Here is a 57,671-nt window from a genome sequence, read left to right as displayed (position 1 = left end):
TTCCTTGTTCGGCTGGTTGCTTTCCCGCAAGTCCGCCAGGGGGTCACCCGACAGTGCGGTCAGCTGGTACACCAGGAAGGAAGCCCCTAGGAGAATAAGTACGGCTGTGAAGAGCCGCCGCACAATGTACGTCACCATGGTGTTGAAAGACCTCGTTTTTCACTTCTGGGGAATGCCAAGCGCCGGGACCGTGGTGCTCGTGGTCCCGGCGCCTTCGCTTAGTCATGCATCAGAACGCCAGGGAATTATTCGCCCTTGACCTTCCAGTCCCAGAAGTTCCAGAACACGCCGGTCTGGTTCGGCTGGTACACAATGCCTTCGATCCGGTCGCTGTTGTAGGCGTCCAAACCAACTGCCTGGAACAAGGGCAGGCCGTAGAAGGAGTCCCACACGATCTTGTCGATCTGCGTGATCAGCTTGTCCTGCTCTGCAGGGTCGATGGTGACCATCAGCTCATCCATGAGGGCGTCGGCCTCAGGATCGGAAAATCCGTTGTAGTTCGAGCCGCTTCCGGTGCGGAAGATCTGCGGCACGCCGGAGACTCCGACACCGGAGTTGATCCACCCGAAGATCGTGGCGTCATAGCCTCCCTTGCCAAGGGCGGCTCCCCAGTCGGATGCCCCGAGTCCGCCGTCGACAACTTTGAATCCGGCCTGTTCGGCGGACTCCTGGATCAGGGAGAAGGCGTCAGCACGGTTCGGATTGTCCTTGTTGTACATGATGCGCACTTCCGGAGTCTCGCCACCCAGCAGCTCCTTCGCGCCTTCGATGTCCGCTTCCCCGTAGGCCGAGGATCCGTTGTTTTCAGCGGACGTGGTGTAGGCATCCTGCGCTGGAACGAAGAACTGGGAGTTCAACGGCTTGGCATCTTCCTTGATCGGCTTGACGATGCGGTCCACGATCGCCTGCCGGGGAACGGCCTTCATGAACGCTTCGCGCACGTTCGCGTCTTCAAAGACACCCGAGTAGTTAAGGTCGATGTGGTCGTATGACAGCTGGTCATCGATCTCAACCTTGACACCGTCGATGGCTTCCAAAAGCTCCACGGTATCGGCAGACGGCTGCGGGGCGATGATGTCGACTTCGCCGTTCTCGAGCGCCTGGACCTGGTCCGGGGCGGCACCGATGAAGCGCACGGTGATCTCGTCCACGTTGGGTGTCGGACCCCAGTTGTAGGACTCGTTCCGTACAAGCGTGATGGACTGGTCCGGCGTTACGCTGTCCACGACGAACGGCCCGCTTGAGAGGTACAGGGAGGTATCACTGGGCAGCTGCTTGCTGTCGAAGCCGGTATTCCAGAAGTCCGCGACAGCCTTCAGCTCTGCGTTGGGTTCCGCCGGACTCTCCGCGTCGCCGCGTTCCAGGCCCTGGATCAGATCGATCAGTGCCTGTTCGTCAGCCAAGCCGGCCTTTTCGGCGACAACATGCGCCGGCATGCCGATGCCGCCGTCAGTCAGGCCGCCGAAAGCAATCTCCCAGTCCGCATAGGGCTTCGAGTAGGTCAGCGTGATCGAGCGGCCGTCATCGCCCACTTCCGGGATTTCGGTCAGGCCCAGGCCGCTGGTGTCGCCGGCGTAGTCGAAGTAGTTGGTGCCGGAGGTGACTTCGCCCTCTTCGTTGCTTGTGGCGTCGTTCGCGTAGCCCGATTCTGCGACCCAGTTGAGCATCAGGTCGCCGGCGTCGACGGGCTCGCCGTCGGACCAGGTGACGCCCTCATTGACTGTGTACTTCACGACCAGCGGGTCGTCGGAGATCTTTTCGTAGGTTCCGAATTCCTCGTTCCGGACAACATTGAGCTCATTGTCGATGTGGTAGAAGCCGCCGCGTGTCATGTAGGCGATCTTGCCGTTGATATCGACGTTGCCTGCGGCAGTGTCGGAGTTGAACGAACTGAAAGCGTTGACTTCGGCAACGCTGATGGTTCCGCCTGTGGCGTTGGCTTCCCCCGTGGATTCGGCCCCGCCGCCTGCCGATGCGCAGGCGCTCAGTGCCAGAGCCGCGACTGCTGCAACTCCGATTGCCTTGGAATAACGTCCGAAACGCATTCCGCCTCCTTGTATCTCATGATGAAGATGCCTCTGCGAGGTCATCCGGAGACTCCCACGGGTCGGATTGAACGATTTAGGTACCACCGACAGCCGTGACTCATCTCACATGGATAAGAGCGTAATCCTGCGTCCGCAAATTGGGTATAAAAATTTTGCTTCACAACTCAGATGTTATGGATATGCAATCAAGACTGCACCGGTAACAGGTACCCGGACCCTTCGATGGCCTGCGGACGATGGAGCCCGGAATCCCTTGGGAATAAGCGGCAAACCCGACGCTAAGAGTGAAAACCGCCGGCCCCAGAGGCAGCTCGACCGGCTTCTGCAGCACATATCAGTTATTGGCGCTTAACTGGAATTGCCATTGCCGTGCCCGTCCACGAGGGCCGATCGGCAGACCCGCCCGGCCACTCACTAACGCGTCACGCGAGTCCACCCGCCCCCGCTTCCGATTCAGGTGACGGTGCGTCTAGTGGCATCGAGTCGCCGAGTCCAGCCGCGGCCGTCGAGGTACTCGAGGAGCGGGATCACGACCCGCCGGGTGGTGCCCAACGCCTTGCGTGCCTCGCTGGTCGTGAACGGCTGTGGCAAGGCGGCGATCTCGCGCATGGCCAGGGCAGGTGCCCCTGGCAGCAGGACGACGCCGTCATCAAGCCTCAGCAGGCGGCCGCTGCGCTCAGCCGCCGCCAGTTCGCGGGTGCCCAAGCCGAGGTCCTTCAGCTCGTGGGCCTCGGCAGCAGCGAACGGCGCAATTTTCAGCCGATTCTCCAGCACGCGGATCCCGGCCTCGGCCGCACCGAGGTTCTGGGGCGGCCTTGGCAAATTGACGAAGCCAGCCCGATACGTCAGTCCCGCTTCCCGGACAACCGCTTCCAGCAGCGCGCTACCCGCCGGTCCGAGGAGGTCCTGGGCCGCTCCGCGGGAGAGCCCGGCCGCCAAAGGGTCCTTCTCGACGAGTTGCTCCACTGCGCTGCGCAGTCGGCGTGCCCATGTGTCGAAGACCGGTGCATGCACCCACCACTCGCCGAAGGCCTTGACTCCGTCGGGCACCCGGGCCAGGCCGGAAACCCCCATCCGGCGCAATTGCTCGACGCGGACCGCGCCCCGGCGGGCCACTTCCGTCAACCCGTTCCCATTAGGTGACATAGCAGCGAGGACGTCGGCGCGCCGGCGGCTATCGCCGCGGCGACCGAGCGCGGGCGGTTCGACGTCGAGGATCTGCGCTCCGGCGAGGACCGATCGGCTACCAGCGGCCCGCAGCACCATGCGATCGCCCAGTTCGAGAGGAACCCGGCGGCCGAGGGTCAGGCGGGCGTGGCCTGCACCCAAGGGGCGCATTCGGCACGGCACGGCTGCGGTGCCGATATGGACGAGCAGTTGGGTCGGCACGTCTGTGAAGGAGGCACCCATCGTGCGCCGGACGTCGACGGTATCCACCACCGGCCAGCTATCCCCGGTAATAAGAACGTCGCCCCGATGGATGGCGTCTGCGGACGGCCCGGACCGGAAGTTCACCGCGACGCGGCTGGTAGGACCGACGGAGCCAACGGCCAAGTTGCAGCTGTGCAGGGCCCTCACCGAAACTTGTCCGGCGTCGTTGTGGCGGACGAGCAATAATCGATTGCCCTCGGTGAGTGTGCCAGCCGTCAAGGTTCCGGTCACGACCGTGCCGGCGCCACTGATGCTGAACGATCGATCGATCCACAACCGGACTCGGGCGTCTGGCTCCGGTTCGGGCAATGACGCCACCATGTCATCCAGTGCGTTGCGCAGCTCGTCGAGCCCGCTCCCGTCGACCGCGGACACAGTCACCGCCGGCGCATCGCGCAGCCCGGTACCGTCGAGTTCGGCGCGCACTCGCGCGAGTACCTCGTCTGTGCCGCCGGGTGCGCGGTCGCTGCGGGTCAGCACCACGATCCCATGGCTGATCCCCAAGGCAGCGATGGCATCGCGATGGTCGCTGGACTGGGCCTGCCAGCCTTCGTCAGCGGCGACGACGAAACACACGGCGGGCGCCGGCCCCAGCCCGGCCAGCATATTACCGAGGAATCGCTCGTGCCCGGGGACGTCCACGAACGCGACATCCCTGCCCGACGCCAGCCTGGTCCATGCAAATCCCAGGTCAATCGTCAGTCCGCGGCGGCGCTCCTCGGCCCACCGGTCAGGCTCCATTCCGGTCAGTGCACGCACCAGAGTGCTCTTGCCATGATCGACATGCCCGGCAGTGGCCACCACGAACATCTTCAGCTGCCTCCGGTCCCGAGCGCCTCGCCAGCCTGCGCCAGGGCTGCTCGCACCGCGGCTGCCAGGCGTTCATCGTCGTCCTCAGGGATGCACCGTAGGTCCACCAGGCAGGCACCGCGGTGGACCCGGGGCAGCACAGCCGGACTGCCCGTGCGCAGCGACCGGGCCGCACTCTCGGGGAGCCGGACTGCCCAGCCGGGCAGCAGCACGCCGGGTGCTCCCCCGCCGCCGACCCTGCCGTCGTGCTCAACGACGACACAGGCTACAGCCTCCGCGAGGGCCTCGGTGCGCTCACGGAGGCGCCCCGGGTCGGCGTGCAGGGCGGCAGTCACCGGCGTCACTTCCCCGGAAACGGTCGCTTCCAGGGCGGCCAGTGCCAGTTTGTCCATCCGAAGCGCCCGGGCCAGCGGATGGCGTGCCATCCTGGCAATGATTTCGGCGCGGCCGAGCAGGATTCCTGATTGCGGGCCGCCCAAGAGTTTGTCACCGCTCACGATGACGACGTCGGCACCGGCTGTCAGCGCACTAGCGACATCGGGCTCCACAGGCAGCACGGGGTCCGGACTGAGCAGACCGCTGCCGAGATCCACCACCAAGGGGACATGATGTTCATCGGCCAGAGACCGGAGTTCGCTGACGCTGACGCCGGAGGTGAAACCAGTGATCTGGAAATTGCTCGGGTGGACCTTGAGCAGGCAGCCAGTCTGCTCCCCCATAGCCGACTTGTAATCGCCCACATGAGTCCGGTTGGTGGCACCCACTTCCCGCAAACGGGCACCAGCCGATTCGATTAGTTCGGGAAGCCTGAAGCCGGCGCCGATTTCGACGAGCTCCCCGCGGCTGATGACCACTTCGCGGGTGCCGGCCAGGACGCTGGTGGCCAGCAGCAGGGCGGCCGCTCCGTTGTTCACCGCCAGCGCGTCCTCGGCAGAGGGACACGCTCGCAACAGTGCCTGACGCACCCCGGCGCCGCGACGTGAGCGCATTCCGGATGGCAGGTCCATTTCGACGTCGACATAACCGGCGGCCGTGAGCAAAGCTTCTCGCGCGGACTTCGACAGCGGGGCGCGTCCCAGGTTCGTGTGCACGATGACGCCGGTGGCATTGAGCACCGGTCGTAAGGACGTGGCCTCGCGGGATGCCACGGCGGCCAGGATCTCTGGTTCGACGTCCTCGGGCGCAAGCTCCCCGGAGCGCGCCTGGTCCTGGATCTCCTGAATGATGGAACGGATCACAGTTTCGCCGAGGCGTCCCCGGAGGCCCTGGAGCTCCGGGTGCGCGAGCAGCCGGTCGGTGCGCGGAATAAGCCGACGCGTGTCGTCCTTGCCCACGGCCCTCCTTCGAGGTCGCCCTACAACTGCGGCAGTTGGCGGAGGCGGACGGGAATCGAACCCGCCAGGCCGAGCTACTCGGCCTCACCGGTTTTGAAGACCGGGGGACCCACCAGGACCCGGACGCCTCCATGAGGATGCTAACACTGCCCGACTCTCCTACACTGAGGGCTCATGGACGGGATCATGGCCCCAGATCAGGAACAGTCCGGAGCAGTCCGGCTCACCAGCCACGCCCATGGCGGCGGGTGCGCCTGCAAGATTCCCCCCGGGGAGCTCGAGGATGTTGTCGGTGGCCTGGCAGGACAGAGCCACCCCGACGTTCTGGTCGGGCTCGACGGCGGCGATGATGCCTCGGCGGTGCTGGTCGGCGACAACCTCGCAATACTCTCGACGGCGGATTTCTTCACTCCAGTGGTCGATGACGCCTACGACTGGGGACGCATCGCAGCGGCGAACGCTATTTCCGACATCTATGCCATGGGCGGGCGCCCCGTCAGCGCCATCAATCTTGTCGGCTGGCCGCGGGACGTGCTGCCGATGGAGCTGCTGGCCGAGGTTCTGCGCGGCGGACTGGCAGTTGCCTCAGAGGCTGATTGCCCGGTGACGGGAGGGCACTCAGTCGATGACCTGGAACCCAAATACGGAATGGCGGTAACCGGCGTCGCCGACCCGGATAAGTTGCTTCGCAACGATGCTGCCACGCCCGGGCTGCCGCTCACGCTAACCAAGCCGATCGGCCTGGGCCTGCTCAACAATCGGCACAAGCAGACCGGCGAGGTATTCGCCGAGGCCATCGCCACGATGGTGCAGTTGAACCGAGAGGCCTCCGAGGCAGCCGTGCAGTGCGGTCTCCGGGCCGCAACGGATGTCACTGGGTTCGGCCTGCTGGGCCACCTCTTCAAGATGTGCCGGGCCTCCGGCGTGGGTGCAGTCATCGACCGAAAAGCAGTCCCACTGGTCTCCGGCGCACGTGAAGCGCTTCGGGACGGCTTCATCTCGGGTGGAACCCGGCGAAATCTGGAGTGGGTCCGTCCCCATCTGCGGCCTGGACCGGGAATCTCCGAAGAGGACTTGCTGATGCTTGCCGACGCCCAGACCTCCGGCGGCTTGCTCGTCGTAGGCGAACTGCCCGGGCACCCCATCGTGGGACACACGACGGCGGGCCCCGGAATCGAGGTCCGCTAGCGCGTCACGCCTTCCCCCGTTCGCGGCCTGTGCCTCGGCGCCAGCCGGCCGGCCGCCGGCGAAGCTCATTCGGCGGTAGTGATCGAATCGTGGATGACGCCCGCTCGGCGGCGTGCCGCGAGCCGGTTCTTCTGCGGTTCGATCGTGTAGCGGGGATCGTCTGTGGAGCGGATGCCCGCGCGCAGGATCCCGAACCGGGTTAGGGCCGAGGCACCGAGCAGCGCTACCCCCGACAGTGCCGCGATAAGCCTGTGCCGGGCTCCGAAAAGCGCGCCGACACCTCCGGCGACGGCCAGCCGCTCGCTCCAGGCCAGCATCCGTCCAGGCCCGTCCAAGTGCAGAGGCTCGGCCGCGACCGGGTCCATATTTTTCTCCATGCGTCGGGTGGCGATCAGCTCGCCGGCGACTCCGAGCACGGCGAGCGCCCGAGCTGGTGCGGCCTCCTTGGCCGGGGTGGTGATCATGGCGAGGCCCGCCGCGGCGAGACTGGCAGAACTGACGAAGACGAAGGGCAAATCCTCCCGGGCGGCATTCCAAGTCGGATTCGCGGTGTCCGAGAGCAGGACAGCGGTGTAGGCGGACAGCGGGGCTGCGAACACCGCAGCTTCCACTCCAGCCGGCCCCTCGAGCCCACGAAGCAGCCGGCGCAGCGGCCCGAGCGGCAGCCGCGAACCGGTCATCCGATCGATTTCGGAAACGGCTGAGACTCCGACGCCGGCACTGAAAGCCGTCAGAATCCACGAGCCCAGGCTCATCGGCGATGTGAGCTTGATGGTGCGAAGCATGTTGAGGAACCGCTCGGGACGGCCCAGGTCCTCCACCAGCGCCGCGGCTCCCATCCCGACGGCGGCGAGCGCGGCCAGGCGGCTGTTGCGGCACAGTATCGGGTTGCCAGTCAGCTGCCCACCGACGCCGAGCAGCGCCGAGCCGCCGGCCACTCCCCCCAGGAAGAGGTAAACGGCTATCGGGTCTCCCCACGGCGGCGGCTTGACGACCGGCCGTCCGTAGTAGGAAGTGAACCCGGCCTCGGGAACCATCGGCACTTCCCCGCGGTCCCCGCCCATCCCAGCGCGGCGGCGCTTGCCGCCCCGCTTGCGCCAGCGAGGCGGTTCGGGCGGGCGGTATTCGTCGAAGTCGGAAACCGTCAAACCCGGCCTCCCACGAGGAAGGCCGCGGTGGCGGCGGCCAGCATGCCGGCGGCGGCAATGCCTGCCCGCTTGAACATGCGCGGAAGGTCCGCCGTAGGCACCCGCGGATCCGGCGGCAGCCCGTACACCTCCGGTTCGTCCAGCAGCAGGAAGACAGACCCCGTGCCGCCCACGCCGTCGGAATCATTGGCTCCGTAGAGCCGGGCCTCCGTCAGCCCCTGCGCGTGCAGTTCCGCCACCCGTTCCTTCGCGGTGGCCACCAGCTCCTCACGCTCGCCATACTTGATCGACGTCGTAGGGCAGGCTTGGGCGCACGCGGGAGTCTGACCATCGACCATGCGGTCGTAGCACAAGGTGCACTTCTGGGCGACGCCGACGTTGCGCGTCGGGGCCTGTTCCCCTGGGGTGAAGTCGCGTTCGGTCTTCGGTCCTGCCGTCCCGTCGCTGCGCCGCTCGATCACCCCGAACGGGCACCCTGCCACGCAGGTTCCACAGCCGTTGCACACGTCGTCCTGTACGACGACGGTTCCATGCTCTGTGCGAAACAGGGCACCGGTGGGGCAGACGTCGAGGCACCCGGCGTTGGTGCAGTGCTTGCATACGTCGGAGGACATCAGCCACCGGAAGTCCGGGGTGTCCGGCGGCCTCGTGTCCGCGCCGGCAAGGTTGGGCGCCTGGTCCTGCCGCGGTGGGCCGAAGCCGGGCATGCCGAGACTGACAAGCGCCCGGCCGGATTCGCGGGCCCGGACGATTTGCTCCTGGTCCTGCTCGATGAACGCGACGTGCCGCCAAGTGTCCGCTCCTAGAGACCCGGTGTTGTCGTAGGAAGACTCGAGCAGCTCGTATCCTGAGTCTTTTGAGTCGTGGGGATTGCGGTTCCACTCCTTGCACGCGACCTCGCATGCCTTGCACCCGATGCAGATCGACGTGTCAGTGAAGAAGCCCTTCCGGGGATGGCCCGTTTGCCTGACGTGGTCCGGAAATTCGGTCAGCCGGTTCATTCAGTACTCCTCCTTCGTCTCGTGGCCCGTTGCCCGGCCGGGACCGGTGAGCTTCTGGTTGCCGGTCTCCGGTGTCACCCCCGCACGGGTCTGATATTCAGCGATCAGCGAGAGGAGTGCGGCGCCACGTGGCCGCCGCCCCGGGACGATGTCACACGAGCCGGCCTTGGACTCCTGGATCTGCACGTTGGGATCGAGCGTCACGCCGAGCAGATCGTTGGCGGCGTCGCCGGAAACCACGGCGTCCTGCCCGATGCCCCAGTGGTAGGGCAAGCCGATCTGGTGGAAGGTCCGTCCACTAACGTTCAGCGGCTTCACTCGTTCGGTCACCAGAACTCGCGCCTCGATCGCCGAACGGGGCGAGATGATGGTGGCCCAGCCGTACGGTTCCAGTCCCCGTTCGGCTGCCAGTTCCGGGGACACTTCGCAGAACATTTCCGGTTGGAGTTCGGAGAGATAGGGTAGCCACCGGCTCATCCCACCGGCAGTGTGATGCTCCGTCAGCCGGTACGTGGTGAAGACATACGGATAGACCTCGGAGCCTGGCTCACCTGCACTGGGCGCGCTGAGGTTGTCCGCGCGCGGATAGGTTAACCGGGCAGGGTTCTGCTGCTGTCGGTAAAGCGGGTTGGCGATCGGAGACTCCTGGGGCTCGTAGTGCGTCGGCAGGGGTCCGTCCACCATGCCCTTAGGCGCGAACAGCCATCCCTTGCCGTCCGATTGCATGATGAAGGGATCGTCGCCTGCGAGCGCCGCGGCCCCGCCCGCCCCGGGATTCGGGGTAGTCCCCGGTGCGCGGTCCACAGGGAAGTCCGGCACGTCCTCTCCGGTCCACCGGCTCTGCTCCGGGTCCCACCAAATGTACTTCTTGCGTTCGCTCCATGGTTTGCCATCGGGATCCGCGGAAGCCCGGTTGTAGAGAATCCTCCGGTTCGCGGGCCATACCCAGCCCCATTCGGGCGCGACTGGGCCTTGTTCCCGGCCAGGCTTCCGGTCGGCGGCATGGTTGATACCGTCCGCGTAGACTCCGGTGTAGATCCAGCATCCGCCCGATGTCGAGCCGTCGGCGCGCATCTCGGTGTAGGACGAGAGGGGCCTGCCGGCCTGCGGCCCGGTGAGATGCCTGCCGTTGATTTCCGCGAGCACCGCTTCGCCGTCGGGCTCGCCGTGTTCATCGACGGGATAGTCCCAGGTCAGGTCCAGCAGTGGCCGGTCCCGTTCATCGGACGAATCCGCCAGCTTCGCCCGAATCCGCTTGCCCAGTTCATAGAAGAACTCCAGTTCGCTCTGGCAATCGCCCGGTGGCCGGACAGCTTGGTGGCGCCATTGGAGCATCCGTTGCGTCTGGGTGAAGGAACCGGCCTTCTCCACATGGGTGGCTGCAGGCATGAAGAAGACTTCGGTAGCTATGTCTTCGGTCTTGAGTTCACCCGAAGCAATTTCCGGACCGTCCTTCCACCAGGTAGCCGATTCGATCAGGCTCAGGTCCCGCACCACCAGCCACTTCAAATGTGACATGCCCAGCCGCTGCATGCGTCCATGGGCCGAACCGACGGCAGGGTTTTGGCCGAAGAGGAAGTAGCCCTCGACGTCGTCGTTGAGCATGCTCATGACCGTCTCATATGTACCGTGGGGTCCGTTGATCCGGGGCAGGTACTGGTAGCCCCATTCCGAGTCCTCGTTGGCCGCATCGCCCCACCAGGCTTTGAGCAGACTGACGGTGTAGGTGTCGGCAGCCGCCCAGTATCCCTTCTGGGTTGGCGAGGCAATGCCGTCCAGGTATTGCTGCAGTGTTTCCATCTCGGCCTTGGGCATCGGGAGGTAGCCCGGCAGCAAATTGAACAGGGTCGGGATGTCGGTGGAACCCTGGATGCTGGCATGGCCGCGCAGCGCCATGACTCCGCCGCCAGGCCGTCCTATATTGCCCAGCAGCAACTGCAGGATCGCTGCCGTTCGGATGAATTGGGCACCCAGAGTATGTTGCGTCCACCCAACGGCGTACGCGAAGCACGTGGTCCGGTCCCGTCCGGAATTCTCCGTGACGGCCCGGGCCAGATAGTCGAAATCCTCGGGGGAAATGCCGCAGGCCTCGCCGACCATCTCGGGCGTGTAACGGGCATAGTGCCGCTTGAGAATCTGGAAGACGGTCCGCGGGTGCTCCAGCGTCGGGTCCTGCTCAAACTTAGGGTTTCCCAGCGGCGGGCCGCCGCTACCGTATTGGTGCCCGGCCGCCCGTGCAGAAGTATCAGCACCGTGCTCGTGTCCGCCGGGCGCTTCCGCCCCGCTCTTCCGCTCATAGGCCCAGGAAGACAGGTCGTACTGCCCGGTCTCGGGATCGAATCCGGAGAACAGGCCGTCCAGGTCCTCGGTGTCCCGGAAGTCTTCGCCGACCAACGTCGATGCGTTGGTGTAGGCAAGGACGTACTCCTTGAACCACAACTCGTTGCTGATCACATAGTTGATCAGGGCACCGAGCAGCACGACGTCCGATCCCGCGCGGATCGGCACGTGTTTGTCAGCCACCGCGCTGGTTCGGGTGAACCGCGGGTCCACATGGATGACCTTCGCGCCCCGTGCCTTCGCCTCCGTCACCCACTGGTAGCCGACTGGGTGGCATTCGGCCATGTTCGAGCCCTGGATGACGATACAGTCGGCATTGGCCATGTCCTGGAGCGATTGTGTGGCGCCGCCCCGCCCAAACGAGGTTCCCAGACTGGGAACCGTGGCGGAGTGTCAAATGCGGGCCTGGTTCTCCAGTTGGATGGCTCCTGCAGCGGTGAAGAGCTTCTTGATCAGGTAGTTCTCTTCATTGTCCAGCGTGGCCCCGCCGAGGCCGGCAATGCCCATCGTGCGGCGCAGCGGCCGGCCGTGCTCATCGTTCTGCTGCCAGTTGTTCCGACGCGCTTCAAGGAATCTGTCCGCCACCATCTCGATGGCGGACTCCAGGTCCAACTGCTGCCAGTCCTTGGCGTGGGGGGCCCGATAGAGCACCTTTGTCTGCCTGCCGGGCGCGTTGACCAGTTGCTCGCTGGCTGATCCTTTCGGGCAGAGCCGCCCACGGGAAATGGGTGAATCCGGATCCCCTTCGATCTGGACTACCTTCTCGTCTTTCACGAAGACGCGCTGGCCGCATCCGACGGCGCAGTAGGGGCACACGCTTTGAACAACCCGGTCGGCAGTCGAGGTCCGCGGCGAGATCACGCGGGTCTTCGGAGATGTTACGGCTTCGCCGCGGCCGAGTGGATCACCCGACCCGAATTGCCGGACAACCGGCCACCCCAGAAAGCTGAACCGCGACATGGGCCCACCATAACCCATCACCCTCCCTGGCAACAGGGGCAGAGACACCGCAACTGCGGCCGGAGCACTTCCCCAAGCTGCCCATCGCGGTACGTTACCGCTGTACTGTGGTCAACCGATCATGTAGGCGAATCCCCGCCCCTCCGAGGCCACGGCATGGACGAAGGCCTTGGCTCGATGGAAAAAGTCGGTGGCATAGGCTACTTCGGACTTCAGAGACTGATGAGGCGAAGAGATCTCTCCCAGGCCCGCTTCGATCTCGTGGTCGCTGATCGCCTCCAGGTCCCGCGCGATCAAGGCGACTTCAGGAGGCAGGAGCGTGCGCAGCCAGGGATGCCACGAGAGACCACAGTCGGTGTACGTCACGTCCCCTTCGAACATCAGGTAAGCGGGTCTGGCGCCCGCACTTGGAGTGGGCGGAGCAGTCAGCCGCTGCAGGTACGGCCATGCCTTGTCGAGGTAGAGGAAGTCATGCTCCGGCAAAGGTTGTCGACCCTCTGTGACGCCCTGTATGGAGGCCGGCAGGAGGCCCCACGCATCCGCGAGCGGGTCGGAGCCGATCACAGTGAGTGGGTCGGCGAGCGCCTTCTCTGCCTGATCCTTGTCGAATGCGTATGCGTAATATCTGATTCCCATACGACGATTCTTGGGCAGCAATGTGCTCCCCAAGCCAGCTTCTTGCCATTTGTGGATATCTTGCCGCCAACAGTCGACTGTCGTCGGGCTGTTTAACCCAGGCTCCACCGTGTCCTGTCTCAGGATCGGCTCGCGGGCAAACTTGTCCACCGGGATGCCCGACCCCCACGGCCCGGCTGGAATCAGCGAGGCACGCATCGCAGATAAGCGGAAGTCCTAAACCAGGCCTGCCCGGATCGCGTCTGCTGCAACCGTGGGCCCGAAAATCTCAACCAAACCCTTCGCACGCTCCACGATTCGTTGCAGGTTCGATCGCCTCGGGGTGAATGTATTCAAAGAGCTCAAGACGACCGTGACCGTGCGGGATCTGGAGCATCGCGATGTTGGCGTGGTTGCCTTCAAGTTCGACGGCGGTGTCGGTTCACTCACCGCTGACCGGTGTCGCGGCCGATAACAGTGAGACCAAGGTCCTGAAAAACGCGGTCGTTGCTTCGAGGTCGCGAACGGCGATACCGATGTTCTCAAGTTTGATGGCCATGCGCCACATGCTAACGAGCCCACAACACAGAAAAGAAGCCTCGGGTTGCGGCAATTCGGGCGGAGGCGCGGGACAATCATCGTGTGGACGACCTGCATGTGCCTCCGGGACCCGGCGCGCCCCGCGGCCTTCGGGTACCGGCGGGAGAGCTGGTCGAACAGTTCTCCCGCGCCTCCCGTCCTGGCGGCCAGAGCGTCAATACTGCCGACTCACGTGTGCAGCTCAGCCTCGATCTCGGCACGACAACTGCGCTGAGCGAGGTCCAGCGCGAACGCCTCCTCGACCGGCTCTCCGGAAGAGTCTCGGGCACCGTATTGACCATCAGCGCCGCCGAGCACCGCTCCCAGCGGCTCAACAGGACTGCGGCAAGGCAGCGCCTCGTCGCAGTCCTGCGTGACGCACTGGCTCCGCCTGTTGTCCGGCGGCCCAGCCGTCCCACGAGTGGCTCCCGGCGTCGTCGGCTTCAAGGAAAACGGTTACGTTCCGAGACCAAGCGGAACCGCAGGCGCCCAGAGCCCGAATGACACTGAGGGCTGCGCCAAACGCTGGGTTCTCTGCAGGAGAAGGCACGGCTGCCGGTTTCAGGACCAAGGCGGCATCGAAATCGGCGATGGATGCCTCATCGGCCACAACGCCGTGATCACCGCCCTGACCACGAGCTGTTGCCGAGCCGGCGGGCCGAACGAAGCCGATCGGCCAGACTTACGCCTCCGTACTGGAATCACGCGCTCGGCCAGCACCTGCCGCAAGATCTTGAGGGCATTGAGGATGCGCGGGAAGCGGATGTAGGGGACCTGCTGGATCAGAATCCCTACGATCTTCTGCTCTCTCAACGAGACCCGAGCACGACATCGCAAACCCGCGATGCGCCTGCGCCGCTGTGCGAACGTGTAACGGATCGGATGACCGCGCCTGTCGCAACGCGGCGCGTTGAGATGCTCACATGGAGGTGACGCCGCGAACGCGGTGCCCGACGGCGATCGATTCACCAGAGATGGCGCTGGCAACCGGAGACACCAGGAATGCTATGAGATCGGCAACCTCGGAGGGCCGGACCTCCCCCGCCTTGCTGGCCACGACATCAGTATGGGCGTCGTCGCGAACGACTCCGGGACTAACCGTATTGACCGTGACCCCCGTGCCGGCGACCGAGTCGGCAAGGTTTTTTGCGGCGATAATGAGCGCCGCGTTGCGCACCGAACCCGCCACATTTCCGGTCAGGAACGCATTCTGTCCGGCCACCCCGACGATGCGTCCGTAACCTGCCCTGCTCATGACATCGAGCGCCGCGTTCGCCAGCCTGAGAAAACCCGACGCCTTGGCGTCCACGGCCTCAAGCACTTGCTCCGGGTCGGAATTCCGCGCCGAATCCAGGGTCTGGGCGCTGGGGGCAGCGGCGACGACCACACCGTCCAGTTGCCCGTGTTCTTCGATCACGGTGGAGATCCCCGCGGCGACGGAGGCCTTGTCCCGCGCATCCAGGACCAACCCTCCGCGCCCGCTGCGCGAGGCCGCCACCGCAGTGGCGCCTTCCGCGCGAAGACGGTCGACCACCGCCGTGCCAACCAACCCGGTCCCCCCGACGACGAGCACCACACGTCCTGCCAACTGTAGATCCATGCCGCCCACGATAGCCCGCCACCCGGAACACCACCACGAGGCTGGCACCGGGACACTATGTTCCGTGCATCACCGGTGCAGGGCCCGACCGCCCGCAACACGCCGCTGGCGCCAAAGTGCTGCCGGCAAGGATCAGGCGGAGCGGGTTCCCGAAGCGAGCTCTTTAAAAGCGCTTTGGTGGAAGACCATCGCCGGGGCTCCCGGTGCGCTGCTCGCGTGCAGGACCAGATCGGGCGCGACCAGGCGGCCCTGACCGGAGACAGGCTCGCGGCCGTGCCCGTCGTCGGGGTGGTGTCGAGTGCTTTGGAGCGTTGTCGGGAGACCGCCCAGTTCATCCTCGATCGCCAGGCTGGCTCGCCGGACGCGCCGATCGAACTTGATCGCACCGAGTGCGATTACGGCGAGTGGCAGGACCGCGCCATCAGTGATCTCGCGACCGAGGATTTGTGGCCGGTTGTGCAGTCGCAACCGTCCGCCGTCGTCTTTCCCTGCGGTGAATCCCTGGCCGCGATGCAGGGCCGGTCGGTGGCAGCGATCCGACGCCACGATGCGGCCTTCGAGACGGAGCACGGGTCAGGGGCCGTGTGGGCAGCGGTAAGTCACGGCGACGTCATGAAGTCAATCCTTGCCGACGCGCTTGACATGCACCTTGACCTTTTCCAGCGTATCAACGTGGGCCCAGGGTCCGTATCGATCGTGGGCTACGGCGTTAGTCAGCGTCTACGCGACCAACACGACGTCGGCGATCTGTCGTGGCTGTCGAACGGCATCCGCCCTGCCGATGCGCCGGTGGGCGGCGGTTCAGGGCAGCAAGCGTCCTGAACCTCATGGGCCTAAAGTACTGACATGCCTACACGTGTTCACGAGTTCGCCTGGCCTGATCGGGTCGTCGTTGGCACCATTGGCCTTCCGGGGGCGCGCACGTTCTATCTGCAGGTGCGTGCGGGGACGCAAATCGTGAGTATTGCCCTGGAGAAGCAGCAGTCGGCTCTGCTCGCGGAGAAGATCGACGAAATTCTCGACCAACTCATCGCCGTCGAGGGCAATCCCTTCAGCGTGCCCACGAACACCCCGATTGAACTTGTCGACAACGACCAACTCGAGGCCGTTCAGGAGCAGTTTCGTACCGGCTCCATGAGCTTAGGTTGGGACCCGACGACGGCGCAGGTCGTGATAGAGGCCTACGCCATCCCCGATGTCGCTCCCGACGACGAATCGCGTGATGAGGGCGGGGCTGACGCGGACGAGATGCTGCTGGTGCGGATGCCGGTCGGCACCGCCCGCGCTTTCGCGAAGCGCACCCGTGAGATCGTGGACGCCGGGCGCCCAACGTGCCCTCTCTGCGGTTCCCCAATAGACACTGACGGGCACGTCTGCACCCTTCCCGGGACCTGATGCCAGCGCTGGACCTGGTGACCGCCGAGCTGACGCTCACCGTCCGCATCACGACGGCTTCAAGCGCAACATTTCTGGGCAGCATCGGCGACCTGCTGGTCGTCTATAAGCCGATAGCAGGCGAAAGTCCACTGTGGTTTTTCCCCCGCGGCCCCTGGCTCATCGGGAGGTGGCCGCCAACCTGGTCTCGCACGTCCACGCATGAGCTGTTCGCGAAGAGATCGGCAGAACTGCAGGCAGCGGCTTTCCATCAAGAGACAGTCGGTTCGTCCATCGGTTCAGTCCCCAACATTCACGGTAGCCGCTATGGCGGCCTTCGCCGGAGCCCTCATTCGCCCGCCGCCACGCCCCGACGACTACAGCACTGAGCACCACCGCGCACTGCCGGTAAATCTCGCGGCTGTGCCCCTGCCGTAGAACAAGTTCATGAACTCGCTGTCGATTACATCGTAGACGACCCTGTAATCACCCACTCGGATGCGGACCGCCTGTCACCACCGCTCAACTACAAGGATCCCTGAGGGCGAGGGGCTTGGGCAGGCGCATCATCTGCCCGCGGCTAGGAACATCTGGAGCACGATCTCCTGCGTGGTCAGCGCAGCGCGAGCGTCTCCACAGGCTGCCCGGTGATCTCGGCGATCAGGTCGAAGTCCTTGTCCACGGCCAAAACTGTCAGCCCGGCCTTCTCCGCAATTGCGGCGATCAGGAGGTCCGGGATGGACGGCGCTCGGTGCTGCCCACGATCTGCGAGCAGCATCTGTACCTCCCACGCACGATCCTCCATCGAGGGTGTCAACCGTTGGATCGGCATGAGCGACAACGGTGGCACTGCGAAGATCATCCGCCCGTCCTCCCCCGTGCGCACCGAGAATCCGATCTCAAGCCTCGTGATTGTCGAGACCCGTACGAGACCGCGCTCGATACGCGAGTTCCACATCTTTGAATCCGATGTCTGCCCCAACTGCATGCGCACGTACGCGGACTTGTCGATGAGCCAACCCGTCACCGCCATGCGTCGGCCATGACGTCGGGATCGGCGAGGTCAGCGAGGATCTCCGCCGACCTCTTCCAGCTCTCTTCGGTGACTTTCGCCGCCGGTCGGGGCGCATCACCCTCCAGCTGGCGACGCAGGTATTCATTACGAGACAGGCCCAGCTCTTCAGCACTCCGGTCGATTCGCGCGACAGCCTCGTCGCTGAGTCCACGAATCAGCACGTTCGGCACCGCAACCACCTCCACAGGTCGGTGACATCATGATATCACTATGCGCGTCGCCATGGCATCTCACACTTTGCAATAAAGGGCTCTCCTCCTGCTCGGACGGGAGTGGCGGGTCTACCTATCACTCCCGTCGACGAGGTAGGTGCGAATCTCGGCGATCCGCGCCGTCTTGGCGGCTCCCGCGAAACGGACCACATGGCAGAAGTCGACACGCTGGGCGTCGCGTGTCGCGTAGCCGTCACAGCTCGCAAACTTGCCCATTGGGCGCCGTCGGCAAGGCACTCGGCGACCGCGCCTAGATCTCCTGCCGCCCACGCGGCAGAGAACTCGGCGACAATCGTCATGCGAGGCGAATCGCTGTCGAGGGGTCAGTCGTGTTGCTCCGTAATCGCGCCGTGCCACTGGACGTCAGACGTTGAAGCGGAACTCCACCACGTCGCCGTCGGACATGACATAGTCCTTGCCTTCGATGCGGACCTTGCCGCGCGCCTTGGCTTCGGCCATGGACCCCGCCTCGACCAGGTCTGCGAAGGAAACGACCTCGGCCTTGATGAAGCCGCGCTGGAAATCGGAGTGGATCACGCCGGCAGCCTGCGGCGCGGTGTCGCCCCGGTTGATGGTCCACGCCCGCGCCTCCTTGGGCCCGGCGGTGAGGTAGGTCTGCAGGCCCAGGGTGTGGAAGCCGACGCGTGCCAGCTGGTCCAGGCCGGACTCTTCCTGGCCGTTCATCTCCAGCATTTCGCGTGCTTCTTCCGGCTCCAGTTCCACCAGGTCCGCTTCGAGCTTGGCATCGAGGAAGACACAGTCCGCCGGCGCCACGAGCTTGCGCAGCTCCTCCTGCCGCTCCGGGCTCGCGAGGATCTGGTCGTCAACATTGAATACGAAAATGAACGGCTTGGCCGTCAGCAGGCTGAGTTCGCGCAGATGCTCCAGGTCCAGCTTGTCGCTGTCGACTGATGAAAAGATCGTGTCGCCGCGTTCAAGGACCTTGCGCGCCGCCTCCAGGGCGGTAAGCTCGGCCGCTTCGCGCTTCTTGATCTTCACTTCCTTTTCCACGCGGGGCAGCGCCTTTTCGATCGTCTGCAGGTCCGCCAGGATCAGTTCCGTGTTGATGGTCTCCATGTCGGAATGGGGATCCACCTTGCCTTCGACGTGCACAACGTCCGGGTCATCGAAGACGCGGACGACCTGCGCAATGGCCTGTGCTTCGCGGATGTTGGCCAGGAACTGGTTGCCCAGGCCTTCACCTTCCGACGCGCCGCGAACGATGCCTGCGATATCGACGAAGGAGACGGTGGCCGGCAGGATGCGTGCGGAGCCGAAGATTTCAGCGAGCTTGTCCAGCCGCTCGTCCGGCAGCGGGACGACGCCGACATTCGGTTCGATAGTCGCGAACGGATAGTTCGCGGCCAGCACCTGGTTGCGGGTCAGCGCGTTGAAAAGGGTTGATTTGCCGACGTTGGGCAGTCCGACGATGCCAATAGTTAGAGCCACGGTAGTCAAGAATACCGGCCCTGCGGCACGCGGCGCGATTCGTGCCCCGTCCGGGTTGGCCAAAACTGTCCTACCCCGCTGGCAAGGTGGAGCCATGGATGCTTTACAGGTAGTACTGATGCTGCTGGCCTTGTTGGTCGGGGCTGCGGGCGGGGCGTACGCCGTGGCCATGCCGTATCGGCGCAGGGTGCGGGAGCTTACGGAGGAAATTGACGACGCCGGTGCCCGCTTGGGTGCCGCGGCTGCGGATTTGGCTGCGGCTCAGGCGGAGAACCGGATCTTGGGCCAGCACAACCGGCAGCTGGCCACCCAGGGCGAACAGGACAACGCGGTGCTCCGCGCGCTGGCGCCGGTTGGCGAGAAGCTGCGCACCGTCCAGCAGCAGGTGAGCCTGCTGGAGCGGGACCGGGTGGAACATTTCGGCCAGCTCCAGGAGCAGCTGCGGGCGGCGCGGCGTAGTGATGAGCAGCTGCTGCGTTCGACCCAGACGCTGACTGCGGCGCTGCAGTCGAACTCTGCGCGCGGACAGTGGGGCGAGGTCCAGTTGCGGCGGGTCGTGGAAGCCGCCGGCATGCTGCCCCACGTGGATTTTTCCGAACAGGTCCATCTGACCATCGCGGACCGTACACTGCGGCCGGACATGATGGTCCGGCTGCCCGGGGACAAGTCGCTGGTTGTGGATGCCAAGGTTCCGCTGCGGGCCTATCTGGAAGCGCAGGAGCTGCCTGCACAGGGCGATGCCGGCGTGGAGCGGGAACGGGCCGAACTGCTTGCCGCCCATGCCAAGGCAGTCAAGGCGCACGTCGATGCCCTCGCGGGGAAGAAGTACTGGGAGGGCGTGCAGGCTTCTCCGGAATTGGTGCTGTGTTTCCTGCCGGCCGAGTCAGTCCTGTCGGCCGCGCTGCACAGCGACCCGGAGCTGCTGGACTACGCGTTCTCCCGCAACGTCGGCCTCGTCTCCCCCGTCTCATTGCTGGCCTCGCTGAAGTCGGTGGCTTTCAGCTGGCGGCAGGAAGTGCTGACCGAAAACGCCCGCGAAATCTTCGAGCTCTCGCGCCAGCTCTACGAACGGCTGGGGACGCTCGGGGACCATGTCACCCGGCTGGGCTCGTCGTTGAAGAGCTCAGTTGAGAAGTACAACTCCTTCGTCGGCACGCTCGAGTCGAGGGTCCTGCCGACGGCACGCAAAATCACTGCCTTCGATCCTGGGGCACTGGAGCCGCCCGCCGGGCCAACAGCTCTGGAAAGCACGCCCCGGCTGCTGTCTGCGCCGGAGTTGATCGCCGGACAGGAACGCAGCGCCTAGGTCCAGCCGGAGCCCGTCCGCTACTGGGTGGGACGGGCTCCGCGGCCGCCGAGGCCGCGGGACAGATCGCCCTTCTCCTTCAGCGTGGCACGCAATTCCTTCGGAAGCGAGAAGAGAATGTCTTCTTCTGCTGTCACGACCTCTTCGACATCGCCATAGCCGTACTCCGCGAGCAGGCTCAGGACTTCACGGACCAGGACCTCGGGAACGGAGGCACCGGACGTCACGCCGATGGTGGAAACGCCCTCAAACCAGGATTCATCCACCTGATTGGCAAAGTCCACGCGGTGGGATGCCTTGGCGCCGTATTCCAGTGCGACCTCCACCAGTCGCACTGAGTTCGACGAATTCGCCGAACCGACAACGATCACCAGATCAGCCTGGGGGGCGATCTTCTTGATCGCGGCCTGCCGGTTGGATGTTGCATAGCAAATGTCGTCGCTAGGCGGATCCTGCAGATTGGGGAACCGTTCGCGCAGGATGGATACGATCTCCATGGTCTCGTCGACCGACAGCGTGGTCTGCGACAGCCAGATCAACTTGTCCGGGTCGCGGACCTGCACAGTCCGCGCCTCGGCCGGGTTGTTGACGATCGTCGTATGCTCAGGGGCCTCGCCGTAGGTGCCCTCGACCTCCTCATGGCCCTCGTGCCCGATCAGCAGGATCTCGTTGTCGTCCCGGGCGAAGCGGACGGCTTCCCGGTGGACCTTGGTGACCAGCGGGCAGGTGGCATCGATGGTGCGCAACTGGCGGTCCGCGGCGGACTGCACGACGGCCGGGCTGACCCCGTGCGCCGAGAAGACCACGAGTTCGCCCTCGGGCACCTCGTCGGTTTCCTCGACGAAGATCGCGCCCTTCTCCTCCAGTGTGGAAACTACGTGGACGTTGTGCACAATCTGCTTGCGCACATAGACCGGCGGCCCGTAGTGTTCGAGTGCCTTTTCGACGGCGATCACGGCGCGGTCCACTCCGGCGCAGTATCCGCGCGGCGCGGCCAGCAGAACCCGGCGCGGGCCGTTCACATCGGCCGCGGCGGCGATTTCTTCAGGGCTGCGGCGCTTACGGGGAATGCTGGGCATCGGAACAGAGACAGCGGTGCTCGTCATGCCATCCATGCTAGCCTCTACCGCCTGCAGCCCGAGAGCCGGGGCGCCGTTAGGCCTGTCACCAGTGCCTTGGGTCCGCTGCTTCCCGGCGCCTGCCAGGAACCGGCTGCGCCTGTGCATAAGCAGGGCAGGGGCCAATGCTGTCGGTGATAACTGTAAGAATGTAAGAACTTGCTCTACCAATTCGCGTGGCCTGCTTGGGCCGAGAGGGGCTCCTGACGTGAACCACAACCATGGACTTGTCCACGGCGAGGTGAGCTCCCCCGTCCCCAAGTCCACCTTGCCGGCGACAGCCATGGAGACGACGGCAGAGAATCCCTGGCCGCTGCGGCTGCTCTCCCAGAAGCTGAAGACCCATATAGAGCGGGTTCCTCCCACCTGGGTCGAGGGCCAGGTGATCGAGTTGAACCGGCGCAACAACGTCACTTACCTGACTCTGCGCGACACAGAAGCCGAAGCCTCCTTCAGTCTGATGGCGTTCAACAGCGTTATGTCGCGGCTGGACCTGCCCCTCGAGCCCGGCTCCCGAGTCGTGGCCCAGATCAGGCCGGAACTGTACGTCAAGACGGGCAGGCTCTCCATGCAGACCCGCGACCTCCGTCCGGTGGGGCTCGGTGACCTGCTGGCCCGGCTGGAGCGCCTGCGCCAGGCGCTGGCCCGCGAGGGGCTCTTCGACGAAGCCCGGAAGAAGCCCCTGCCGATGCTGCCGCACCGGATCGGCCTCATCACCGGGCGGGATTCCGATGCCAAGAAAGACGTTATCCGCAACGCCTCGCTGCGCTGGCCGGCGGTGGCGTTCGAAGTCCGCGAGGTCGCAGTCCAAGGCGTCAACGCCGTAGCCCAGGTCATGCAGGCGCTGGCTGAGCTCGACAGGCACCACGAGGTCGACGTGATCGTCATCGCCCGCGGCGGCGGCTCGCTGGAAGACCTGCTCCCGTTCAGCAGCGAGGAGCTGGTCCGGTCCGTTGCAGCAGCTGAAACTCCGGTTGTGAGTGCGATCGGCCACGAAGCGGACCGGCCGCTGCTCGACGACGTAGCGGACCTGCGTGCCTCGACGCCGACAGATGCCGCCAAGAGGATCGTGCCGGACGTCAACGAGGAGTTGACCCGGATTGGCCGGGCGCGCCAGATGCTGGACCGCCGGGTTGACCAGCTGATCCGGGTCGAGGCAGAACGGCTGGCCGCCCTGCGCAGCCGCCCGGTGCTGGCCTCGCCTGCCAGCATGGTTGATTCCCGGGCGGAAGATGTGGAGCGCTTGACGGCCCGGGCACGCAACTGCATCGGCGCGGCGATCCACCGGGATGCGGACCGAGTGTCGCACCTGAAGGCACAGGTCCGGGCGCTGTCGCCCCAGAACACGCTGGACCGGGGGTACGCCGTCGTTCAGCTGCCTGATGGCAGTGTCCTGCGCGACAGCGCGGACGCACCGGCCGAAACCCGGCTCCGCGTCCGCCTGGCCGCCGGCGAACTTGCCGCCAAGGTGCTCTGAACACATCCGCCGGGCTGCCAGCGCTCATTCCCATTCCGTCCAGAGAGAGACCGATCGTATGACCGAGAACCCTACGGCCAACGCCGAGAACACCGATATCGCAGCCATGAGCTACGAGCAGGCCCGCGAGGAACTGGTCGCCGTAGTCCACCAGCTGGAAGCAGGCAACATCAGTCTGGAACAGTCCCTCGCCCTGTGGGAGCGGGGCGAAGCGCTGGCAGCGCGGTGCGAAACGTGGCTCGAAGGCGCCCGGCAGCGGCTGGATGCCGCGCGAGCTGCCACGGACAGCGGCACCGCCGCCAATACAAACGGCGGCAATTAGCTCGCGGCCAGGCGCAGCTTCTCCCGCTCGACGTCGAAATCCGCCACCGGCCACTGCGGATCGATGTCGGCGAGCACGCCGATCAGCAACTGCTGCACGGCTATCCGGGCATACCATTTGCGGTCTGCCGGCACGACGAACCATGGGGCTGCGTCGGTGCTGGTCCGCTCCAGCGCGATCTGGTAGGCGTGCTGGTAATCGTCCCAATAAGCCCTGTCGTTGACATCGCCCGGATTGTATTTCCAGTGCTTGTCGGCGCGGTCGAGCCGCTCCTGCAGCCGCTCTTTCTGCTCCTGCTTGCTGATGTGGAGCATCACCTTGAGGATGCGCGTTCCTCCAGCAGCGATCTTCGCCTCGAACTCGTTGATGAGCCCATAGCGCTGCTCTATTTCCGCTGGCGGCGTGAGCCCGCGTACACGCTGGACCAGGACATCCTCGTAGTGGGAGCGGTCGAAGACGCCGATCATTCCGGGCCCCGGGAGCTCCTTTTCAATGCGCCAGAGGAAGCCGTGCGACCGTTCCTCCGCCGTGGGCGCCTTGAAGGCCTTGTGGTGCACGCCTTGGGGTTCGACAGAACCGATGACGTGCCGGACGATGCCGCCCTTGCCAGCGGTATCCATCGCCTGCAGCACCAGCAGGACCGCGTCCCGCGCCCCGGAACGGCTTTGTGCAAATAGCCTTTCCTGCAGGTCGGACAGTTCCTCGTCTTCAGCTGCCAGGAGCCGTTCACCCTCGTCCTTGCCGCCGTCGAAGCCCGGAGTCGACCGAGGGTCCACGGCAGCCAGGTCGAAGCCTTGCCGTACACGCAGCAGGCCGGCCGGTTCGAAGTCCGGCAGCGGAGGGGCCGGCGCGGCCGCCATTTCGTCCCTTTTCACGGCCGGTAGGTGCTCAGGAATTCGCCGATGCGGCCCACGGCTTCTTCGAGGATTCCGACGTTGGGCAGCGTGACCAGCCGGAAGTGGTCCGGTTTGATCCAGTTGAAGGCCCTGCCGTGCGAGACCAGGATCTTCTGCTGCTTGAGCAAATCGAGGGCGAAGGCTTCGTCGTCCTCGATCGGATAGACCTCGGGGTCCAGTTTGGGAAACAGGTAGAGCGCTCCCTTGGCTTGCTGCGTGCTCACGCCCGGAATGGCGTTGAGCATCTCGTAAGCCTTGTCCCGCTGTTCCAGCAGCCTGCCGCCGGGCAGGATCAGATCATTGATGCTCTGGTACCCGCCCAGAGCCGTCTGGATGGCGTGTTGGGCCGGTACGTTGGCGCACAGGCGCATATTCGTGAGCAGGTTGATGCCCTCGATGTAGTCGCCGGCCAGATGCTTGGGGCCGGAGATCGCCATCCAGCCGCTGCGGAAGCCGCAGACCCGGTACGCCTTGGACAGCCCGCTGAAGGTCAGGATGAGCACGTCGTCGGCCAGGAGGGCCGTATTGGTGTGCTCCTCGCCGTCGTAGAGGATCTTCTCGTAGATCTCGTCCGAGAAGACGACGAGGTCGTGCCGGCGGGCCAGTTCCAGCATTCCCTCGAGGATCCGGCGCGGGTAGACGGCGCCGGTGGGGTTGTTCGGATTGATAATGACCAGGCCCTTGGTGTTGGGCGTGATCTTCCGTTCCAGGTCCTCGAGGTCCGGCAGCCATCCCTCTTCCTCAACGCAAAGGTAGTGGACGGGATGGCCGCCGGCCAGGCTGACCGAGGCGGTCCAGAGCGGGTAGTCCGGTGCCGGTATCAGGACCTCGTCGCCGTTGTTCAGCAGCGCTTGCAGGCTCAGGGTGATCAGCTCGCTGACGCCATTACCCAGGTAGACATCGTCGACGCCGATCTCCTGGATCCCGCGCGTCTGGTAGTACTGCGACACCGCGGTCCGGGCGGAGAAGATGCCTCGCGAATCGCTATAGCCCTGCGCGTTCGGCAGGTTGCGGATCATATCCACCAGGATCGCGTCCGGGGCCTCAAACCCGAACGGCGCGGGATTGCCGATATTGAGCTTCAGGATCCGATGGCCCTCGGCCTCCATCCGCTGGGCATGCTCGAGCAGCGGACCGCGGATGTCGTAGAGGACGTTGTGGAGCTTGTTGGACTGCTTGAACTCGGCCATTTACTGATCTTCGCACACGACCGAAAGCTACTCGGCCAGGCCCTTCTCCTTCAGCCAGTCGGCGGCAGCGTCTGCCGGGTTGCGCTTTTCGTCGCCGCTGACCTGTCGGTTCAGGTCGATCAGATCCTCCGTGGTCAGCGCCGCCGAGACCTCGTTGAGCACCTGCGTGGCCTCCTCCCCGACCGAGGCGGACGACACGAGCGGCAGCACCTGCTGGGCAATGAAGTTGTTCTTGGGATCCTCCAGCACGACCAGGTCGTTGTCCTCGATGGAAGGCGTTGTCGTGTAGATATCGGCCACCTGGATCTGGTCGGTGATCAGCGCCTTCAAGGTCGCGGGACCGCCGGCGTCGTTGATGGGCTCGAAGGACTTCGGTTCGCAGCCGTAGTTCTCCTTCAGCCCCGGCAGCCCGTACCCGCGCTCGGCGAATTCCGGGTTGGCTCCGAGCACCAGCTCGTCGCACACCGGCCCCATGTCCTCGATCGAGGACAGCTGGTATTTTTCCGCCGTGGCCTTGGTGACTACCATGGCATCCTTGTTCTCGGCCGGCGACGGTTCCAGGACACTCAGTCCTTCCGGCAGGGCCGCGGGCAGGGCCTCCATGATCTCGTCCGCGGAGGCGGCCGTCGCCTCCGGGTCCAGGAACAGCAGCAGGTTGCCGCTGTAGTCCGGAATGACGTCCACGGAGCCTTCCTCCACCGCCTTGACGTAGACCTCGCGCGAGCCGATGCCGGGCTTGGTCGTCGCTTCGATGCCCGCCGCGTTGAGGGCTCCGGCGTAGATTTCGCCGATGACCTGGCTTTCCGGGAAGTTGGCGGACCCGACCACCAGCGGACCCGAGACTCCCGGGCTGGCAGCGGGGCCGGCCGTGTCCTCTTCCAGCGGGTTGGAGTTGGCGCCGCAGGCGCTCAGTCCCAGGGCCAGAGCGGATGCAGCCGCCGCTGTGATGATGCTCCGGCGGGCCGGTGACAGGTTCTTCATCTCTCTCCTTACATGCCGCCTTGGACGGCGCCAACAGTGGGGGTTTCACGCCGCTTCCGGCGCCGGCGGTCAGCCAGGCCGGGCGAGACGGCGAATTTTTGGACGACGGCGAGGATGCCGTCCACGACCAGGGCCAGCAGCGCAATCAGGATGGCGCCGCCGAACATCCGCACCGGGTCGCTGATGGCCAGTCCGTCGATCAGGTACCGGCCAAGGCCGCCCAAATTGATGTAGGCAACGACGGCGACCGTGGCAATCACCTGGAGCACCGCGGCGCGGAGGCCGCCGAGCAGGACGGGCAGCGCGTTCGGCAGTTCGACCTTGGCCAGCACCTGCCATTCGGTCATCCCAAGGCCGCGCGCGGCGTCCACGAGCGTGGGGTCCACGGCTGCGATACCGGAGTACGCGCCGGCCAGCAGCGGTGGAATGGTGAGGATGACCAGCGCCCAGATCGGCGGCATGAGTCCGAGGCCCATCAGGAGCACAAAGAGGGTGAGCAGCCCCAGTGTGGGCAAGGCGCGCAGGGCGCTGGCAGCACCAACGACGGCGATGCGTCCTTTTCCGGTATGGCCGACGTACATCCCGATCGGCACGGCAATAGCCCCTGCGATCAGCAGCGTCAGGCCTGTGTAGGCCAGATGCTCTGCCAGCCGCACCGGAATCCCGGCCGGTCCGCTCCACTGGGCCGGGTCCGCGAACCACTGTGCCACGAGTTCGATGATGTTCATGGCAGCACGGCCGCCTCGGCCGGATCCGGCCGCTCCCCGGCGGAAGCGCGCGTTTGCCTCCCCTGGTCCGTCCCGGCAACGTGCCGCTTGCCTCCGGCCCTGTGCCAGGGTGTCAAAAGTTGTTCCGCCGCCACCAGGAGCAAATCCATGAGGACGGCCAGGAGCAGGGTCAGCACAATGCCGACCACGATTTCCGTGAGGAAGAACCGCAGCAGACCGTCGGTGAAGAGCGTGCCCAGGTTCCGGACGCCGATCAGCGCGCCGACGCTGGCCAGGGAGATATTGCTCACCGAGACCACGCGCAGGCCGGCGAAGAGCACGGGCACGGCCAGCGGCAGGTCCACCGCGAAGAAGCGCCGGAACGGCCGGTACCCCATGGCCACGGCAGCCTGCCGCACGCCGTCGTCAATCGACTCCAGCGCATCGACCACGGACCGCACCAGCAGCGCGACGGCGTAGATGGTCAGCGCGGCCACCAGGTTCATGGGGTCGAGGATGCTCGTGCCCAGGACGAAGGGCAGCAGCACAAAGAGCGCCAGCGACGGAATCGTGTAGAGCATCGAGCTGACGGAGAGCACGGCCGTGCGGATTGGCCGCAGCCGCCAGGCCGTGTAGCCCAGCGGGAGCGAGAGCAGCAGTCCAAACAGCAGCGGCAGCACCGACTGAACCAGGTGCAGCCAGGTCAGGTCCAGGACAAAGCCCAGGTTGGCCAGGAACCACTCCATCTCAGCCGGCCCTGCCCGTTTCCAGCCGCTTGAGGACGTCCTCGGCGTCCACCAGCCCGGCGACCCGGCCGGCGTCGTCGACGGCCACACCGCGCCCGGACGGGGAAGACAAGGCCGCATCCAGCGCCAGCCGCAGCGTCGAGCCGAGCCTGAACAGCGACCCGCCGACCAGCAGCCCCGCCGTGGACCGCTCCCCGGGAGGCAGCCACCCCACCGGGGCACCGCCGTCGTCAATAACCAGCAGCCACCCGGCGGCCGGCGCATCCGCCAGTGATCCCAACGTGGCCGTGGCGGCCGAATGCAGCGGCAGCGCGTCCGCGGGCCGGAACGACAGCGACCGGAACCCGCGGTCGCGGCCCACGAAGCCGGCGACGAAATCGTCCACGGGGGCCCGCAGCAGTTCCTCCGGCGGCGCGAACTGCGCCAGCCGGCCGCCGGTGGCGAAGACGGCCACCTTGTCCCCGATCAGCGTTGCCTCGTCGATGTCGTGGGTGACGAACACGATGGTCTTGGCCAGCTCCTGCTGGAGGCGGAGCAGCTCCTGCTGCAATTCGGCCCGGACCACCGGATCCACGGCGCTGAACGGCTCGTCCATCAGCAGGATCGGCGGGTCCGCGGCGAGCGCGCGCGCCACCCCGACGCGCTGCTGCTGGCCGCCGGAAAGCTGGGAAGGGTACCGCGTGGCCAGGGACGCGGGAAGTCCGACGACGTCGAGCAGCTCCCGTGCGCGGGTGCGCGCCTGGCGCCGGGATACCCCGTTGAGCCGCGGAACCGTGCCGATGTTGTCCAGCACGGTGCGGTGCGGCAGCAGCCCTGCGGACTGCAGCACATAGCCCATGGAGCGGCGGAGGGCCGCCGGGGCCTGGCCCGCGATGTCCTTGCCGTCCACGAGCACGGTTCCGGAGCTGGGTTCGACCATGCGGTTGATCATGCGCAGCGAAGTGGTCTTGCCGCAGCCGGAGGGACCGACGAAGACCGTGATGGCGCCGCGGTCCAGGTCCAGGCTCAGATTGTCGACGGCGGGATGTCCCGCGGCGTAACTCTTGGTCACGTTGCGGAAACTGACCATCGGTTCCGCTCCCTGGACAGGGGCAGCCGTCCGGTGGGGCTGTTCCATGGGGGCTCCCTCCGGGCTCGGTCGCGGGCGCTGCTGCCTCATGATCCACTCTGCACCGGCGCTGGGCCGATGGAACTCTTGGACCGAGTCTAATCACATCGCCACGGCCGCAACACAATTCTGCCGCCCAGCTCCGCCATCTGCGGCCGTCTTTGCCTTCCTCCGGCCGGCCTCAGGCCTGCTGCGGGCTATAGAGCCGCAGCCCGGCATCGACGAGGTCGACCCGATCGAGCGCGGGCACCTCGTCCAGGCCGAACCAGCATGCCTGGTCGGTCGAGCCAGCCGTTTCATGGGTGAGTTCCCCGCCGATGATGGTGGCGGCATAGATAATCCGCAATGCGTGCAGCGGCCGTCCGCGCCCGTGCAGCCGGCGCTCGGCCGGGATGAATTTGCTGTCCACGCCGAGCAGGCCGTCAAGCTCCGCCGTGTAACCGGTCTCCTCGGCAATCTCGCGGACAGCGGCCGACGGCGCATCCTCCCCCAGCTCCAGTCCTCCGCCGGGCAAGGTCCAGCGGGGGACGCCGGAATCCGTCCAGCGTGCGAGCAGTATCGCGCCGTCCCGGACAATGACGCCGTAGGCACCGACGCGGGTATCGAAGTCCATCCGCCCAGTTTAGGGCCGGCCCTGAATTGCATTGCGCCTCCGTGCCGCGGCGACTACAACTGGAACCATGGGGATCAGGCCAGCAAGGCACCGTGCGGACCCTGTCCCGCCGGCTTGGAGCATGGCGATGCCCGCGACCGAGCGCCGCCTCCTGGACGTCCTGGCCGGGTCGGGACCGGATCCGGCGGCGGTTCCTGCCAGCGCCCGTGACTGCCTGGACCGCTCCTACGAAGCCGCCTATGCCGAGGACCACCACGGGGCCATGCTGCTCGCCCGGCTGGGCTTGGAGCAGGCCGGAGACTCCGAAACGGACATCGTGCTGGCGTTGTACTCGGTCATGATCGCCGTGGCGCAGATCCAGGAAGACATGCCCAAAGCCGAAGAATATCTTCGCGAGCGGATCGACATACTGCGCCGCACCGGCCGCACCGTCCAGGCCTCGGTGGAAGCAGACCTCGGAACCGTGCTCTTCCGCGAAGCCACCGAAGCAGAGCTTCCGGTCCTGGAAGCGGCGCTGGAAGAACTGGTTGCCGAGAAGGCCCCGCACGGGGTGATCGCAGACGTCAAACTTGCAGTCGCCGTCGCACTTTCGCAGCAGGGTACGCGGCCGCGCGCACTGGAACTGCTGGAGGAAGCGGTGGACGGTTACGCGGCCGGAGACCGGACCGACAGCATGGCCGGCGCACTGATGTACCTCGCGCACACGCACCTGCAGGCCGACCATCCCCGCCGGGCGATCGCCGCCGCCGACCGTCTGCTGGCGCTGCCTGCCAACCGCGCGCTGGCCGCGTCGATGTGGCTGCTGAAGGCCAACCTGGCCAGCACGGGCGAGCATGTTGCCGACGCCATCGAGTACGCCCTGACCGCGCTGGAACTCTACGCCGCCTGCGGCGTGCGCAAGGGCGCCGTCTCCGCTGCGGTGGTGATGGCGCAGCTTTGCGCTGCGGTGGGCGACGACGAGGGCTCTGTCCTGGCGTGGCGAGCCGCCGTCCAGCAGGCCGAACGCGGCGAGGTGCGCGAGGAACCGACCCTCCGGCTGGCCTTGGGCAACCAGCTGCTGGAGGCCGAGGAATACGAGCTCGCTGCCCAGGTGCTGGACAAGCTGCTCCAGCGGCAGCGGTTGGCCGCGGCGCCGCCCTCTGAAGTGGCCAGGACGCTGATGAGCCTCGGGCACGCGCACCGGCACGCCGACCGGACTGCTGATGCGCTGGCGAGCTGGCGCAAAGCGGTCGCCGCATTCAACCGGGCCGGGGAGTTCGGTGAAGCAGCGCGGTCGCTGCTGGCCATTGGCACGCTGCTTTCCCGCGAGGACCGTGACGCAGACGCGATCGTCTGCTTCGAAGCCGCCGTCGCCGCGGCCCGCAAGGAAGCCGAAGACGCGGCGGTTCTGCCGCAGGCCCTCCACTCGCTGGGCCATGCGCTGTGCGAGGCGGGCGATCCGGACGGCATCACGCAGTTGGACGAGGCCATCCGGTTGGCGCGCGACTACGGCGCCCGCTGGTATGAGGCGGATTACAGCGATACTCGTGCACGCGGGTTGTGGGCGCTGGATCATGGCCCGGCAGCGGTGTCCGCCGCCTTGCAGGCCGCGGACTTGTATTCGGCTGCCGATGACGCTGCCTCTGCCGGCAACGCCGAGCTGTTCGCCGCCCATGTCCTGGCTGAACTGGACCGCCCTGCCGATGCCGTTCCGATGTACCGCATGGTGCTGGACCAGCCCGGAGTCAGCCGGGTGCTGCTTGTCGCGGCAAACCTGGGGCTCGCGGGCGCGTTGGAAACCCTGGGCCGCAAGGACGAGGCCAAGCAGGCCCGGCAGGCGGCCGAAGACGCTGCCGAGGACTGACCGCCGCTCTCATCTTCATCTCATCTTGGGGCTGGATAATCGAATTATGCAGCGCGCCCTCCTCCGATACCTGTTGATCGGCGTGGCCATCGTGCTGGGCATGGGCCTGGCCGGCTATGCCGTGGCGAGCACTTTGCGTGAGCCCGAGTCGTCCGATCTGGGTCCCTCTATAGTGTTCACGCCTTCCCCCGCGGCCACCGCAACGCCAGAGCCGGCCCCCAAAAACACCACCAAACCCACGCCATCTTCCACTCCGGGCAAGAAAACGGCGAAGAAGGCACCAGAGCCGGAGCCGAAGCCTGCCCCGCCTCGCCCCGCCGCCCGCCCCGGCTCCCGTCCCCGTCCAGCCCGCTCCCCCCGTGGAGTACGACGACGACTTCGATGACGATTTCGACGATGACGGCTTCGAAGGCGAAGATGGCGACGACAATTAAGCTCGCCTCGATGGAGTCCGGTACGAATGATTAGACGACCAGGGGCCTTGTCCGTCCGGACCCGCGTCCTGGCCGCCGTCGTTTCCCTTTCTGCCCTCGGGCTGGCCGTGGCAGGAGGCGTGGCTTTCGGACTGCAGCGCGGCGAAATCAGCCAGAACATCGACGATTCGCTGCGCCGGTCAGTGGAAGAATTCAACACGCTGGCGGAGATTGGGATCGACCCTGAAACCGGCCGGGAGTTCACCGAGGCCGCCCAGCTGGTGCGAACGGCCATGGCGCGGACTGCCCCGGCCGTCAACGAAGGCATGGTCGGCATCGTGGATGGACGCGTCCAGCTGGCAGCCAACTCCTCGGTCCCGCTGCGTTTGGAGCAGGACCACGAGCTCATTGACCGGATTCTTTCGATGCCGCAGACCGACCGGATTGTGCTGACCTCAGTCGAGACAGAACAACGGATGTACCGGGTCGTGGCCGTGCCGGTACAGCTGTCCTCCGACCCGGCCCAGAGCACGTTCGTGCTCGCCTTCGACTACGACGCCGAAATGGCGCAGCTGGGCGGCATTTTCCGCGCTTACATGCTCATCGGCCTGGCAGCACTCGTGCTCATCGCCGGCGTCGGCTGGCTCGTTGCGGGCCGCCTCCTGGCGCCGGTCCGGCTGCTGCGCGAAACGGCGCAGAACATCACCGAAACGGATCTGTCCCGCCGCATCCCCGTTACCGGCAATGACGATCTGTCGGAACTCTCGCGTACCTTCAACGAAATGCTCGACCGGCTCCAGTCGTCCATTACCGCCCAGCGGCAGCTCCTTGACGACGTCGGACATGAGCTGCGTACGCCAATCACCATCGTCCAAGGCCACCTTGAGCTGCAGGACGTCCAGGATCCGCAGGACGTTGAATCGGCGCGGTCCATTGCCATGGACGAGCTGGACCGGATGCGCTTGCTGGTCGACGACCTGGTGACCTTGGCTGCAGCGGACCGCCCGGAGTTCGCCCGGCTGCGCCCGCTGGAAGTAGGACAGCTGACCGACGATGTGCTCGACAAGGCCCGCACGCTCGGCGACCGTTGCTGGACTGTGGACGCCCGGGCGGAAGAAGGCTGGCTGCTGGACCCGAAGCGGATTACGCAAGCATGGCTCCAACTGGCCGCCAACGCGGTAAAATTCTCAGCCCCCGGGTCGCAGATCGCGTTGGGGTCGCGGGCTGCGCACGGCCAGCTGCGTTTGTGGGTCCGTGACGAAGGCGCCGGTATTGCGCCTGAAGACCAGCAGCGGATCTTCGAGCGCTTCCGCCGGGGCTCCAACAGCACGCGCGCGGAGGGCTCCGGCCTGGGCCTGCCGATCGTGAGCGCCATCGCGGCCGCGCACGGCGGGCAAGTGGAATTGGCCTCGGCACCGGGGCACGGTTCCACCTTCACCATCGTCATAACAGACCAGCAGCCGGAGCAGGAGGATGCAATATGAGCCAGATCCTGGTGATCGAGGACGAGGAGCGGATCAGCTCCTTTGTCGCCAAGGGACTGAAATCGGCCGGATACGTGCCCACGGTGGCCGCCACCGGGCGGGAAGGCTACCACTTGGCCATGACCGGCGACTTCGAGCTCATCGTGCTGGACCTGGGCCTGCCAGACCAGGACGGCTTCACCGTGCTGCGCAGGATCCGGGAGGCCCGCAACGACACGCCCGTGATCATCCTGACCGCCCGCAGTTCCGTGGACGATACCGTGGCCGGCCTGGAAAACGGCGCCGATGACTATATGGCCAAGCCTTTCCGCTTCGAAGAACTGCTGGCCCGAGTACGACTGCGCCTACGCACCGACGCGCCCACCGCCGACATGAGCCTGTTGACCAGCGGGGACCTCCAGCTGGACCTGCGAACCCGCCGGGCAACAGTCGACGGCAAGGAGGTGGATCTCTCGGCCCGGGAATTTGCCCTGGCCGAGGCCTTCCTGCGCAACCCTGGCCAGGTCCTCAGCCGCGAGCAACTGCTCTCCCGGGTGTGGGGCTACGATTTCGACCCCGGTTCGAATGTAGTGGATGTCTACGTCCGCTATCTTCGCAACAAACTCGGCGCGGACCGGTTTGCCACGGTCAGGGGCATGGGCTACCGGCTCGCTTCAGACAGCTGATCCGCCGCCGCTGCCAGTTCCTCGGCCGCAGCCAATCGCTGCAATGCGTCCGGCTCCCAGTCCTGGGAGCCGGCGGTTTTCGCGCCCGCCACGAGCGACAGAGCGACCCCGGCGGCACGTCCGCGCAGACCCGCTGGGTCGACTTCCCGGTCGAACACTTGCAGGAACCGTTCCATCGCTTGAGGAATATGCACATACGCGCTGTGGACCGCCGGCAGGACGGCCAGATGTCCAATGAAGCAGGCCAGGTCGTCCACCAGGTGTCCCGGACCGAGGGAGTCGACATCGAGGAGTCCGGTGATCCTGCCGCCGTCGGCCAGGATATTGGCTTCGTAGAAATCGCCGTGCGTTGGCACCACCGGGCCGGCCTCGGTAACAGCGACCAGACGGGCAATGCGTTCGGCGAGCCGGAAAATGCGTTCCTGTTCGCCAGGCAGTACGGCAGCGGCCGCCTTGGCATAGTCCGTGGAACGCTCCGCCCATGCCGGCCGGCGCGACAGCTTCAGCGCATCGACAGGCAGTTGGTGCAGCAGGTTGATGAGGCTTTGCGGATCCAGATCGCGGGCGCCGTCGTCCATCAGGGCCTCCGCCAACGCGATGCCCGGCACTTCGCGCAGGACGACCACTCCGTCTGCCGGACCTGCCATCGCCTCCGGCGCCGGGATGCCGGCGTCGATCAGCATTCGGTGCCTGCGCAGCAGAGCGGCGGCGCGGTCGGGACGGACAACTTTGACGAAAACCCTCTTGTCCCCTTGGACCGCGGTCAGAACCGCGCGGCGGAGCGGACGGTAGTTGACCATCCGCAGCTCAGCGGTTCCGCCGCCAAACGCCACCTGGGCGACGGCCGCGGCATCGCACGCGGCCGCGAGCCCGACGAGCACCGGATCGCCGGGATACAGCCAGGCGGTGAGGTTGGTGCCGCCGCCCTGCAGCCGAACCATCGGCAGCCCGCATTCGGGCACATTGGCGCTGGTAACGCAGACATACTCGGTCCGGTCCGGACGGTCGGCAAAGGCGACCTCTACGCTGAAGATGCCGGTGGCGCCGGCTCCCGGCCGGTGCTGGAGCTTGGACAGACGCCACTCGCGCACGGATCCGCCGATGGTTTTGACAGCCAGTTCCAGCGGCTCCCGCATGCCGTCGCTCTCCAGCAGTTCCAGCCCTGCGGCTTCGTCGGCGACGGCTCCCATGCCCATTACTTCCATAGGTTCTGTCTTACCATTCCCACCACGGGCGGGCAGCCCCGCGGGAGGATCCAAGTTCACGCGCGGCGGCGCTGCAGCACGTCGTCCAGATTGATCCGCCCGGCGCGGTCCTCGCGGGAGGAAGCCGGCAGCTCGACCTTGGGCGCAGCCGCGGCCTGCTTGATGGGGGTCTTGACCGTGGGCTTCTTTTCCTCGGGCGCCGGAAGCGGCTGTGGTGCCGGCCGCTCCACTTTGGCCGACTGCGTATAGGTCGGCTTCGGCACCTCCACTGGCTGCCACGGCGCGCCGGTCTGCGGCTCTGCAGGACGAGCCGCCTCTGCCTCCGCGGCCACCTTGAGTGCCGCAGCACGCAGCTCCTCAGCCGTCAGCGGAGTGGGAGCTGCCGGTTCCTCCACAGCTTCGGCTGCATTGAACAGCACGGTTTCGCGCCGCGGCACCGCGGTTCGCACCTCCGGGATATGAGGACCCATCGCCGCCTCGAAGGCGCGTTCAACGCGCTCCGCAGCCCGCCTCCTCCGGTCCCTGCGGGCCAGCGAACGCAAAATAACGACGGCGGCGGCGACAGTTAACAGCGCATAGCCGGGTACGCTTCCGGAGACGGCACCGAACATGGCCAGGACGCCGCCCACAACGAGGTCACAATTCCCACTACGCCCAGCAAGGCCAGCGCCGTCCGGCCGTAACGGATCCTGAAAGGCGCCTGGGCCGGCTGGCCCGCGGCGCGAACCGGCGCCGGGCTCCGCTGCGGAGCAGGTTGCGGGTTTCCGGTATGGGCACTGTTTTCCATGATGATCCCCTGTGGACCGCTCGCAGCGGCGATGGCGGGTGTTGGTTCAAAGGTCAATGACGGGGCGGCGACCGCCTCGGCGACAGCACCGGCGCGGTGGAACCGGAGCAGGTAGGGGCCTACCCAGACAAGCCAAAGCCCCACGATCACCACGAAGATCACAGAACTCTGAATGTCCATTCTCACACCGTAGGAGCCAAAACATGCACCGTGGCGCATTGATTGCGGTGTGTCGGCAAACCTGCCCGAAATCGGGCAAATCAGCAGGTCAGCGCGACTCGTCCCGCTCCTGGAGCCAGCGCGCCAGCAGCCCTTCCGGTACCTCTTCCGCTGTCAGGGCGAAGCTGCGGTGGTCTGCCCAGGCGCCGTTGATATGCAGGTACCGTGGCCGGAGCCCTTCGTCCCGGAATCCCAGCTTTTCCACCACCCGCAGGCTGGCGGCATTTTCCGGACGGATGTTGATTTCCATCCTGTGCAGTCCCAGGGCCCCGAAGCAGTGGTCCGTCGCCATGGCAACCGCGGTCGGAGCGATACCGCGGCCGGCCGAGGCCTGATCGACCCAATAACCCAGCGTCGCCATCATCGCCGAGCCCCAAACAATGCTTGAGACGGTCAGCTGCCCCACGATCACCGGCTCGCGTCCAACACCGGCCTTGCGCTCGGCAATCACCCAAGGCAACGCCGTCGCTAATTTTGCCTGCCGGTTCAGCGAGCGCACCATCTCGCCGAACCCCGGCAAGGCGGCGCCGGGCTGCGGGTTCGAGGCTTCCCAAGGGGCCAGCCAGGCAGCGTTGCGCTGGCGCAACTGGAGCCACTCCCGCTTGTCCCGGTGCGAAATAGGCCGCAGCAGCAGATCCCCGCACTCGACCGTTGCGGGCCAAATGGCTGAACTCACCACCGCTGCACCGGCAGCCTCAGGCCTGGGAACCCTCGGTGAACTGCTTCAGCCAGGAACGCAGGTCCTCGCCGATATCCGCACGGTCGGAGGCAATGGTCACGACGGCCTTGAGATAGCTGAGCTTGTCACCGGTGTCATAGCGGCGGCCGCGGAAGACGACGCCGTAGACGCCACCGCCTTCGCCGTCCTGCGCGGCCAGGGTCTGCAGGGCGTCGGTGAGCTGGATTTCGCCGCCGCGGCCGGGAGCAGTTTCTTCCAGCACGTCGAAGATGGCCGGATGCAGGACATAGCGGCCGATCACCGCCAGGTTGGAGGGCGCTTCCTCCGGCGAGGGCTTCTCCACCATGTGGTTGATCTTGACGAAGTCTTCGCCCTCGACAACCGTCACATCGGCACACCCGTAGGCACTGATTTCGGACGGCTCCACCTCAAGCAGCGCAATGACTGAACCGCCGGTCTGCTCCTGCACCTCGATCATGCGGCTGAGCAGGGCTTCGTTTTCGTCGATCAGGTCGTCGCCGAGCAGGACCGCGAAGGGTTCGTCTCCGACATGCTGGCGCGAACGGAGCACGGCATGGCCCAGTCCCTTGGGATCGCCCTGGCGCACGTAGTGGATGTCGCCAAGCTCGGATGCCTCGCGCACAGCAGCAAGCTTTTCCAGGTCGCCCTTGTTCTCCAGCGTCTGCTCGATGAACGGCACCCGGTCAAAGTGGTCCTCCAGGGAACGCTTGTTCCGCCCGGTGATCATCAGGACATCGGTCATTCCGGCACGCACGGCTTCTTCGACGACGTACTGGATGGCCGGCTTGTCCACGACCGGCAGCATTTCCTTGGGCATCGCCTTGGTTGCGGGCAGGAATCTGGTACCGAGCCCGGCAGCTGGAATAACGGCTTTGCGTACAGTTCGCGGAGACTTCATGAGCCTAAGAGTACATAAATGCCCTGACAATCAGGAACAATCGTGACGGTCGGCCGCTGTTGTCTGCGCCACCACCGGGAGGCTGTGGCAGGATCGAGCCATGACGACCATGGACAAGGAAACGGCCCGGAACCACTTCCGCAGCATGCGCCGCGACATGACGGACGCCGAGCGCCGGGAAGCTGCCCAGCAACTGTGTTCAGTTGTCATGGCAGGACTGGAACCTCTGGGCCTCCTGCCGGGCCAGATTGTTGCCGCCTACCTGTCCACCGGGCCTGAGCCTTCGACCGACCTGCTGCTGCCTGCCTTGGAGAAAGCCGGATACAAGATCCTCGTTCCGGTGTGCGAACCCGGATACCAGTTGAGCTGGACGCGCTGGTACGACGGCGTGGAGCTCGCCCGCAGTCCCCGTGCCTGGGTTTATGAGCCAGTAGGTGAACGCCTTCCCCTCCAGGTCATGACCGACGTCGCCCTGTTGCTGATCCCCGGCCTGTCCGTAGATACGGACGGGAACCGAATGGGCCAGGGCGGCGGCTACTACGACAGGTTCCTGGCCGCCATGGACACGCTGCCGTCGAAGCCGCGCCAGGCCGGCGTCTTCTACGCGCACGAAGTAGTGCCGTCCGGAACTTTCGAAGTCACAAACCTTGATGCTCCGCTGGAGGGGGCAGTCTCCCCGGAGGGATGGACGTGGTTTGACTCTCGCACAGTGTAGTAGAATTGGCACTCGGAACCTTCGAGTGCCAACCGCCGCGCGCTTGAGGGTTGCCCGACCGAGATTTCTTCAGGAGGATTCACCGTGCCTACCTATGCCTACGGCTGCAAAGACTGCGGCCATGCATTCGAGATCCAGCAGTCCTTTAGCGACGACTCGTTGACCGTCTGCCCCGAGTGTTCGGGCGCGTTGCGGAAGAAGTTCAACAGCGTCGGCGTCGTCTTCAAAGGCTCCGGCTTCTACCGGACTGATTCCCGGGATTCCAAGAGCACGAGCACGGTGCCGGCCAACTCGACCAAGAGTGAAGGCGGGGCGGGCGCGCCGTCGACGACGTCCTCACCCTCTCCTGCACCCGCAGCTTCGGTGCCTGCAGCCAGCTGACCAGCCAGCCTTGACGCTGGCTGTTCCTCCACAGCCTCCGCAGCCGTTTCGCTTGCCCACAAGCGGGACGGCTGCTCTGTTTTCCGGTCCCGGGCCATCGCTAGCGTTGCGGCATGCAACGTATTTCTCCGGCCGGACTCTTCCGCGTGCTCCGGCGAATCGTCCGGCGCCATTACCGTTTCCTCGCCGCGGCCTGTTTTTGCGCGGCCGCCGGGGTCGGCGTCCACGCCCTCACGCCTGATCCGGTACACACCGTGCCCGTCCTCACGGCGGCCGCAGATCTGCCCGCCGGCACTCTGCTGGGAGATGCAGATCTGCAGGTCGTCGACGTGCCGGCGTTCGCTGTACCGCCGGGAGCTTCCGCCGCTGCCACCGATCTGTCCGGCCAGCGTCTGGCTACTGCCCTGCGTAGAGGCTCTCCCGTACTGGATACATCCGTGATAGGTCCCGGCCTGCTGGCCGGCGCACCGCCGGGAACCGCCGCTGTTCCGGTGCGTCCTGCGGACAAGTCCACTGTTCAGCTGGTGGCCCCGGGGCAATTGGTGGACATTGTCCTCAGCACCGGAAACGGCTATGAGGATCCGGAGGAAACCACCGTCCTCGCGGACGGTGTCCCGGTGCTGTGGAAAGCCGACAGCAGCGGGACAGACGCTGGCCTGCTCGGTCCGCAGGAAAGCGATGGACTGGTTGTCGTGGCCGCTTCCCCGTCCGAAGCTGCGGCATTGGCCAGCGCCAGCAGCCGCGGCAAGGTCTTCCTGGTCCTGGTCGGCTAATGGCGGCAGGTGGCTTAGCCCCAGTGCGGCGGGCGCTGCTCCTTCAGCCAGGCGTCCCGGTCCGCATCCTGTTCGCCCCAGGACCGGGGTTCATCCTCGGCTGCCTTGGTGGGTATGGCCCGTTCGCGCAGGGCCTTTCGGGTCGCGGGCGGCTGCTCCGCGGATGCTGGCTGCTCCGCAGGCGCTTCTTCCCGCGCCTGATCATCTCCGGCTTCCATCTCAGGTTCCGCCTCCGGTCCGGTGCCCTGCGCCGCAACCGCCGCTTCAGAGCCGCCCGTGGGTGCGGCGACGTCCGCTGTCTCTTCTTCCGGCATGGGAGCAGCGGCGTGCCTGCCCGGCTTCGTTTCGTCCGGTTCTTTCAGTCCCAAATATCCTCCGATCAGCTGGGCGCACTTCTCGGGATCGGTGAAGACCTCGATCGTCCACAGGGTCAGCGGCCGCCAGCCAAGGCGCTCGAGCAGCTGCGGGCGCAGCCGGCTCCGCTCGCGCACCGTCATGTTCCGGTATTGTTCCGTGCCGTCGGATTCCAGCGCAACCGGCAGTCCCGGCTCGACACCGTCGAGCACCAGACCGGGCTCCGCCGCCGCGACGATGTCCAGCACGCCGTGGTAATGGTCCTTCACCCGCGCGCCGCGGCTTCGGACACGCTCGACCAGATCGGCGACCAGCGGATCCTCAATCCCTGCCGGCGAAGCCTGCACGCCAGTCGGCGCGGTTCCCAGCGCGCGGCTAATCAGCTCGTAGAAGTCGGCCGCGCCGTAGTTCAGCCTGTCCGGGTCGAGGTCTTCGGGACGGAAACAGGTCAGCACGCGCAGGTTGTGCCGGGCCCGGGTCATGGCCATGGCGAACCTGTTCCTGCCATCCGGCTCCGACAGAGGCCCGAAGTTGTGGACGGCGCGGCCGTGCGGGGTCCTTCCGTAGCCCAGGGAGAAAATGATGTCGTCGCGAACCAGTCCGGAGGCACGCTGGAGCGGCACGACCCGGAACGATTCGGCCGAGGAACGGAAGAATTCCGCCGTGTCGGGATGGTTCGGCATCTGGAGCCTGATGGCCTCGCCGATCCGGGCGGCGTGGCGCATCGTGGCAGTGACAACTGCCAGCGATCTTGCCGGTCGCGACCGGGCATGCTCGAACACCAGGTCCACGACACGGTTGATTTCGGCCGGAACGCTTTCGACTCCCTCGTGGCCGGCACCGGGGAGACCAGTTCCGTCCGGCAGGTATTCGACCGTCAGCCCGTCGCCGCCGGTCAGTTCCGCCGCGGACGGCAGCCGGGTCAAGGAGCCGCCGTAGAAATTACGGCTCAGGGATTCCGCCAGGCCCAGGTCAACCGCGCGGTAGGCCGTGGTCAGCCGCAGCCCGGGCAGCACCCGCTCCAGCGCGTGGAAGGCACTGACCAGCGGCTCGGGCTGCTTCCCTTCAACGGCTGCAGGACGGCGGTCCACATTGGTTTCGAACGGCTCAGCGGTTCCCAGCTGTCCGTCACCGAACGCAAGGATCTGCGACGCGCGGCAAATGGCCCCTACGGCCGACTGCAGGCTGGTCGCCTCCGCGTCGAGGATGATGACGGCGTCGAAGTTTTGGGCGGCCGGCAGCACCGTGGGCAGCACCAGCGGCGATGCGGCCCAGACCGGCATCAAGGCCGAGACCAGCGCGTCCGATTGTTCGTTCAGCGCTTCCAGCGTGGGTTCGCCGGACTTGAGCAGCTCGCGCAGGCGCTCGGCAGCCTTCGGCTTGCTCTTGATGGCATGCCGCCAGTTCTGCGCCAGCTCCCAGCGAAGCCGCGACGGGCCGGACGCCACGTGCGCGTTGTCGGCAAGGCGGTAAACGGCCTCAACCTTGCGGAGGTTGTCGCCGTCGGACATGGCCAGGTAGTCATCGCCGCTGATCATCGCTTCCAGCGCGGACTGCCACCAGGCAAGGTCCAGTTCGGCGCCCACGCTGGCGGTACCGACTTCGCGGTCGGCCAGGTCCTCGAGCAGCTCGCCCAGTCCCTGTTCCCGCATCTGTTCCAGCAGCAGCGTCCGTTCCGGCAAGTGCACCAGGGTCTCGCGGTCCGCAGCCAGCGCTTCGAGGCGGCTGCCCAGCAGGCCAAGCTCCAGTTCCATCAGCTGGACGCCGTCCTCGGGCGCGGCGAGCAAGGCGCCGAGCTTGCCCAGCCGCTGGCGCACGTCCAGATAGAAACCGTTCAGTTCCGCCAGGCCGGACGGCACAGAGGGGTGTCGCTGGGTTGTGGCGTATTCGGCCCATTTGGTGCGCTGCGCCTGCACCTCGGTCAGCGACTCGTGCAGATCCGAAATGTGCACTCCCGGCCGCACATATTCCTTGGCCACCCGACGCAGCCTGGAGCGCGTCATGGAGCTCATCTCGATGCCTCGCTCCCGGCGCCAGCCGGAAGATGCCGTGGCCGAGATCAGGTCGGTCACCGGACGATCGAAGATATCCGGGGTGAACTTATCCAGGCTGCTGCGAACGGAAACGAGGAGGAGCAACTGCTCGCCCCACTCCCGGAAGGTGGAGCCCAAAGCGACCTTGGAGTGTTCGGCCGCCCGCTCCATTTGTGCACGCAGCTCCGGGAGGTCGCGGGCCAGGCTTGCCGCCAGCTCGTGGGCGTCCTCGGTCTCTTTCCGGTTGTGCAGCTTGGCGCCGAACCAGGGGCTGGTTGTGGACGCCTTGCTGAAGCTGCCCAATTCGGCTGCCCGCCGGAGCCGGCCGGTCAGCTCCGCGCGGTCCGTGATGCTGTCCAGCACGGACCGCTTCAACCGCACGGTGGTCGCCGGCGCAGGATCCAGCGAGGTAAGTTTCGCCAGGGACTGCATGGCCTGGTAGGGCGAGCAATTCCAGCGCTTCCGCACATTGTGCAGCGACTTGACGTGGTCCTGCAGCTGGTGCCGGTGCTCGGCCAGCGTGGCGTGCAGCTTCTCCAGCTGCGGTGCCGTGGCCTTTTCGTTCCGCACGATGGCGCGGATCAGCTGGTCCTTCAGCTGCTGGCCGGTCAGGTTCGGGTTCAGCTGCAGGACCAGGGAGCCGAGCTTGAGCTCATCGAGCTGGGTGGCGAACTGGTTCAGCGTCGCCCTCCGCTCGGCGACGACCAGCACCGACTTACCCTCGTAAGCCAGCAGTGCGGCTGCGTTGATGGCCGTCTGTGTCTGCCCAGTGCCCGGAGGGGCGGCGACGACCAGCGAGTGGCCTTCCTGTACGAGGTCCAGGACTTCCTGCTGGGAGGCGTCCGCGTCCAGGACCAGGAACTCGTCCTGCGGCGCACGCTCGTCCAGGGGCGGAAGGCCGGATTCCGGGAGGGGAACGTCGATGTCGCTCTCGGGGTCCATTTCAGCGGCCATCATGGCGTTGAGGACCGGATGGTCTGCATCCACGGTGGCCGGGTCGACCGCGTGGGCCACATCCGCGAAGGTCGAGACGAGCAGGTGGTGCTCGATTGTCATGCTGCGCACATCCTGCGTCAGGATCCGAAGCCGCTCCAGCACCGGGTGCGGATCGAACCGGGCGGTACCGTAGGCCAGCCGGGCCACGGCGTCGGCGTCGAACTCGAGTCCCTGCTCATGCCGCAGATGGCGGACCATGGCCGGATTCAGCCTGGCCTGGTCCGTCAGCTGGAGTTCGAAATCATCCTGGCTCGGCCGGACGGTGAGGGCCACCGGCGCAAGCATCACGGGAGCGTACAGCGCTTCGGAACGGCCAACCTCGGGAACCCGCCAGGACGCAGTTCCGGCAGCCAAATAGCCGACGTCGATGCCCCGTTCATTGCCGAGTTCGAAAATCTTCGCCCGCAACGAGCGGGCGGTCTTCATGGCAGCGGCATAGTGTGCCGGGTCCCGCAGCAGTGTGGAAATCCGGGTGCGGCGGCCGGTCAGCAGCTGGGCCAGCCCGGAGGGATGCGCGTGCGTCAGATCGATGCTGTTGGTCGGAGTCGGCGCGTAGTACAGCAGAGTGTCTGTTCCTGCGTGCTGGCCCAACTGCTGCAGCCAGTGGGCCAGGATCCCCCCGTCCGCTTCGACAGCGCGGTTGCGAGACACGGCTACCTTCTTCTCTTCACTCGACACAAGCCTTGACCAAATCGGCATGCCACTCAAGCTATCCGATTCAAAAGCGGAAACGGGTGACCGCAACACTGACCGGAATAAATTGCCCGTCAGTTCACAGCTTCACGCTGTGCACGCTGCAGCCACCCGCGACTGGGAATCCTATTCCCACTCGATGGTTCCCGGGGGCTTGCTCGTCACGTCCAGCACAACCCGGTTGACACCTTCGACTTCGTTTGTGATCCGGTTGGAGATGCGCGCCAGCAGATCGTACGGCAGCCGCGACCAGTCCGCGGTCATGGCGTCTTCGCTACTGACCGGGCGGAGCACGATCGGGTGCCCGTAGGTCCGGCCGTCACCCTGGACGCCGACGCTGCGGACATCCGCCAGCAGCACCACCGGCATCTGCCAGACCTCGTTGTCCAGGCCGGCGGACGTCAGTTCGGCCCGGGCGATCGCGTCGGCCTTTCGCAAGAGATCAAGCCGTTCGGCGGTGATCTCACCGACAATGCGGATCCCGAGCCGGGCCCGGGGAACGGCTGGCGGCCGACGATTTCCGCGGGCAGGCCGAGCTGGGCACCGACCGCACGTACTTCGTCCTTGAACAGGTTGCGCAGCGGCTCGACGAGCTCGAAGCGAAGGTCCTCGGGCAGGCCGCCGACGTTGTGGTGGCTCTTGATGTTGGCTGCGCCCTCGCCGCCACCGGATTCCACCACATCCGGGTACAGCGTCCCCTGGACCAGGAAATCGATGCTCTCGCCGTGGGCCGCGGCCTCGGCGATGATGGCGCGCTCGGCTTCTTCGAAGGCGCGGATGAACTCCCGGCCGATGATCTTGCGCTTGGTTTCCGGGTCGGTGACGCCGGCAAGGGCCTTCAGGAAGCGCTCCTGCTCGTTGGCCACGTACAGCTTGACGCCGGTGGCGGCAACGTAGTCCCGTTCAACCTGTTCGGCCTCGCCCTCACGCAGCAGGCCGTGATCCACGAACACGCAGGTCAACTGGTCCCCCACGGCACGCTGCACCAGCGCCGCGGCCACCGCGGAATCAACGCCGCCGGAGAGGCCACAGATGACCCGGGAGCTGCCGACCTGGGCGCGAATGCGCTCCACTTGCTCTTCGACGATGTTTCCGGTGGTCCAATCGGCCTTGAGCCCGGCACCCTTGAAGAGGAAGTTCTCAAGAACCTGCTGGCCGAGGTCGGAGTGCTTGACTTCGGGATGCCACTGCACGCCGTAAAGCGCCTTGGCCTCGTTAGCAAAAGCGGCGACGGGAGCGCCGGCGGTGCTCGCCAGGACGTCGAAACCTTCGGGCGCCTCATGGACCGAATCGCCATGGCTCATCCAGGTTGTCTGCACTTCCGGCATGCCGGCCAGGATAGAGCGGGCGGCTCCCACCGTCGTGGCGTCGGTCGCGCCATATTCACGCAACCCGGTCCGGGCCACCTTGCCGCCGAGCGCGTTGGCCATGGCCTGGAAGCCGTAGCAGATGCCGAAGACCGGAACGCCGGCTTCAAACAGCTGCGGCTCCACCGCGGGGGCACCTTCGGCGTACACGCTCGAGGGCCCACCGGACAGAATGATCGCTGCCGGGTTCTTCGCCAGCAGCTGCTCGGTGGTGTAGGTGTGGGGAACAACTTCCGAGTACACGTTGGCCTCGCGTACGCGCCGGGCAATCAGCTGCGCATACTGGGCCCCGTAGTCGACAACGAGGACAGGCCGGTGGTCCGGAACGGCGGGGGGAGGATTAGTCACCCGTCTAGGATAGTCGGCGCCGATCGCTGCATGCACATCGCACCTCCTGCAGGTACGGCTAACGACGGCGGCCAGGGACCGCCGTCGTTAGCTCACCATGGCGAGGGGTGCACCGGAGGCGGCACGGCGGAGTGCGCCGGACCCCGGAGGCGGCACGGGTCCACTGCGCCGGAGACCGGAGCGGGGCGTCAGTAGCGCTTTGCGGCCTCGGGGTGGGCGGCCAGGTCCTGCTCGACCTCGCGGTGGACCTTCTTCTCCAGGATGACGGACAGGAAGGGAATCACGCCGCCGAGGGCGATCAGGATGAAGCGGGTGAACGGCCAGCGCATCAGCGACCACAGCCGGAAGTCGGCAATCAGGTACAGCACGTACAGCCAGCCGTGGGCGATCAGCACGGCGATGGAGAGATTGACGCCGCCTTCCATCACGGACGGCTCGGCCTGGGCCAGGCCGAAAGCCAGCGGTTCGCCGGTCAATGTGTTGGTGGTCCCGGCGAACAGGAAGAGATTGAACCCGTAGCGCAGGATCATTTCGAGGCAGAGCAGCAGCAGCATCACGCCGGTGATCCACGAGGTGGCCTTGTAGAACTTCAGCGCGGAGCGGATCTGCGCGTGCGTGCCGCCGAAGCGCCGCTTCGCCGGCCGGGCGGGCCGCTGGCCGGTCTGCTGCGGATTGTTGTCTGTCACGGGGATACCTCGTTCCTGGGTGCATTCGTGGATGCACCGTCCTGCTCATCGCCGGCGTCCTGCCCGGCCTGGTACCGGGCCTCTGCGGCGGCGAATTCTTCGTCCTCAAGCGTGCGGCGGTAGTCGTCGGCCACCAGGCGCCACCAGAGGAAGATGGCGAAACCGGCAAAGACCACCCATTCGACCGCGTAGAACACGTTCATCCAGTTGATGGGCGTTTCCTGCGGCTGGGCGCCAACGACGACGGGGCGCAGGTCGGTGCCTGCGGTTCCGTCCCCGAGGTCCTCGCCGGCCACGGTCAGTGCCGTGGCGGTGACGAATCCCGAATAGGACGGGGCATCCCACAGGTTGATCAGCTCGGCGACGGACAGCGTGGGCACCTGCCCGGGCACCGGGCGTTCCGCGGCCGGGGCTTCCGTGGGCAGCAAACGCCCGACGACGGTGGCCTCGCCCTCCGGTGCGGCGGTGGCGTCCGCAGGATCGGCGATCCAGCCGCGGACCACGGGAATCATGACGTCTTCGCCGTCCAGCTGCGGCGCGCCGTCGACGGCGAAGCCGGTCACCACCCAGTAGCCGTTGTCACCCTCGTGCAGCCTGTCCTGTACCAGGACCTGGTCCTGGGGCCGGAACCGGCCGCTGAAGGAGACCATCTGGTCCGCTTCCGAGGCGGCCATCGGCGTGCCGGGCTGGAAGGATTCGGTCAGCGGCCGGACGGTTTCCGTCTGCGACGGCGGCGGCGGTGCTTCGCTGCGGGAGGCCGAAAACTGCCACTGGCTCAGCAGCACGAAGACCGTGGCGATGGCCAGCGCAAGCACCAGCGCCGCGATCCAGCGGGGCTTGAGGGCAGTTTTCAACACCCATTAACCCTACTTCGTCCCTTTGTAGAAAACCGAATCCAAGCTGTTCGCTCAGGCCAGCGGGACGATGTCCTCCACCGCCATCCGTGCCGAGTCCGCCGCCGCGTCGTCCGGCTGCTCCTGGCTGAGCCGTTCGGCCTCGACCCGGGCCAGGTAGTACTTGGTTTCGCGCTCCTGCTGCTCCGGGCTCCAGCCGAGCAGCGGGGCCATCAGATCCGCGACGATCGGGGCGGCGGAGACCCCGCGGTCCCAGGCTTCGATCGAAATCCGCGTGCGCCGGGTCAGGACGTCGTCCACGTGCCGGGCGCCCTCGTGGGTCACGGCGTACACCACCTCGGCGCGCAGGTAGTCATCGGCGCCCGGCAGCGGTTCGGCAAGCTCCGGGTCCGAGGCGATCAGGGCCAGCACTTCCTCTGCCAGCGAGCCGTACCGGTTGAGCAGGTGCTCCACCCGCGCCACGTGGACCCCCGCCCGCGACGCGAGCCGGCTGCGCTTGTTCCACTTGGCCTTGAACCCCGGGGCACCGAGCAGCGGCACCGATTCCGTGCAGCTCGGCGGGACACGCTCGTCCAGCGCCCGGACGGCCTCGTCCACTGCGTCCCGCGCCATAATCCGGTAGGTCGTGTACTTGCCGCCGGCGACGACCACCAGCCCCGGCACCGGGTGCGCCACAACGTGCTCGCGCGAGAGTTTGGCGGTGGAATCGTTCTCCCCTGCCAGCAGCGGCCGCAGGCCGGCGTAGACCCCTTCGACATCCTCGCGCGTCAGCGGCGTGGTGAGCACTTCGTTGACGTGGTCCAGCAGGTAATCGATGTCCTTCGCGGTCGCCGCCGGGTGCACCTTGTCCAGGTTCCAGTCGGTGTCGGTGGTGCCGATGATCCAGTGCCGTCCCCACGGAATCACGAACAGCACGGACTTCTCAGTGCGAAGGATGAGGCCCACGGTGGACTGGAAGCGGTCCCGCGGCACCACCAGGTGGATGCCCTTGGAGACCCGGACCTTCAGCTGCCCGCGGCCCGTCACCATGGCCTGGGTCTCGTCCGTCCAGACTCCGGTGGCGTTGACGATCTGGCGGGCCCGGATGTCGAATTCCGCGCCGTCCTCCTGGTCCTGCACCCGGGCGCCGACCACGCGTTCGCCCTCGCGCAGGAAATTGACCACCTTAAGCCGGTTGGCTGCGTGCGCCCCGTAGTCGGCAGCGGTGCGCACCAGGTTCACCACCAGCCGCGCGTCGTCGACCTGTGCGTCGTAATAGCGCACCGACCCGACCAGCGCCTCCTTCTTCAGGCTCGGCGCCGCCCGCAGCGTGCTGTGCCGGGACAAGTGCTTGTGGAATGGCATCCCCCGGCCGTGTCCGGTGGCGACGGAGAGCGCATCGTAAAGCGCGACGCCAGCCCCTACGTAGGGGCGTTCCACGAACCGTTTGGTCAGCGGGTACAGGAAGGGGACGGGCCGGACCAGGTGCGGAGCGATCCGCTGCAGCAGCAGGCCGCGTTCCTGCAGCGCCTCGCGGACCAGGCCGAAGTCGAGCATCTCCAGGTAGCGCAGGCCGCCATGGATGAGCTTGGAGGACCGCGACGACGTTCCGGAAGACCAGTCACGGGCCTCCACGATTCCGACGTCCAGCCCGCGCGTCACCGCGTCCAGCGCGGCACCGGCACCGACCACCCCGCCGCCGACGATCAGGATGTCCAGTTCGTGTCCGCTCCGCCCGGTTTCCCGCAGCGCCGAGAGGGCTCGGCTCCGGCTTTCCGGGCTAAGGGCAGCGGTCGTGCTCACGGTGGGACCTCCGAGCGTCGTCAGTCGATCTGGTACGGGGCGAGGACTACCTCGCACCGCTGGAACTCCTTCAGGTCAGAGTAGCCGGTGGTCGCCATCGAACGGCGCAGCGCACCCACCAGGTTCGAGGTGCCGTTGGTGTGGTGGGACGGGCCGTACAGCACTTCCTCCAGCGGACCAACGGTGCCCACCTTGACGCGGTCGCCGCGCGGCAGCTCGTGGTGGTGGGCCTCCTGGCCCCAGTGCCACCCCTGTCCCGGGGCTTCCTCGGCGCGGGCCAGGGCGGCGCCGAGCATGACCGCGTCGGCGCCCATGGCGACGGCCTTGATGATGTCGCCGCTGGTGCCCAGTCCGCCGTCGGCAATCACATGCACATAGCGGCCGCCGGATTCGTCCATGTAGTCCCGGCGCGCCGCAGCCACATCGGAGATGGCCGAAGCCAACGGCGAGTGGATCCCCAAAGCCCGCCTCGTCGTCGTTGTTGCCCCGCCGCCGAAGCCGACCAGGACGCCGGCCGCACCGGTGCGCATCAGGTGCAGCGCCGGGGTGTAGCCCGCCGCGCCGCCGACAATGACCGGGACATCGAGTTCGTAGATGAACTGCTTGAGGTTCAGCGGTTCGTGCTCGCGCGAGACGTGCTCGGCGGAGACCGTGGTGCCGCGGATGACGAAGATGTCGACGCCGGCGGCCACGACGGTCTTGTAGAACTCCTGCGTGCGCTGCGGCGTGAGCGAACCGGCTACGGTCACGCCGGATTCGCGGATCTCGGCCAGCCGGGAGGTGATGAGTTCCGGCTGGATGGGGGCGTTGTAGATTTCCTGCATCCGCAGGGTTGCTGCCGGGCTGAAGTTCTCCTCGCTGAGGGCGGCGATTTCGTCCAGCAGCGGCTGCGGGTCCTCGTACCGGGTCCAGAGGCCCTCGAGGTTGAGCACGCCCAAGCCCCCGAGCTTGCCCATGGTGATCGCGGTGGCCGGCGACATGACCGAGTCCATCGGCGCGGCGACGACGGGCATCTCGAACTGGTAGGCGTCGATCTGCCACTTGACCGAGACGTCCTTGGGGTCGCGCGTCCGCCGGGACGGGACGATGGCTACATCGTCGAGGGAGTAGGCACGGCGCCCACGCTTGCCACGGCCAATTTCAATCTCGTAAGTCACGGCTCTAGGTTATCCCAACGGCGGCGCGGATCCGGGACCTGTGTCCTGCCGCAACCTACGCTGCAGCCGATGCCGTGAGCTTGCGGGGCCGCACCCCATTCCGCCCAAGGATGGGCTCCAGCGCGTCCGCCAAGCACCTGCTGCGGCCCCGAATGCACGACGGCGCCGCTCCCCTGTGTGGGGAACGGCGCCGTCGATGTGGCCCGGCTACCGCTTGTAGTTCGGTGCTTCGGCCGTGATCATGATGTCGTGCGGGTGGGACTCCTTGAGTCCGGCACCGGTAATCCGCACGAACTTGCCCTTCTCCTTGAGCTCCGCAATGGTGCGGGCGCCGGTGTAGAACATCGTCTGGCGCAGGCCGCCGACCAGCTGGTGCGCCACGGCTGCGAGCGGGCCGCGGTACGGAACCTGCCCTTCGATGCCTTCGGGGATGAGCTTCTCGTCGTCCGGCACGTCCGCCTGGAAGTAGCGGTCCTTCGAGTAGGACGTGTTCTTGCCGCGGGTCTGCATGGCCCCCAGCGAACCCATGCCGCGGTAGGCCTTGAACTGCTTGCCGTTGACGAAGACCAGGTCGCCCGGGCTTTCGGCGGCACCGGCGAGCAGCGAACCGAGCATCACGGTATCGGCGCCGGCCACCAAGGCCTTGCCGATATCGCCTGAGTACTGCAGCCCGCCGTCGGCGATGACCGGAACGCCGGCCGGGATCGCGGCCTTGGCAGACTCGTAGATCGCTGTGACCTGCGGGACGCCGACGCCGGCAACGACGCGGGTGGTACAGATGGAGCCGGGGCCGACGCCGACCTTGATCGCGTCAGCTCCGGCGTCGATCAGGGCCTGCGCGCCTTCGCGGGTCGCGGCCTGCCCGCCAATGATATCCACGTGGGCCGCAGCTGGATCCTTCTTCAGCCGCGCGATCATGTCCAGCACGCCATGGCTGTGGCCGTTGGCGGTGTCGACGACCAGCAAGTCGACGCCGGCGTCGATCATCGTCATGCCGCGCTCGTAGCCGTCGCCGAAGAAGCCGATGGCAGCGCCGACACGCAGGCGGCCCTCGTCATCCTTGGTGGCCAGCGGGTACTGCTCGGCCTTATCGAAGTCCTTGACGGTGATCAGGCCGCGCAGGATTCCCTCGCCGTCGACCAGCGGAAGCTTTTCGATGCGGTTCTTGCCGAGCAGTTCGATGACCTCCGCGCGGCTGATGCCCACGTGTCCCGTGATCAGCGGCATCTTGGTCATCACTTCATCGACCTTGACCGTGTCGTAGTCAGCCTTGGCCACAAAACGGGTGTCGCGGTTGGTGCAGATGCCGAGCAGCTTGCCGTTGCCGTCCACGACCGGCAGGCCTGACACGCGGTAGTTGCGGCAAAGATCGTCCAGTTCGCCAAGCGTGGCGTCCGGGGAAATGGTCACCGGGTTGGTGATCATGCCGGACTCGCTCCGCTTGACCCGGTCGACATGCTCGGCCTGGTCCTGGATGGAAAGATTGCGGTGGATCACGCCGAGTCCGCCCTGCCGTGCCATCGCGATGGCCATGCGCGATTCCGTCACGGTGTCCATGGCCGCAGACAGCAAAGGCGTCTGCACGGTGATGCGCTTCGACAGCCGCGAACTGGTATCAGCCTCCGAGGGGATCACGTCCGTGGGGCCGGGGAGCAGCAGCACGTCGTCGTAAGTCAGGCCCTCAAAGGCAAACGGGTTGAATTCTTCGGACACTCTCGGGCCTTTCGGTACATGCCGGCGCACCGGAAGCGGGGGGAACGGGCAGCGGCCGGGATGGTTTCGGTGGGTAGATACATCCTAGAACCATTCGCCCTGTGCCTCTATTTCCCGCGGATGGTTATGTGGTCAACGTTACTCCTGGCCCTCCACCTGCACTGCGGCATCACCGGACGGGCCGTCCGATGGTTCCGGTTCCTGCGGCATGTCGTAGCCGGCCAGCTTGCCTTCGTAAGCGACCATAACGACGCCCCCATCCCGTGTACCCGCGCCATCCACTTCTGCAACTGCAGGGGGCAATTTCCTGCCGTCTCCGCAAGTGGCTGCCAGAGAGCCGCCTCCCCGCTCGCTCGGCGCCTTCTCCTCAGGTCTCTGCGCGCGCCAGTATTCGTAGGACCGTTCCACGAGGCACAGTCGGCTTGCCCTGTCGTATTCTTCCTCTGCAATAGGGCTGGTTTTACCGGAGGCGGCGTCCAGCCACATTTCCTCACCGTTCAGGCTCAGCCGCTGCTTGAGCCCGTCCCCCGGTGCCTGCCGGGCCGGCCCATGCAGGAATTTCTCATCGGACCCCGCGTCGACGGTCCAGACGGCCTCTCCTGTGACCATGTCAAAGCCTTCCACCACGACCGTGACGTTCTCGAACGTCTTGTTCCCGTCCTTGTCAACGATCATCGTTCCGGTGGTCTTGCAGCGGATTCCGCGGTAGGACTTGTCGTCCAGCGCGAACGGCCCCACATCCAGTTGATTGTTGCAATCCTGCGCCGGGGCGTCCCAGATCAACTGTCCGGTTTTGGCATTCACAGCTGTAATCCGGTTGCGGGCCAAGTCGACCCGGCCGCCCTCCTCCGAAGGTGACGTTAGGTCGAATCCCAGGAGGAGCAGATCATGCTCGTCGAGGTACTGATGCTGGAAGGACGACCGTCTATTGATCCCCGGGCCGAAGGCGGAAACCGCTCCGAGTTCCCAGCCAATGCGTTCGTCCTGCATCTGGCCGATCCCGTAACGCATGCCACCGGATCCGGAGAACGCGTAAAGGCCACCATCGCCGACCGCATCCGCCTCAGGTGGCATGCCCTGCATGATCGGATCTACTTCGAAGTCACCGCTCTGCGCGGAGTACCTCATCCGGGTCCGGTCGCCGAAGACCCCTTCGCCGTCGAAACACACTGCCTTCGCATCATCGTTACAGGAGTAGACGCCGGCGTGGACCACCACGCCTTCACTCATGCTGATGGTCTTCCCGCTGGCGGCGTCGACGATTCGAATGCGGTCCAGCCAGGGCCACCACTCCGGTTTGATCCATTCGTAGCTGAAGTCGCCGGGGGCAGCGAAAGCCACTGCTTCCCTGCCATCTTCGAGTTCGATGAACGCCGCACGCGGAGCCGTCCCGGCGAAACGCTGTCCGGGCGTCGCCGGGTGGCGCCACTTCACCTTGCCGGTGGCCGAATCCAGGGCCACAATTTCCAGGCCGCGGTCCTTGGCGGCAAAGGCGATGGCCGTTCCGTCCTTCGCCTGAGGCTGGCCGACGACGTCCAGCTCCTGCGTCCAAAGCCGGTGGGCTGGGCCGAGATCTCGTTCAGGCTCCTCGACCGCCTGGGCGCTGGCTTCGGGCGACGTCCCGCCATCGGCATTGCCGGGAGCAGTGCATGCCGACAAGGCAATGGCCGCTGCTAGCGGCAGGACGGCGAGCGCGAGGCATCTGTGAGTGATTCCCATGCGGCCAGTCAAGCGGAGCAGCCGCCGCTGCGCGATAAGGATCTGCCGGACTGTGGATAACCCTTGGGAACCACTGGAGGGGACCCGGACGAACGCCGGATCCCCTCCAAGGTTTGGACGACCTAGGCGGACGTCCTGCCATTGCCGTTAGTGGCTGTGGCCTGCGTGCTCGTCTTCGTCGGAAGGCTTCTCCGCAACCAGGGTTTCGGTGGAGAGAACCAGGGCCGCGATCGACGCTGCGTTGCGCAGGGCGGAGCGGGTCACCTTGACGGGGTCGATGACGCCCGCGTCGACCAGGTCCTCGTACTCGCCGGTGGCGGCGTTGAAGCCCTTGTTGACCTCGAGGTCGGCAACGCGCGAGACCACGACGTAGCCTTCGTAGCCGGCGTTCTCGGCGATCCAGCGCAGCGGCTGGACCAGCGCACGGCGGACCAGTCCGACGGCGGTGGCGGCGTCGCCTTCGAGGGCGAGGACGTTCGGGTCGGTATCCAGGACCTGGGAGGCGTGGACCAGGGCGGTACCGCCGCCGGCCACGATGCCTTCCTCAAGAGCAGCGCGGGTGGAGGACACGGCGTCCTCGATGCGGTGCTTCTTTTCCTTCATCTCGACCTCGGTGGCTGCGCCGACGCGGATTACGCCGATGCCGCCGGCCAGCTTGGCCAGGCGTTCCTGCAGCTTCTCGCGGTCCCAATCGGAGTCAGTGCGCTCGACCTCGGCACGCAGCTGCGCGATGCGGTCGGCCACGTCGGACTCGGAGCCGGCGCCGTCGACAATGGTGGTGTTGTCCTTGGTGACGGTGATGCGGCGGGCCGAGCCCAGCACCTCAAGGCCAACCTGGTCCAGCTTCAGGCCCAGATCCGGCGAGACAACCTGCGCACCGGTGAGGATGGCGATGTCCTGCAGCATGGCCTTGCGGCGGTCGCCGAAGCCCGGGGCCTTGACGGCAACCACGTTGAGGGTGCCGCGGATCTTGTTGACCACGAGGGTGGACAGGGCTTCGCCTTCGATGTCTTCGGCGATGACGAACAGCGGCTTGCCGGCCTGCAGGGCCTTCTCCAGCAGCGGCAGGAATTCCTGAACCGAGGAGATCTTGCCCTGGTTGATCAGGATGAGCGCGTCTTCGAGAACGGCTTCCTGGCGCTCGGCGTCGGTGATGAAGTAGGGCGAGAGGTAGCCCTTGTCGAACTGCATGCCCTCGGTCAGGGCCAGTTCGGTCTGCAGGCCGGAGGCCTCTTCGATGGTGATGACGCCATCCTTGCCGACCTGCTCGAAGGCCTTGGCCAGCAGCTCGCCGATCTCCGGGCTCTGGGCCGAGATGGTGGCGACCTCGGCCACCTTGCCTTCAACCTCGCGGGCGTTCTCCAGCAGGCGTGCGGCCACTGCCTCGACAGCAACCTCGATGCCCTGCTTCAGTGCGCCCGGGGCGGCACCGGCAGCAACGTTGCGCAGGCCTTCCTTGACCAGAGCCTGCGCCAGGACGGTGGCCGTGGTGGTGCCGTCACCGGCGACGTCGTTGGTCTTGGTGGCGACTTCCTTGGCCAGCTGGGCGCCGAGGTTCTCGTACGGATCCTCGAGCTCTACTTCGCGGGCGATGGTGACGCCGTCGTTAGTAATGGTGGGAGCGCCCCACTTCTTGTCCAGGACGACGTTGCGGCCGCGCGGGCCGAGGGTCACCTTGACGGTGTCGGCCAGCTTGTCGACGCCGGCTTCCAGGGCTTTGCGGGCAGCGTCATTGAACTGCAGCTGCTTTGCCATGTGATCTCCTTGATCGAGAAAACCCCGGCCAGTTGCCTGGCCGGGGTCATCGGAAAACTTACTTTACGACGATCGCCAGGACGTCGCGGGCGGAAAGCACCAGGTATTCCTGGCCGCTGTGCTTCACTTCGGTTCCGCCGTACTTGGAGTAGATGACAACGTCGCCTTCGGCTACGTCGACGGGGACGCGGTTGCCGTTGTCGTCAACACGACCCGGTCCAACTGCGACAACCTTGCCTTCCTGCGGCTTTTCCTTGGCGGTGTCCGGGATGACCAGGCCGGAAGCGGTGGTCTGCTCTGCTTCGAGCGGCTGGACAACAATACGATCCTCAAGAGGCTTGATAGAGACCGACACTCGGCTCTCTCCTTTGCATGAGCTACGAATAGGTACTTGGCCAAGGACTTTTCCGCCGTCGTCGCGGTGCCGGCGGAAGGCTCCTTGAAGGGTTGGCACCCGTACGGTGAGAGTGCTAACACCGACTCTATGCGCAGGATTAGCACTCGGTCAAGGCGAGTGCCAACGGCGTCATCTGTCGGCCGCAGCGGCAGCGAGAATCGTCCGGAAACGCTCCGGATCCTGCAATGGCAGGCCGTGTCCGGCCCCGTCCACGATGAGCAGCCGGCCTGACGGGTGGGCTTCCGCGAGGAGCGCAGCCGAGCGCTTCATGACCGCCTTTTCCTTTTGGCCGACGACGACGAGGGCCGGTGTTGCGGTGCGGCGCCAGCCATCCGGGATACCGAAGGCCGCGTTCCCCCGCAGCACAGCCTCCATGGTTCGGCCGCCGATGGCTGCCGTGGTCCGGTAGTAGTCGTCGAACATGTCGTCCCGGATGGCCAGGGCACGGGCCTGCAATCTCGCGAACCAGCGCCTCCTGGCCAGCGGCATCAGCCATCCGGCCGCCCGCGCGGCCGCCGTACCTAAGGCCAATGGGACAGCCAGGGCGCTCACAATGACCGCACTGTCCACCAGTCCGGGATACCGCGACACCAGGTCCACGGCGATCTGCGCTCCGAGCGAGAACCCGACGACAGTGATCTTCACGCCGCCGGTGCGCAGTCCGGCGAGCAGCCCGGCGAGTTCATCCGCCGTCTGGCCGATGCTGGCGAAGTCCTCAGCCGAGCTCGTCCCGTGCCCGGGCAGGTCCGGGACGACAACGTGGAACCGGCCGGAGAACTGCTGCACCTGCCGCTTCCACATCCAGCCGGCCACCCCGCCGCCATGAATCAGCAGCAGGACGTGACCACCTCGATCGCCTGCATGGTCGATGTGCACGCTCTACCCCCTTTCCCTGACGCGCAACGTCTTTTTCGGGCAGACCGTTTTGCGGTAAGGCTAACCTAACCGCTAGTCTGCAAAGGCGCGCAGAAATTAGCTAACGCTTTTGTGGCCTATTGCCGGAGGGCGACAGGCTCTCCGAATCCGATCATATTGGAGCCAGATATGAACTCGACCGTGAAGTCCCGACTACTGGCGGTCTCCGCCGCAGCGTCACTGTTCGCACTCAGTGCCTGCGGCCAGGGCGCTTCCGCCACCGGGACGGAGGGCGAAACCGTCACTGTCGAGCACGCGCAGGGCACCACCGAAGTTCCCGCCAACCCCGAGACCGTCTACACCTTCGATCTGGGTGCGCTCGACACGCTCGATGCCCTCGGTGTCGAGGTCGACGGAGTCCCGCAGGCGGTCTACCCCGAATCCCTGGCCAAGTACAGCGAGGACTCGGTGACCAAGATCGGCTCCATGAAGGAACCCGACTTCGAGGCCATCAGCGAAGGCGCACCGGACCTGATCATCATCTCCGGCCGCACCGCAGAGGCGTACCCTGAGCTGAGCAAGATCGCGCCCACCATCGATGTGAGCGTCGACATGGCCGACCCGATCGCTTCATTCAAGGAAAACACCGCCACGCTCGGCGGGATCTTCGGCAAGGAAGCCGAAGCCAAGGAGAAGCTGGCGGCCATCGACACCCGCATCGAAGAGACCAAGGCTGCCGCAGCGGACGCCGGCACCGGCCTGATCGTGATGACCAGCGGCGGCGAACTGACCGCTTACGGCGCCGGCTCCCGCTTCGGCCTCGTCCATGACGTCCTCGGCGTCCAGACCGCAGCCGATGTCAAGGCCGAAGGCTCGCACGGCGAGGCCATCTCCTTCGAGTACATCGCCGAGAAGAACCCGGCGCACCTGTTCGTCATCGACCGCGATGCCGCCACCGGCGAGGCCGGCCAGGCCGCTTCCGCCGCGCTGGACAACGAACTGGTCAACGGCACCGACGCCGCGAAGAACGGCAACATCACCTACCTCGACTCCGCCTCCTGGTACCTGGTCGGCTACGGCCTCAACAATGTCGACGCCATGATCGGCGCCGTGCAGGAAGCCGTCACGGAGTAACCAGCTTCCGCTGCCGAAGGTTCCCTGGCGGGGCCTTCGGCAGCGCAGGCAAGGCGACTATGGCTTCCTCCACAGTGACCCAGAGAGCCCCGGCAGCAGCTGAGCGGGCCACCCGGA

At 66.1% G+C, this 57,671-nt stretch carries 48 protein-coding genes, 1 tRNA gene and 3 pseudogenes (1 of these 52 running past the window's edge); 15 read left to right on the top strand and 37 right to left on the bottom strand.

All coding sequences use genetic code 11. From position 1 onward, the window contains the following. The 5 genes from D477_RS04095 to D477_RS04075 all read right to left on the bottom strand — a co-directional run. A protein-coding gene (locus D477_RS04095; RefSeq protein ID WP_005267539.1) for an ABC transporter permease crosses the window boundary here: on the bottom strand, nt 1-138 show its 5' portion. It extends 1,404 nt beyond the left edge of the window; the window shows 138 of its 1,542 coding nt (coding positions 1-138); its start codon is at nt 136-138; its stop codon lies beyond the left edge, outside the window. Between the two features lie 107 nt (nt 139-245). After that, nucleotides 246-2,045 (bottom strand): ABC transporter family substrate-binding protein, encoded by a 1,800-nt coding sequence (locus D477_RS04090; RefSeq protein WP_005267537.1) that lies wholly within the window; start codon nt 2,043-2,045, stop codon nt 246-248. Between the two features lie 456 nt (nt 2,046-2,501). After that, nucleotides 2,502-4,289 carry a selenocysteine-specific translation elongation factor gene (gene selB / locus D477_RS04085; RefSeq protein WP_005267535.1) on the bottom strand — a complete coding sequence of 596 codons (1,788 nt, stop codon included), beginning with the start codon at nt 4,287-4,289 and terminating at the stop codon, nt 2,502-2,504. A 2-nt stretch (nt 4,290-4,291) separates the two neighbouring features. Continuing rightward, entirely contained in the window at nt 4,292-5,623 is a 1,332-nt protein-coding gene (gene selA, locus D477_RS04080; RefSeq protein ID WP_005267533.1) for an L-seryl-tRNA(Sec) selenium transferase, read from the bottom strand. Nucleotides 5,624-5,659: 36 nt separating this feature from the next. After that, nucleotides 5,660-5,754, bottom strand: a tRNA-Sec gene (locus D477_RS04075). Nucleotides 5,755-5,809: 55 nt separating this feature from the next. On the opposite strand from D477_RS04075, the gene selD reads away from it, so the two are divergent. After that, nucleotides 5,810-6,811 (top strand): selenide, water dikinase SelD, encoded by a 1,002-nt coding sequence (gene selD / locus D477_RS04070; protein ID WP_043845577.1) that lies wholly within the window; start codon nt 5,810-5,812, stop codon nt 6,809-6,811. A gap of 65 nt (nt 6,812-6,876) precedes the next feature. Here the strand turns inward: selD and nrfD are convergent, their stop codons facing one another. The 5 genes and pseudogenes from nrfD to D477_RS23815 form a co-directional block, all read right to left on the bottom strand. Beyond that, entirely contained in the window at nt 6,877-7,959 is a 1,083-nt protein-coding gene (nrfD, locus tag D477_RS04065; protein WP_005267530.1) for an NrfD/PsrC family molybdoenzyme membrane anchor subunit, read from the bottom strand. Further along, nucleotides 7,956-8,960: a 4Fe-4S dicluster domain-containing protein gene (locus D477_RS04060; RefSeq protein WP_005267528.1), complete on the bottom strand. Its 1,005-nt coding sequence runs from the start codon at nt 8,958-8,960 to the stop codon at nt 7,956-7,958. Before D477_RS04060 ends, nrfD begins: the two co-directional genes overlap by 4 nt. After that, complete coding sequence (gene fdh / locus D477_RS04055) at nt 8,961-12,260, bottom strand: formate dehydrogenase (protein WP_237740696.1); 3,300 nt, start codon at nt 12,258-12,260, stop codon at nt 8,961-8,963. It lies immediately after the preceding gene. Nucleotides 12,261-12,371: 111 nt separating this feature from the next. After that, nucleotides 12,372-12,896, bottom strand: a complete 525-nt coding sequence (locus D477_RS04045) for a hypothetical protein (protein WP_005267523.1) — start codon at nt 12,894-12,896, stop codon at nt 12,372-12,374. 292 nt (nt 12,897-13,188) lie between these two features. Next, nucleotides 13,189-13,434: pseudogene (locus D477_RS23815) on the bottom strand (VOC family protein); the annotation flags it as partial. 83 nt (nt 13,435-13,517) lie between these two features. On the opposite strand from D477_RS23815, the gene arfB reads away from it, so the two are divergent. Continuing rightward, nucleotides 13,518-13,958 carry an alternative ribosome rescue aminoacyl-tRNA hydrolase ArfB gene (gene arfB, locus D477_RS21675; protein ID WP_005267521.1) on the top strand — a complete coding sequence of 147 codons (441 nt, stop codon included), beginning with the start codon at nt 13,518-13,520 and terminating at the stop codon, nt 13,956-13,958. A 415-nt stretch (nt 13,959-14,373) separates the two neighbouring features. Here arfB and D477_RS04030 read toward each other — a convergent pair whose 3' ends face one another. Next, entirely contained in the window at nt 14,374-15,054 is a 681-nt protein-coding gene (locus tag D477_RS04030; protein WP_043845575.1) for an SDR family NAD(P)-dependent oxidoreductase, read from the bottom strand. Between the two features lie 216 nt (nt 15,055-15,270). Between D477_RS04030 and D477_RS04025 the strand changes: the two genes are divergently transcribed. The 3 genes and pseudogenes from D477_RS04025 to D477_RS23130 all read left to right on the top strand — a co-directional run. Next, on the top strand, nt 15,271-15,876 hold the full coding sequence (locus D477_RS04025; RefSeq protein ID WP_005267515.1) for an MSMEG_4193 family putative phosphomutase: 606 nt from the start codon (nt 15,271-15,273) through the stop codon (nt 15,874-15,876). 24 nt (nt 15,877-15,900) lie between these two features. Continuing rightward, a complete protein-coding gene (locus tag D477_RS04020; protein WP_005267513.1) occupies nt 15,901-16,449 on the top strand; it encodes a DUF3090 domain-containing protein in 549 nt (182 codons plus the stop codon). Next, a pseudogene (locus tag D477_RS23130) lies at nt 16,449-16,645 on the top strand (SCO1664 family protein); the annotation flags it as partial. The gene D477_RS04020 and the pseudogene D477_RS23130, both read left to right, overlap by 1 nt. Nucleotides 16,646-17,041: 396 nt before the next feature. Here D477_RS23130 and D477_RS04015 read toward each other — a convergent pair. From D477_RS04015 to ychF, 3 genes are all read right to left on the bottom strand, one after another. Beyond that, the gene (locus tag D477_RS04015) at nt 17,042-17,461 is read right to left on the bottom strand and encodes a PIN domain nuclease (protein ID WP_005267512.1); all 420 of its coding nucleotides are present in this window, start codon (nt 17,459-17,461) and stop codon (nt 17,042-17,044) included. Next, complete coding sequence (gene vapB / locus D477_RS04010; RefSeq protein ID WP_043845551.1) at nt 17,452-17,673, bottom strand: type II toxin-antitoxin system VapB family antitoxin; 222 nt, start codon at nt 17,671-17,673, stop codon at nt 17,452-17,454. Before vapB ends, D477_RS04015 begins: the two co-directional genes overlap by 10 nt. Before the next feature lie 405 nt (nt 17,674-18,078). After that, nucleotides 18,079-19,164, bottom strand: a complete 1,086-nt coding sequence (ychF, locus tag D477_RS04005; protein WP_005267507.1) for a redox-regulated ATPase YchF — start codon at nt 19,162-19,164, stop codon at nt 18,079-18,081. A gap of 94 nt (nt 19,165-19,258) precedes the next feature. Here ychF and D477_RS04000 point away from each other — a divergent pair, with 94 nt between their 5' ends. Beyond that, a complete protein-coding gene (locus D477_RS04000) occupies nt 19,259-20,470 on the top strand; it encodes a DNA recombination protein RmuC (RefSeq protein WP_043845549.1) in 1,212 nt (403 codons plus the stop codon). Between the two features lie 20 nt (nt 20,471-20,490). On the opposite strand, the gene D477_RS03995 is transcribed toward D477_RS04000, so the two are convergent. After that, a complete protein-coding gene (locus tag D477_RS03995) occupies nt 20,491-21,576 on the bottom strand; it encodes a 4-hydroxy-3-methylbut-2-enyl diphosphate reductase (RefSeq protein WP_005267504.1) in 1,086 nt (361 codons plus the stop codon). Nucleotides 21,577-21,796: 220 nt separating this feature from the next. Here D477_RS03995 and xseA point away from each other — a divergent pair, with 220 nt between their 5' ends. Together xseA and D477_RS03985 are read left to right on the top strand one after the other, a co-directional pair. Then, entirely contained in the window at nt 21,797-23,065 is a 1,269-nt protein-coding gene (xseA, locus tag D477_RS03990) for an exodeoxyribonuclease VII large subunit (protein WP_005267501.1), read from the top strand. A gap of 58 nt (nt 23,066-23,123) precedes the next feature. Then, a complete protein-coding gene (locus tag D477_RS03985; protein WP_005267499.1) occupies nt 23,124-23,387 on the top strand; it encodes an exodeoxyribonuclease VII small subunit in 264 nt (87 codons plus the stop codon). Here the strand turns inward: D477_RS03985 and D477_RS03980 are convergent. The 7 genes from D477_RS03980 to D477_RS03950 all read right to left on the bottom strand — a co-directional run bounded on the left by D477_RS03980 (nt 23,384) and on the right by D477_RS03950 (nt 29,628). Then, the gene (locus tag D477_RS03980) at nt 23,384-24,247 is read right to left on the bottom strand and encodes a PPK2 family polyphosphate kinase (RefSeq protein ID WP_005267498.1); all 864 of its coding nucleotides are present in this window, start codon (nt 24,245-24,247) and stop codon (nt 23,384-23,386) included. The genes D477_RS03985 and D477_RS03980 overlap by 4 nt on opposite strands. Before the next feature lie 11 nt (nt 24,248-24,258). After that, nucleotides 24,259-25,473, bottom strand: coding sequence for a pyridoxal phosphate-dependent aminotransferase (locus tag D477_RS03975; protein ID WP_005267496.1), 1,215 nt, complete (start codon nt 25,471-25,473; stop codon nt 24,259-24,261). Nucleotides 25,474-25,500: 27 nt separating this feature from the next. Continuing rightward, nucleotides 25,501-26,454: an ABC transporter substrate-binding protein gene (locus D477_RS03970; RefSeq protein WP_005267495.1), complete on the bottom strand. Its 954-nt coding sequence runs from the start codon at nt 26,452-26,454 to the stop codon at nt 25,501-25,503. Between the two features lie 8 nt (nt 26,455-26,462). Further along, nucleotides 26,463-27,182 (bottom strand): ABC transporter permease, encoded by a 720-nt coding sequence (locus D477_RS03965; RefSeq protein WP_005267493.1) that lies wholly within the window; start codon nt 27,180-27,182, stop codon nt 26,463-26,465. Further along, nucleotides 27,179-27,907, bottom strand: coding sequence for an ABC transporter permease (locus D477_RS03960; RefSeq protein ID WP_005267492.1), 729 nt, complete (start codon nt 27,905-27,907; stop codon nt 27,179-27,181). The genes D477_RS03965 and D477_RS03960 overlap by 4 nt, the downstream gene beginning before the upstream one ends. Before the next feature lies 1 nt (nt 27,908). Beyond that, nucleotides 27,909-29,024, bottom strand: a complete 1,116-nt coding sequence (locus tag D477_RS03955; protein ID WP_005267489.1) for an ABC transporter ATP-binding protein — start codon at nt 29,022-29,024, stop codon at nt 27,909-27,911. Nucleotides 29,025-29,196: 172 nt separating this feature from the next. After that, nucleotides 29,197-29,628, bottom strand: a complete 432-nt coding sequence (locus tag D477_RS03950; protein WP_005267487.1) for an NUDIX hydrolase — start codon at nt 29,626-29,628, stop codon at nt 29,197-29,199. A 127-nt stretch (nt 29,629-29,755) separates the two neighbouring features. Here D477_RS03950 and D477_RS03945 point away from each other — a divergent pair, with 127 nt between their 5' ends. From D477_RS03945 to D477_RS03935, 3 genes are all read left to right on the top strand, one after another. Then, nucleotides 29,756-31,471, top strand: coding sequence for a tetratricopeptide repeat protein (locus D477_RS03945; protein WP_005267486.1), 1,716 nt, complete (start codon nt 29,756-29,758; stop codon nt 31,469-31,471). 460 nt (nt 31,472-31,931) lie between these two features. Beyond that, complete coding sequence (locus D477_RS03940) at nt 31,932-33,368, top strand: sensor histidine kinase (RefSeq protein WP_081608465.1); 1,437 nt, start codon at nt 31,932-31,934, stop codon at nt 33,366-33,368. Further along, nucleotides 33,365-34,033 carry a response regulator transcription factor gene (locus D477_RS03935; RefSeq protein ID WP_005267471.1) on the top strand — a complete coding sequence of 223 codons (669 nt, stop codon included), beginning with the start codon at nt 33,365-33,367 and terminating at the stop codon, nt 34,031-34,033. Before D477_RS03940 ends, D477_RS03935 begins: the two co-directional genes overlap by 4 nt. Here D477_RS03935 and D477_RS03930 read toward each other — a convergent pair. The 4 genes from D477_RS03930 to galU form a co-directional block, all read right to left on the bottom strand. Then, the gene (locus D477_RS03930; RefSeq protein ID WP_237740695.1) at nt 34,009-35,238 is read right to left on the bottom strand and encodes an aminoglycoside phosphotransferase family protein; all 1,230 of its coding nucleotides are present in this window, start codon (nt 35,236-35,238) and stop codon (nt 34,009-34,011) included. The genes D477_RS03935 and D477_RS03930 overlap by 25 nt on opposite strands. A 56-nt stretch (nt 35,239-35,294) precedes the next feature. After that, on the bottom strand, nt 35,295-35,867 hold the full coding sequence (locus D477_RS21040) for a hypothetical protein (protein ID WP_005267469.1): 573 nt from the start codon (nt 35,865-35,867) through the stop codon (nt 35,295-35,297). Nucleotides 35,868-36,293: 426 nt separating this feature from the next. Further along, nucleotides 36,294-36,923, bottom strand: coding sequence for a GNAT family N-acetyltransferase (locus D477_RS03920; protein ID WP_043845547.1), 630 nt, complete (start codon nt 36,921-36,923; stop codon nt 36,294-36,296). A gap of 16 nt (nt 36,924-36,939) precedes the next feature. Continuing rightward, the gene (gene galU / locus D477_RS03915; protein ID WP_043845545.1) at nt 36,940-37,842 is read right to left on the bottom strand and encodes a UTP--glucose-1-phosphate uridylyltransferase GalU; all 903 of its coding nucleotides are present in this window, start codon (nt 37,840-37,842) and stop codon (nt 36,940-36,942) included. A gap of 100 nt (nt 37,843-37,942) precedes the next feature. Here galU and D477_RS03910 point away from each other — a divergent pair, with 100 nt between their 5' ends. The 3 genes from D477_RS03910 to cpaB all read left to right on the top strand — a co-directional run bounded on the left by D477_RS03910 (nt 37,943) and on the right by cpaB (nt 39,711). Next, a complete protein-coding gene (locus D477_RS03910) occupies nt 37,943-38,557 on the top strand; it encodes a 5-formyltetrahydrofolate cyclo-ligase (RefSeq protein ID WP_005267466.1) in 615 nt (204 codons plus the stop codon). An 84-nt stretch (nt 38,558-38,641) separates the two neighbouring features. Beyond that, the gene (locus D477_RS21660) at nt 38,642-38,938 is read left to right on the top strand and encodes an FmdB family zinc ribbon protein (RefSeq protein WP_005267465.1); all 297 of its coding nucleotides are present in this window, start codon (nt 38,642-38,644) and stop codon (nt 38,936-38,938) included. A 113-nt stretch (nt 38,939-39,051) separates the two neighbouring features. Further along, nucleotides 39,052-39,711, top strand: a complete 660-nt coding sequence (gene cpaB, locus D477_RS03900; protein ID WP_150109992.1) for a Flp pilus assembly protein CpaB — start codon at nt 39,052-39,054, stop codon at nt 39,709-39,711. Nucleotides 39,712-39,725: 14 nt separating this feature from the next. On the opposite strand, the gene D477_RS03895 is transcribed toward cpaB, so the two are convergent. The 11 genes and pseudogenes from D477_RS03895 to D477_RS03845 all read right to left on the bottom strand — a co-directional run bounded on the left by D477_RS03895 (nt 39,726) and on the right by D477_RS03845 (nt 56,441). Continuing rightward, nucleotides 39,726-43,793 (bottom strand): DUF4011 domain-containing protein, encoded by a 4,068-nt coding sequence (locus D477_RS03895; RefSeq protein ID WP_043845534.1) that lies wholly within the window; start codon nt 43,791-43,793, stop codon nt 39,726-39,728. Nucleotides 43,794-43,913: 120 nt separating this feature from the next. Next, nucleotides 43,914-45,502, bottom strand: a pseudogene (guaA, locus tag D477_RS03890) (glutamine-hydrolyzing GMP synthase). Nucleotides 45,503-45,690: 188 nt separating this feature from the next. Then, a complete protein-coding gene (locus tag D477_RS03885) occupies nt 45,691-46,188 on the bottom strand; it encodes a DUF3817 domain-containing protein (protein WP_005267461.1) in 498 nt (165 codons plus the stop codon). Next, nucleotides 46,185-47,045, bottom strand: coding sequence for an SURF1 family protein (locus tag D477_RS03880; RefSeq protein ID WP_052510680.1), 861 nt, complete (start codon nt 47,043-47,045; stop codon nt 46,185-46,187). Before D477_RS03880 ends, D477_RS03885 begins: the two co-directional genes overlap by 4 nt. A 51-nt stretch (nt 47,046-47,096) precedes the next feature. Then, the gene (locus D477_RS03875; RefSeq protein WP_005267459.1) at nt 47,097-48,824 is read right to left on the bottom strand and encodes a glycerol-3-phosphate dehydrogenase/oxidase; all 1,728 of its coding nucleotides are present in this window, start codon (nt 48,822-48,824) and stop codon (nt 47,097-47,099) included. Nucleotides 48,825-48,844: 20 nt separating this feature from the next. Beyond that, on the bottom strand, nt 48,845-49,981 hold the full coding sequence (locus tag D477_RS03870; protein WP_005267458.1) for a GuaB3 family IMP dehydrogenase-related protein: 1,137 nt from the start codon (nt 49,979-49,981) through the stop codon (nt 48,845-48,847). A 207-nt stretch (nt 49,982-50,188) separates the two neighbouring features. Further along, nucleotides 50,189-51,694 carry an IMP dehydrogenase gene (gene guaB / locus D477_RS03865; RefSeq protein ID WP_005267457.1) on the bottom strand — a complete coding sequence of 502 codons (1,506 nt, stop codon included), beginning with the start codon at nt 51,692-51,694 and terminating at the stop codon, nt 50,189-50,191. A 138-nt stretch (nt 51,695-51,832) separates the two neighbouring features. Beyond that, entirely contained in the window at nt 51,833-53,413 is a 1,581-nt protein-coding gene (locus tag D477_RS03860; RefSeq protein ID WP_150109990.1) for a hypothetical protein, read from the bottom strand. Nucleotides 53,414-53,560: 147 nt separating this feature from the next. Then, entirely contained in the window at nt 53,561-55,168 is a 1,608-nt protein-coding gene (gene groL / locus D477_RS03855; protein ID WP_005267455.1) for a chaperonin GroEL, read from the bottom strand. A gap of 58 nt (nt 55,169-55,226) precedes the next feature. Further along, on the bottom strand, nt 55,227-55,523 hold the full coding sequence (groES, locus tag D477_RS03850) for a co-chaperone GroES (RefSeq protein WP_005267454.1): 297 nt from the start codon (nt 55,521-55,523) through the stop codon (nt 55,227-55,229). A 171-nt stretch (nt 55,524-55,694) separates the two neighbouring features. Next, nucleotides 55,695-56,441 carry an alpha/beta fold hydrolase gene (locus tag D477_RS03845; RefSeq protein ID WP_005267453.1) on the bottom strand — a complete coding sequence of 249 codons (747 nt, stop codon included), beginning with the start codon at nt 56,439-56,441 and terminating at the stop codon, nt 55,695-55,697. A gap of 168 nt (nt 56,442-56,609) precedes the next feature. Here D477_RS03845 and D477_RS03840 point away from each other — a divergent pair, with 168 nt between their 5' ends. Then, a complete protein-coding gene (locus D477_RS03840) occupies nt 56,610-57,554 on the top strand; it encodes a siderophore ABC transporter substrate-binding protein (RefSeq protein WP_005267452.1) in 945 nt (314 codons plus the stop codon). Nucleotides 57,555-57,671: the final 117 nt, after the last annotated feature.

The sequence above is a fragment of the Arthrobacter crystallopoietes BAB-32 genome, from assembly GCF_000328305.2.
Taxonomy (GTDB): Bacteria; Actinomycetota; Actinomycetes; order Actinomycetales; family Micrococcaceae; genus Crystallibacter; species Crystallibacter crystallopoietes_A.
The sequence above is the reverse complement of the archived record's forward strand: the minus strand, read 5'-3'. Positions and strand labels throughout refer to the sequence as shown.

Excerpts from the sequence above, each read along its gene's own strand:
- cpaB (WP_150109992.1), top strand. The coding sequence starts at position 39,052 with ATGCAACGTATTTCTCCGGCCGGACTCTTCCGCGTGCTCCGGCGAATC.
- D477_RS03930 (WP_237740695.1), bottom strand. The coding sequence starts at position 35,238 with ATGGAAGTAATGGGCATGGGAGCCGTCGCCGACGAAGCCGCAGGGCTG.
- D477_RS03950 (WP_005267487.1), bottom strand. The coding sequence starts at position 29,628 with ATGGACTTCGATACCCGCGTCGGTGCCTACGGCGTCATTGTCCGGGAC.
- D477_RS04015 (WP_005267512.1), bottom strand. The coding sequence starts at position 17,461 with ATGGCGGTGACGGGTTGGCTCATCGACAAGTCCGCGTACGTGCGCATG.
- selB (WP_005267535.1), bottom strand. The coding sequence starts at position 4,289 with ATGTTCGTGGTGGCCACTGCCGGGCATGTCGATCATGGCAAGAGCACT.
- D477_RS03840 (WP_005267452.1), top strand. The coding sequence starts at position 56,610 with ATGAACTCGACCGTGAAGTCCCGACTACTGGCGGTCTCCGCCGCAGCG.
- D477_RS03940 (WP_081608465.1), top strand. The coding sequence starts at position 31,932 with ATGATTAGACGACCAGGGGCCTTGTCCGTCCGGACCCGCGTCCTGGCC.
- groL (WP_005267455.1), bottom strand. The coding sequence starts at position 55,168 with ATGGCAAAGCAGCTGCAGTTCAATGACGCTGCCCGCAAAGCCCTGGAA.
- selD (WP_043845577.1), top strand. The coding sequence starts at position 5,810 with ATGGCCCCAGATCAGGAACAGTCCGGAGCAGTCCGGCTCACCAGCCAC.
- D477_RS03895 (WP_043845534.1), bottom strand. The coding sequence starts at position 43,793 with ATGCCGATTTGGTCAAGGCTTGTGTCGAGTGAAGAGAAGAAGGTAGCC.
- D477_RS03910 (WP_005267466.1), top strand. The coding sequence starts at position 37,943 with ATGACGACCATGGACAAGGAAACGGCCCGGAACCACTTCCGCAGCATG.
- D477_RS03955 (WP_005267489.1), bottom strand. The coding sequence starts at position 29,024 with ATGGAACAGCCCCACCGGACGGCTGCCCCTGTCCAGGGAGCGGAACCG.
- D477_RS04090 (WP_005267537.1), bottom strand. The coding sequence starts at position 2,045 with ATGCGTTTCGGACGTTATTCCAAGGCAATCGGAGTTGCAGCAGTCGCG.
- galU (WP_043845545.1), bottom strand. The coding sequence starts at position 37,842 with ATGAAGTCTCCGCGAACTGTACGCAAAGCCGTTATTCCAGCTGCCGGG.
- D477_RS04045 (WP_005267523.1), bottom strand. The coding sequence starts at position 12,896 with ATGGGAATCAGATATTACGCATACGCATTCGACAAGGATCAGGCAGAG.
- D477_RS03935 (WP_005267471.1), top strand. The coding sequence starts at position 33,365 with ATGAGCCAGATCCTGGTGATCGAGGACGAGGAGCGGATCAGCTCCTTT.
- D477_RS04020 (WP_005267513.1), top strand. The coding sequence starts at position 15,901 with ATGCCTACACGTGTTCACGAGTTCGCCTGGCCTGATCGGGTCGTCGTT.
- D477_RS03980 (WP_005267498.1), bottom strand. The coding sequence starts at position 24,247 with ATGGCGGCCGCGCCGGCCCCTCCGCTGCCGGACTTCGAACCGGCCGGC.
- D477_RS03995 (WP_005267504.1), bottom strand. The coding sequence starts at position 21,576 with ATGACGAGCACCGCTGTCTCTGTTCCGATGCCCAGCATTCCCCGTAAG.
- D477_RS03975 (WP_005267496.1), bottom strand. The coding sequence starts at position 25,473 with ATGGCCGAGTTCAAGCAGTCCAACAAGCTCCACAACGTCCTCTACGAC.
- D477_RS03960 (WP_005267492.1), bottom strand. The coding sequence starts at position 27,907 with ATGGAGTGGTTCCTGGCCAACCTGGGCTTTGTCCTGGACCTGACCTGG.
- D477_RS03965 (WP_005267493.1), bottom strand. The coding sequence starts at position 27,182 with ATGAACATCATCGAACTCGTGGCACAGTGGTTCGCGGACCCGGCCCAG.
- D477_RS03970 (WP_005267495.1), bottom strand. The coding sequence starts at position 26,454 with ATGAAGAACCTGTCACCGGCCCGCCGGAGCATCATCACAGCGGCGGCT.
- D477_RS03860 (WP_150109990.1), bottom strand. The coding sequence starts at position 53,413 with ATGGGAATCACTCACAGATGCCTCGCGCTCGCCGTCCTGCCGCTAGCA.
- D477_RS04060 (WP_005267528.1), bottom strand. The coding sequence starts at position 8,960 with ATGAACCGGCTGACCGAATTTCCGGACCACGTCAGGCAAACGGGCCAT.
- D477_RS04030 (WP_043845575.1), bottom strand. The coding sequence starts at position 15,054 with ATGGATCTACAGTTGGCAGGACGTGTGGTGCTCGTCGTCGGGGGGACC.
- D477_RS03985 (WP_005267499.1), top strand. The coding sequence starts at position 23,124 with ATGACCGAGAACCCTACGGCCAACGCCGAGAACACCGATATCGCAGCC.
- D477_RS04000 (WP_043845549.1), top strand. The coding sequence starts at position 19,259 with ATGGATGCTTTACAGGTAGTACTGATGCTGCTGGCCTTGTTGGTCGGG.
- D477_RS03945 (WP_005267486.1), top strand. The coding sequence starts at position 29,756 with ATGCCCGCGACCGAGCGCCGCCTCCTGGACGTCCTGGCCGGGTCGGGA.